This window comes from Paenibacillus vietnamensis (assembly GCF_020169515.1).
Taxonomy (GTDB): domain Bacteria; phylum Bacillota; class Bacilli; order Paenibacillales; family Paenibacillaceae; genus Pristimantibacillus; species Pristimantibacillus vietnamensis.
The window spans coordinates 288,357-346,027 of the sequence record NZ_JAHMHW010000003.1; the positions used below are offsets into that span (position 1 = coordinate 288,357).

Annotated in this window: 55 protein-coding genes and 2 other annotated features (2 of these 57 cut by a window edge); of the genes, 3 read left to right on the forward strand and 52 right to left on the reverse strand. The window is 54.9% G+C overall.

The features are described 5' to 3' along the window. Window positions 1-755: the 3' portion of a copper resistance D family protein gene (locus tag KP806_RS09315; RefSeq protein WP_224723309.1), read on the forward strand. It extends 340 nt beyond the left edge of the window; 755 of the gene's 1,095 nt are visible here — the last part of the coding sequence; its start codon lies beyond the left edge, outside the window; it ends in the stop codon at window positions 753-755. A gap of 81 nt (window positions 756-836) precedes the next feature. Here KP806_RS09315 and KP806_RS09320 read toward each other — a convergent pair whose 3' ends face one another. The 13 genes from KP806_RS09320 to KP806_RS09380 all read right to left on the reverse strand — a co-directional run bounded on the left by KP806_RS09320 (window position 837) and on the right by KP806_RS09380 (window position 16,154). Continuing rightward, window positions 837-2,147 (reverse strand): replication-associated recombination protein A, encoded by a 1,311-nt coding sequence (locus tag KP806_RS09320; protein ID WP_224723310.1) that lies wholly within the window; start codon window positions 2,145-2,147, stop codon window positions 837-839. Between the two features lie 230 nt (window positions 2,148-2,377). Beyond that, on the reverse strand, window positions 2,378-3,121 hold the full coding sequence (locus KP806_RS09325; protein ID WP_224723311.1) for a tRNA threonylcarbamoyladenosine dehydratase: 744 nt from the start codon (window positions 3,119-3,121) through the stop codon (window positions 2,378-2,380). Between the two features lie 31 nt (window positions 3,122-3,152). Then, the gene (aspS, locus tag KP806_RS09330; RefSeq protein ID WP_224723312.1) at window positions 3,153-4,970 is read right to left on the reverse strand and encodes an aspartate--tRNA ligase; all 1,818 of its coding nucleotides are present in this window, start codon (window positions 4,968-4,970) and stop codon (window positions 3,153-3,155) included. Window positions 4,971-5,015: 45 nt separating this feature from the next. Then, entirely contained in the window at window positions 5,016-6,263 is a 1,248-nt protein-coding gene (hisS, locus tag KP806_RS09335) for a histidine--tRNA ligase (protein WP_224723313.1), read from the reverse strand. Window positions 6,264-6,900: 637 nt separating this feature from the next. Beyond that, window positions 6,901-7,068, reverse strand: coding sequence for a hypothetical protein (locus KP806_RS09340; protein ID WP_224723314.1), 168 nt, complete (start codon window positions 7,066-7,068; stop codon window positions 6,901-6,903). An 86-nt stretch (window positions 7,069-7,154) separates the two neighbouring features. Beyond that, on the reverse strand, window positions 7,155-7,598 hold the full coding sequence (gene dtd / locus KP806_RS09345) for a D-aminoacyl-tRNA deacylase (protein WP_224723315.1): 444 nt from the start codon (window positions 7,596-7,598) through the stop codon (window positions 7,155-7,157). Window positions 7,599-7,617: 19 nt separating this feature from the next. Then, window positions 7,618-9,801, reverse strand: a complete 2,184-nt coding sequence (locus tag KP806_RS09350) for a RelA/SpoT family protein (protein ID WP_224723527.1) — start codon at window positions 9,799-9,801, stop codon at window positions 7,618-7,620. A gap of 221 nt (window positions 9,802-10,022) precedes the next feature. Beyond that, on the reverse strand, window positions 10,023-10,553 hold the full coding sequence (locus KP806_RS09355) for an adenine phosphoribosyltransferase (protein ID WP_224723316.1): 531 nt from the start codon (window positions 10,551-10,553) through the stop codon (window positions 10,023-10,025). Between the two features lie 19 nt (window positions 10,554-10,572). Further along, window positions 10,573-12,600 (reverse strand): single-stranded-DNA-specific exonuclease RecJ, encoded by a 2,028-nt coding sequence (gene recJ / locus KP806_RS09360; protein WP_224723317.1) that lies wholly within the window; start codon window positions 12,598-12,600, stop codon window positions 10,573-10,575. A 30-nt stretch (window positions 12,601-12,630) separates the two neighbouring features. Next, complete coding sequence (locus tag KP806_RS09365) at window positions 12,631-13,548, reverse strand: cation diffusion facilitator family transporter (protein WP_224723318.1); 918 nt, start codon at window positions 13,546-13,548, stop codon at window positions 12,631-12,633. A gap of 144 nt (window positions 13,549-13,692) precedes the next feature. Then, window positions 13,693-14,613, reverse strand: a complete 921-nt coding sequence (secF, locus tag KP806_RS09370) for a protein translocase subunit SecF (RefSeq protein WP_224723319.1) — start codon at window positions 14,611-14,613, stop codon at window positions 13,693-13,695. Further along, a complete protein-coding gene (secD, locus tag KP806_RS09375; RefSeq protein ID WP_224723320.1) occupies window positions 14,603-15,835 on the reverse strand; it encodes a protein translocase subunit SecD in 1,233 nt (410 codons plus the stop codon). The genes secF and secD overlap by 11 nt, the downstream gene beginning before the upstream one ends. A gap of 79 nt (window positions 15,836-15,914) precedes the next feature. Next, on the reverse strand, window positions 15,915-16,154 hold the full coding sequence (locus KP806_RS09380; RefSeq protein ID WP_224723321.1) for a post-transcriptional regulator: 240 nt from the start codon (window positions 16,152-16,154) through the stop codon (window positions 15,915-15,917). Window positions 16,155-16,416: 262 nt separating this feature from the next. Here KP806_RS09380 and spoVB point away from each other — a divergent pair, with 262 nt between their 5' ends. Beyond that, window positions 16,417-17,976 (forward strand): stage V sporulation protein B, encoded by a 1,560-nt coding sequence (gene spoVB, locus KP806_RS09385; RefSeq protein WP_224723322.1) that lies wholly within the window; start codon window positions 16,417-16,419, stop codon window positions 17,974-17,976. Between the two features lie 48 nt (window positions 17,977-18,024). On the opposite strand, the gene KP806_RS09390 is transcribed toward spoVB, so the two are convergent. Then, complete coding sequence (locus KP806_RS09390; protein WP_397376381.1) at window positions 18,025-18,726, reverse strand: DUF421 domain-containing protein; 702 nt, start codon at window positions 18,724-18,726, stop codon at window positions 18,025-18,027. A gap of 284 nt (window positions 18,727-19,010) precedes the next feature. Between KP806_RS09390 and KP806_RS09395 the strand changes: the two genes are divergently transcribed. Then, window positions 19,011-19,403, forward strand: a complete 393-nt coding sequence (locus KP806_RS09395) for a TIGR04086 family membrane protein (protein ID WP_224723324.1) — start codon at window positions 19,011-19,013, stop codon at window positions 19,401-19,403. Window positions 19,404-19,469: 66 nt separating this feature from the next. On the opposite strand, the gene yajC is transcribed toward KP806_RS09395, so the two are convergent. The 38 genes from yajC to hemL all read right to left on the reverse strand — a co-directional run. Further along, complete coding sequence (gene yajC / locus KP806_RS09400) at window positions 19,470-19,790, reverse strand: preprotein translocase subunit YajC (protein WP_224723325.1); 321 nt, start codon at window positions 19,788-19,790, stop codon at window positions 19,470-19,472. 14 nt (window positions 19,791-19,804) lie between these two features. After that, the gene (gene tgt, locus KP806_RS09405) at window positions 19,805-20,941 is read right to left on the reverse strand and encodes a tRNA guanosine(34) transglycosylase Tgt (protein WP_224723528.1); all 1,137 of its coding nucleotides are present in this window, start codon (window positions 20,939-20,941) and stop codon (window positions 19,805-19,807) included. 20 nt (window positions 20,942-20,961) lie between these two features. Then, a complete protein-coding gene (gene queA, locus KP806_RS09410; RefSeq protein ID WP_224723326.1) occupies window positions 20,962-22,008 on the reverse strand; it encodes a tRNA preQ1(34) S-adenosylmethionine ribosyltransferase-isomerase QueA in 1,047 nt (348 codons plus the stop codon). A 10-nt stretch (window positions 22,009-22,018) separates the two neighbouring features. Then, window positions 22,019-24,127 carry a SpoIID/LytB domain-containing protein gene (locus tag KP806_RS09415; protein WP_224723327.1) on the reverse strand — a complete coding sequence of 703 codons (2,109 nt, stop codon included), beginning with the start codon at window positions 24,125-24,127 and terminating at the stop codon, window positions 22,019-22,021. Between the two features lies 1 nt (window position 24,128). After that, a complete protein-coding gene (locus KP806_RS09420; RefSeq protein WP_224723328.1) occupies window positions 24,129-24,581 on the reverse strand; it encodes a thiol-disulfide oxidoreductase DCC family protein in 453 nt (150 codons plus the stop codon). A 6-nt stretch (window positions 24,582-24,587) separates the two neighbouring features. After that, window positions 24,588-25,589, reverse strand: coding sequence for a Holliday junction branch migration DNA helicase RuvB (ruvB, locus tag KP806_RS09425; protein ID WP_224723329.1), 1,002 nt, complete (start codon window positions 25,587-25,589; stop codon window positions 24,588-24,590). A 20-nt stretch (window positions 25,590-25,609) separates the two neighbouring features. Continuing rightward, the gene (ruvA, locus tag KP806_RS09430) at window positions 25,610-26,245 is read right to left on the reverse strand and encodes a Holliday junction branch migration protein RuvA (protein ID WP_224723330.1); all 636 of its coding nucleotides are present in this window, start codon (window positions 26,243-26,245) and stop codon (window positions 25,610-25,612) included. Further along, window positions 26,242-26,745 carry a crossover junction endodeoxyribonuclease RuvC gene (gene ruvC, locus KP806_RS09435; protein ID WP_224723331.1) on the reverse strand — a complete coding sequence of 168 codons (504 nt, stop codon included), beginning with the start codon at window positions 26,743-26,745 and terminating at the stop codon, window positions 26,242-26,244. The genes ruvA and ruvC overlap by 4 nt, the downstream gene beginning before the upstream one ends. Window positions 26,746-26,922: 177 nt before the next feature. Beyond that, complete coding sequence (locus tag KP806_RS09440) at window positions 26,923-27,564, reverse strand: BofC C-terminal domain-containing protein (RefSeq protein WP_224723332.1); 642 nt, start codon at window positions 27,562-27,564, stop codon at window positions 26,923-26,925. Between the two features lie 174 nt (window positions 27,565-27,738). Continuing rightward, a complete protein-coding gene (locus KP806_RS09445; protein ID WP_224723333.1) occupies window positions 27,739-29,781 on the reverse strand; it encodes a LysM peptidoglycan-binding domain-containing protein in 2,043 nt (680 codons plus the stop codon). Window positions 29,782-29,960: 179 nt separating this feature from the next. Beyond that, window positions 29,961-30,833: a prephenate dehydratase gene (gene pheA / locus KP806_RS09450; protein WP_224723334.1), complete on the reverse strand. Its 873-nt coding sequence runs from the start codon at window positions 30,831-30,833 to the stop codon at window positions 29,961-29,963. Then, window positions 30,830-31,807, reverse strand: coding sequence for a homoserine kinase (gene thrB / locus KP806_RS09455; RefSeq protein WP_224723335.1), 978 nt, complete (start codon window positions 31,805-31,807; stop codon window positions 30,830-30,832). Before thrB ends, pheA begins: the two co-directional genes overlap by 4 nt. 5 nt (window positions 31,808-31,812) lie before the next feature. Next, complete coding sequence (locus tag KP806_RS09460; protein WP_224723336.1) at window positions 31,813-33,099, reverse strand: homoserine dehydrogenase; 1,287 nt, start codon at window positions 33,097-33,099, stop codon at window positions 31,813-31,815. A 27-nt stretch (window positions 33,100-33,126) separates the two neighbouring features. Next, a complete protein-coding gene (locus KP806_RS09465) occupies window positions 33,127-33,564 on the reverse strand; it encodes an ACT domain-containing protein (protein WP_224723337.1) in 438 nt (145 codons plus the stop codon). 123 nt (window positions 33,565-33,687) lie between these two features. After that, a complete protein-coding gene (obgE, locus tag KP806_RS09470) occupies window positions 33,688-35,013 on the reverse strand; it encodes a GTPase ObgE (RefSeq protein ID WP_224723338.1) in 1,326 nt (441 codons plus the stop codon). A gap of 13 nt (window positions 35,014-35,026) precedes the next feature. Continuing rightward, window positions 35,027-35,764 (reverse strand): Spo0B domain-containing protein, encoded by a 738-nt coding sequence (locus KP806_RS09475; RefSeq protein ID WP_224723339.1) that lies wholly within the window; start codon window positions 35,762-35,764, stop codon window positions 35,027-35,029. 119 nt (window positions 35,765-35,883) lie between these two features. Further along, entirely contained in the window at window positions 35,884-36,195 is a 312-nt protein-coding gene (gene rpmA / locus KP806_RS09480; protein WP_224723340.1) for a 50S ribosomal protein L27, read from the reverse strand. 14 nt (window positions 36,196-36,209) lie between these two features. Next, a complete protein-coding gene (locus KP806_RS09485; RefSeq protein WP_224723341.1) occupies window positions 36,210-36,545 on the reverse strand; it encodes a ribosomal-processing cysteine protease Prp in 336 nt (111 codons plus the stop codon). 10 nt (window positions 36,546-36,555) lie between these two features. Beyond that, window positions 36,556-36,867, reverse strand: coding sequence for a 50S ribosomal protein L21 (rplU, locus tag KP806_RS09490; protein ID WP_224723342.1), 312 nt, complete (start codon window positions 36,865-36,867; stop codon window positions 36,556-36,558). Window positions 36,868-36,882: 15 nt separating this feature from the next. Further along, window positions 36,883-36,971 (reverse strand) — a sequence feature (ribosomal protein L21 leader region). A gap of 85 nt (window positions 36,972-37,056) precedes the next feature. Then, window positions 37,057-38,304, reverse strand: a complete 1,248-nt coding sequence (locus KP806_RS09495) for an Rne/Rng family ribonuclease (RefSeq protein ID WP_224723343.1) — start codon at window positions 38,302-38,304, stop codon at window positions 37,057-37,059. A 37-nt stretch (window positions 38,305-38,341) separates the two neighbouring features. Further along, window positions 38,342-39,223, reverse strand: coding sequence for a M50 family metallopeptidase (locus KP806_RS09500; protein WP_224723344.1), 882 nt, complete (start codon window positions 39,221-39,223; stop codon window positions 38,342-38,344). Next, on the reverse strand, window positions 39,216-40,100 hold the full coding sequence (locus KP806_RS09505) for a M23 family metallopeptidase (protein WP_224723345.1): 885 nt from the start codon (window positions 40,098-40,100) through the stop codon (window positions 39,216-39,218). The genes KP806_RS09500 and KP806_RS09505 overlap by 8 nt, the downstream gene beginning before the upstream one ends. Window positions 40,101-40,258: 158 nt before the next feature. Continuing rightward, window positions 40,259-41,401, reverse strand: coding sequence for an FtsW/RodA/SpoVE family cell cycle protein (locus KP806_RS09510; protein ID WP_224723346.1), 1,143 nt, complete (start codon window positions 41,399-41,401; stop codon window positions 40,259-40,261). Window positions 41,402-41,408: 7 nt separating this feature from the next. Next, window positions 41,409-42,200 carry a septum site-determining protein MinD gene (minD, locus tag KP806_RS09515; protein ID WP_224723347.1) on the reverse strand — a complete coding sequence of 264 codons (792 nt, stop codon included), beginning with the start codon at window positions 42,198-42,200 and terminating at the stop codon, window positions 41,409-41,411. 3 nt (window positions 42,201-42,203) lie between these two features. Next, window positions 42,204-42,869 carry a septum site-determining protein MinC gene (locus tag KP806_RS09520; protein WP_397376374.1) on the reverse strand — a complete coding sequence of 222 codons (666 nt, stop codon included), beginning with the start codon at window positions 42,867-42,869 and terminating at the stop codon, window positions 42,204-42,206. Between the two features lie 66 nt (window positions 42,870-42,935). Then, the gene (gene mreD / locus KP806_RS09525; protein WP_224723348.1) at window positions 42,936-43,460 is read right to left on the reverse strand and encodes a rod shape-determining protein MreD; all 525 of its coding nucleotides are present in this window, start codon (window positions 43,458-43,460) and stop codon (window positions 42,936-42,938) included. After that, window positions 43,457-44,320 (reverse strand): rod shape-determining protein MreC, encoded by an 864-nt coding sequence (gene mreC, locus KP806_RS09530; protein ID WP_224723349.1) that lies wholly within the window; start codon window positions 44,318-44,320, stop codon window positions 43,457-43,459. The genes mreD and mreC overlap by 4 nt, the downstream gene beginning before the upstream one ends. A gap of 59 nt (window positions 44,321-44,379) precedes the next feature. Next, window positions 44,380-45,414: a rod shape-determining protein gene (locus KP806_RS09535; RefSeq protein WP_224723350.1), complete on the reverse strand. Its 1,035-nt coding sequence runs from the start codon at window positions 45,412-45,414 to the stop codon at window positions 44,380-44,382. A 40-nt stretch (window positions 45,415-45,454) separates the two neighbouring features. Next, window positions 45,455-46,144, reverse strand: a complete 690-nt coding sequence (gene radC, locus KP806_RS09540) for a RadC family protein (RefSeq protein ID WP_318153543.1) — start codon at window positions 46,142-46,144, stop codon at window positions 45,455-45,457. 35 nt (window positions 46,145-46,179) lie between these two features. After that, on the reverse strand, window positions 46,180-46,809 hold the full coding sequence (locus KP806_RS09545) for a Maf family protein (protein ID WP_224723531.1): 630 nt from the start codon (window positions 46,807-46,809) through the stop codon (window positions 46,180-46,182). 54 nt (window positions 46,810-46,863) lie between these two features. Next, the gene (locus tag KP806_RS09550) at window positions 46,864-47,106 is read right to left on the reverse strand and encodes a DUF4321 domain-containing protein (RefSeq protein ID WP_224723351.1); all 243 of its coding nucleotides are present in this window, start codon (window positions 47,104-47,106) and stop codon (window positions 46,864-46,866) included. Window positions 47,107-47,167: 61 nt separating this feature from the next. After that, window positions 47,168-48,556 carry an SPOR domain-containing protein gene (locus tag KP806_RS09555; protein WP_224723352.1) on the reverse strand — a complete coding sequence of 463 codons (1,389 nt, stop codon included), beginning with the start codon at window positions 48,554-48,556 and terminating at the stop codon, window positions 47,168-47,170. A gap of 201 nt (window positions 48,557-48,757) precedes the next feature. Next, a complete protein-coding gene (murC, locus tag KP806_RS09560; RefSeq protein WP_224723353.1) occupies window positions 48,758-50,152 on the reverse strand; it encodes a UDP-N-acetylmuramate--L-alanine ligase in 1,395 nt (464 codons plus the stop codon). Window positions 50,153-50,159: 7 nt separating this feature from the next. Further along, window positions 50,160-51,542 (reverse strand): bifunctional folylpolyglutamate synthase/dihydrofolate synthase, encoded by a 1,383-nt coding sequence (locus KP806_RS09565; RefSeq protein WP_224723354.1) that lies wholly within the window; start codon window positions 51,540-51,542, stop codon window positions 50,160-50,162. Window positions 51,543-51,575: 33 nt separating this feature from the next. Further along, on the reverse strand, window positions 51,576-54,218 hold the full coding sequence (locus tag KP806_RS09570) for a valine--tRNA ligase (protein WP_224723355.1): 2,643 nt from the start codon (window positions 54,216-54,218) through the stop codon (window positions 51,576-51,578). A 55-nt stretch (window positions 54,219-54,273) separates the two neighbouring features. Further along, window positions 54,274-54,513 (reverse strand) — a binding site (T-box leader). 114 nt (window positions 54,514-54,627) lie between these two features. Beyond that, entirely contained in the window at window positions 54,628-55,932 is a 1,305-nt protein-coding gene (locus tag KP806_RS09575; RefSeq protein WP_224723356.1) for a LysM peptidoglycan-binding domain-containing protein, read from the reverse strand. Window positions 55,933-56,021: 89 nt separating this feature from the next. Beyond that, entirely contained in the window at window positions 56,022-56,984 is a 963-nt protein-coding gene (locus KP806_RS09580; RefSeq protein WP_318153544.1) for an RluA family pseudouridine synthase, read from the reverse strand. 14 nt (window positions 56,985-56,998) lie between these two features. Then, window positions 56,999-57,671, reverse strand: partial view of a glutamate-1-semialdehyde 2,1-aminomutase gene (gene hemL, locus KP806_RS09585; protein ID WP_224723358.1) — the 3' portion only. It continues 629 nt past the right edge of the window; 673 of the gene's 1,302 nt are visible here — the last part of the coding sequence; the start codon falls outside the window, past its right edge; the stop codon is at window positions 56,999-57,001.

Consider the following 57,671-nt stretch of genomic DNA (forward strand, 5'->3'; position numbering starts at 1 on the left):
AGGTGGCTCTGTTCATTACCTTCCTGCTGATCGTTTGGCTCGGCTACGCCAGCCATGCTTCATCCCTTTACGGGTTTAAAGGGCTGCTGACGCATTCGCTGCATTTTCTTGCGGTCAGCGTCTGGATCGGCATTTTGTTCGTCGCCGGCTGGTTTTCGAAGGATGCCGACAATTGGCGTTCGTTTCTCCGCTGGTTCTCGCCGGTGGCGATTGCCGCTGTAGCTGTTTCCCTCGCTGCCGGTCTGGTGCTTATGTCATTCACGACGCCGGACTATGTGAATGCCTGGATGCTGCCTTACGGACAAATGCTGCTGATCAAGCATTTGCTTATCGTCCCGCTGCTGCTGTTCGGCTACACAAACGGATTTCTGTACAAAAAAATAGCGGACCGCAGCAATGCGTTTAACCCGGTGCGCTGGCTGCGGGCCGAAAGCGCGATCGCACTGCTCGTTCTTGCGGCAACCGGCATTCTTGGCCAGCAAACCCCGCCGCATAACGTCAAAGAGACTTTGCAGACCGTCTCCCCTTCTCCTTTGTTCACCGGCTTGTATAAAGGCAGCTTCAGCCCGGATCTTACACTTCATTTCTCCATGCATACGGAGAGCCTGCTCATGCTGGCAGCTGCGGCAGTGATGGCGGCTGGACTGCTGTGGACGTACCGCTCCAACCGGCTCGTCCCCGCCGTTCTCATGGGCATGCTGACCGCCGTGTTCGGTTATTTGGGACTCATGTTTGCAGTTGCTTCATCATTTTAAAATGTCAAATAAGCCCCAACGCCGTCTTGCGGAGTCGGGGCTTTCGTTTGCCTGCTGCTGCCGGCGTGTACTGGACTACGCTTAACGACGGCCGCGTTTTTGCTGGTTTTGCCTGATTTTATCCTCCATCCCCTGCTCCGTAGCTTTATAGAGCCTGATGCCTTCAAGCGTATCGGGGAAATATTGCTGGGCGACGTAATGATTCGGATAATCATGCGGATATTGATAGCCCTCGTGGCCGAGCTGCTGTGCTCCTTTGTAGTGCGTATCCCGCAAGTGCAGCGGCACCTTCACATCGCCGGCACGCTCGATCGCCGCCTCGGCGTTGCCGATCGCAACCGCCGTCGCATTCGATTTCGGACTTTCCACCGCAAACAGTATGGCTTGCGAAATATTGTATTTCGCTTCCGGCCATCCGATTTTGTGATAGGCGTCCATCGCGGTTACCGCCTGAATCATCGCTTGCGGATTCGCAAGTCCGATGTCCTCGCTGCAAGCGACGATCAGCCTGCGGATGAATGTCATCGGATCCATGCCGAGCTTCTCCACCGCGTACAAAAACCAGAATAACGCCGCATCGCTCGAGCCTCTTACGCTTTTGTGGAAGGCCGACAGCACGTCGTACTGCGTGGACATGTCCGCCCGGATCGTTGGCTTCCGGATCGACTCCTGGGCGACCTCGAGCGTAATGCGGACCGAGCCGTCCTGCTCCGATGGCGTCGTTACCGCAGCCAGCTCGAGTGCGTTAAGCGCGCGCCTGATATCTCCCCCGGCCATCGCCGAAATATGGCGCAGCGCATCTTCGTCCGCATGCAAATCCATAAAGCCGAGTCCCCGCTCGCGGTCGGCCAGCGCCCGCTTCATCGCAAGGTACGTATGCTCCTCGCCAAGCGGCTCCAGCTGGAACAGGGTAGACCGGGACAGCAGCGCCCCGTTGACATGGTGAAACGGATTTTCAGTCGTCGCGCCGATAAAAATAATGATGCCCTGCTCGACGGCAGGCAGCAGCGCATCCTGCCTTGCGGTGTTGAAGCGGTGCACCTCGTCGAGGAACAGAATCGTTTTTTTGCCGTACATCGTTTTATTCATACGCGCCTGGTCAATGACCTCCCGAACGTCCTTCACGGACGCATCGACCGCATTCAGCTTGACGAATTCGCCTTCCGTACGCAGCGATATGATATGCGCCAGCGTCGTTTTGCCGCAGCCCGGCGGCCCGTATAGCAAGATGGACGAAACCTGGTCGCCCTCGATCGCCCTTCTCAGCAGCTTGCCGGCTCCGACGACATGCTCCTGCCCGATATATTCGTCGAGCGTCTGCGGACGCATCCGGTCCGCGAGAAGGCGGGCCCGCGGTGCCTCGGCTTCTTCCCGGTAAGAAAACAAGTCCATAACTTCTCCCCAACCTTTTCCCGTCTATTCCTTCGATCATAGCATATCCGCACACTTGTTCGCCACGCTTTCGCGTGATCGGCCAATGCCGGCCTTCCTTCTTTCTCCGCATTAAAAATAGCCCCGACGGAAAGCGAGCGCTCCGGCGCCCCGCTTCCATCCGGGCTTTTTCCTTCCGTTACCGTATGATCCTCGATCGGTCTTAAACCTTAGACCTTAGACCTTAAACCTTAGACCGATTCAAGCAAATCCTTTACGACGACACTGACCATAATAAGCCCCGCAACAGGCGGCACAAAAGCGTTGCTCGCCGGCGGCTGCTTCGCCTTGCGGATTTCCGGCGCATTTTCCGGCACGATCTTCTTTGTTACGTCCTCGCGCGGCTTGATCGGAGCTTCGGTCGAGAAGACCACCTTCACGCCCCGCTTAATGCCTTCCTTGCGAAGCTTCGTACGGATAACGCGCGCAAGCGGATCGGTATGCGTCTGTGAAATGTCGACGACCTGGAATTTGGTCGGGTCCATTTTGTTGGCTGCGCCCATGCTTGAGATGACCGGTATTTTGCGTTCAAGGCACTGCTTGATCAAATGGATTTTGTACGAAATCGTATCGGACGCATCCAGCACGTAGTCAAGCGGAAATGCGAACAGCTGCTCATACGTCTCTTCCGTGTAGAACATCCGCAGCGCGACGACTTCGCATTCCGGATTGATCAGCTTGATTCTTTCCGCCATCAGGTCGACTTTTGGCTGGCCAACGGTTGTCGTAAGCGCATGAACCTGACGGTTCACGTTCGTGATATCGACAACGTCCTTATCGATGAGCACGATACGGCCAACGCCGGTGCGGGCGAGCGCCTCGGCGGCAATGCCGCCTACGCCCCCTACGCCGAGCACGGCAACCGTGCTCTCTTTCATCCGCTGCAGCCCTTCCGGTCCGATGGCAAGCTCCGTGCGTGAAAATTGATGAAGCATACGGCTGCCGCCTCCTTTGCTGAATTCTTAATTACTTCTCGTTTTTATCGGCTGCCGCTCCGGCAGCGGCCACCGGCTGCTGCTTCGGCTTAATCACCGTACGGATATGAAGCTGCTCAAGCTGCGAAAGCTCGACCTCGGACGGCGCGTCGCAGAGCAGATCCGTCGCGCTTGCCGTTTTCGGGAATGCGATCGTCTCGCGGAGGTTCGTACGGCCGGCAAGCAGCATTACAAGCCGGTCGAAGCCGAAGGCAATTCCGCCGTGCGGAGGCGTTCCGTATTCGAACGCATCAAGCAGGAAGCCGAATTTCTCCTGCGCCTCGTCCATGCTGAAGCCGAGTGCCTTGAACATTTGCTCTTGCACTTCGCGTTTGTAAATACGCATCGAACCGCCGCCGACTTCATAGCCGTTCAATACCAAATCGTACGCCTGAGCGCGGATTTGTCCCGGATCCGTATCGAAGAAATGCAGGTCGTCTTCGTTCGGACGCGTGAACGGATGGTGCTCGGCCACATAACGCTTCGCTTCCTCGTCCCAGCCAAGCAGCGGGAAGTCGACAACCCAGGCGAACTTGAACTTGGCTTCGTCGATCAGGCCAAGATCCTTGCCGAGCTTCGAGCGAAGGTTGCCCAGAACGTCGGCTACGACCTTTTTCTTGTCTGCGGAGAAGGTGAGCAAATCTCCTTCTTCCACCTGCAGGCGCTCGGTCAGCGCCGCAATTTCCTCCGGCTTCAGGAATTTGACGATCGGCCCGCGCCATTCGCCGTCCTTCACCGTAATCCAGGCCAGACCTTTCCCGCCGTAGCGGGCCGCGAACGGCTGCAGGTCGTCAAGCTCCTTGCGGCTCCAGCTCGCGCAGCCCTTCGCATTGAGCGCTTTGACAACGCCGCCGCCGGCCGCTACGCTTGCGAACACCTTCACGTCGCTGCCCGCAACGATATCGGTAATGTCTTCGATCTCCAGTCCGAAGCGGAGGTCCGGCTTATCGGAGCCGTATTTGTTCATGGCGTCCGCATATGTGATGCGCTGGAACGGAAGCTCCAGCTCCACGCCTACCGTTTCGCGAAGCAGCTTTGCAGTCAGCTGCTCCATCATGCCAAGCAGCTGATCCTGCGACAGGAACGAGGTCTCGATGTCGACCTGCGTAAATTCAGGCTGACGGTCTGCGCGAAGATCCTCGTCGCGGAAGCAGCGTGCGATTTGATAATAACGTTCAATACCGCCGACCATCAGCAGCTGCTTGAAAATTTGCGGCGACTGCGGCAGCGCGAAAAACTCCCCTTCATGCACGCGGCTCGGCACGAGGTAGTCGCGCGCGCCTTCCGGCGTGCTTTTCGTCAGGATCGGAGTCTCAACATCGATAAAGCCTTCTCCGTCAAGGAAATCGCGGAAAATTTTCGCCGCTTTCGAACGAAGCAGCAGCGTGCGCTGCATCTCCGGACGGCGCAAATCGAGGTAACGGTATTTCAGGCGGAGCGATTCGTCAACTTCAACGCCGTCCTCAATCGGGAACGGAGGCGTTTTGGCCGCGTTCATAACTTCGATATTCGTCACGCGAACCTCGATTTCGCCCGTTGCCAGGTTCGGGTTATACGTTTCCGCGTCGCGTTCCACGACCGTACCTTGAATCGCAAGCACGTACTCGTTACGGGCGCGATCGGCAATCGCGAGCGCATCGCCGGAGAAATCCGGGTTAAATACCGTCTGGACAATGCCGGAGCGGTCGCGCAGGTCGATAAACAGGACTCCGCCAAGGTCGCGGCGGCGCTGTACCCAGCCGTTCAATGTAACCGTTTGGCCGACGTCCGCTTTCGAAAGCAGGCCGCAATGATGAGTTTTCAACAACATAATGTTCATTCTCCTTATTATTAAATTAAAATGGATGGATCGGAATTAATTTTGTAATTCGTCGGCCAGTTTATCGAGCGCAACGAGGCGCTGATCTCCCTGTGCCATATCTTTAAGCGCGATTTCCCCGCGGACCAGCTCGTCATCGCCGAGGATGGCCGTGTAACGGGCCTGCAGCCGGTCGGCCGATTTCATCTGCGCCTTCATTTTGCGGCCGAGGTAATCCTTCTCCGCCCGGATGCCGCGCTGTCTCAGCTGGTACACGAGCTTGGTGACCTCGCGTTCCGCCGCTTCGCCGAGCGCAACCAGGTAGACATCCACCTGCCCCAAGGCCGGCAGCTCCGTCTCCTGGTGCTGCAGCAGCAAAATCGTCCTTTCCAGGCCAAGCCCGAGACCGACGCCCGGCTGATCCGGTCCTCCGATCTCCGAGACAAGCCCGTTGTACCGGCCGCCGCCGCCAACCGTATCGATTGCTCCGATCCCTTCCGCTTTGTATTCGAAGGCCGTATGCGTGTAATAATCAAGTCCGCGAACGAGGCGGTGATTGATCGTAAACGGAATGCCCATATCGCTCAAATACATTTGCACTTTGTTGAAGTGGATCTGGCATTCTTCATCCAGACTGTCCAGGATTGAAGGCGCATCGGCAAAATGCTCCTGGTCGACCTTGCAGTCGAGCACGCGGAGCGGATTGCGGTCCATCCGCGATTGGCAGTCCTTGCACAGCATCGCCCGTTTGGGTTCAAGGAAGGCAAGCAGCCGCTCACGGAACGCTGCCCGTACGGCCGGAGTGCCGACCGAATTGATTTCGACGCGCACGCCCTTCAGGCCGACTTCCGTGTAGAACGTATAACCCAGCGCGATAACCTCCGCATCAAGGGATGGATCGACCGATCCGAGCGCCTCGACGCCGAATTGGTGAAACTGCCGGTAACGCCCGGCCTGCGCACGCTCATAGCGGAACATCGGACCGATATAATACAGCTTGGATACGTCCGGCTCCCCGTACAGCTTATTTTCCACGTAGGATCTCACAACGCCGGCCGTCCCTTCCGGCCGAAGCGTATTGCTCCGGTTGCCCCGGTCCGTAAAGGTATACATTTCTTTCTCGACGATATCCGTCGTTTCGCCTACGCCGCGCTGGAACAGCTCCGTCGATTCGAAGATCGGCGTCCGGATTTCCCGGAAGTTGTAGCGGCGGCAAATATCACGAGCCTTCTCTTCTACATATTGCCATTTTTCGGCGGCACCGGGCAGTATATCCTGCGTACCCGGCATTTTTTGAAAAGCCATCGATTAACCCTCCTGCCCCAGTCATCATTTCATTTCCTGTTAAACGCAAAAAAACTCCCGTTCCTGCCGGCTTGCGCCGAAAGGGACGAGAGTATAGCTCCCGTGGTACCACCCACATTCCGAGTATGCGTCCCGAATACCGGGAAGCAGCTCGCTTCAAGACGGGATAACGTCCGTCATCCGCAGCCGGCTACTACAACCGCATACACACCGATTACGTGTATTCAGCGGATTGTTCGTTCACCGTCTGTTCTCCGGGAGGTCCTTTCGTTCAACCGATATAAAGACGCTTGCAGCCTGTGGCGTCCCTCTCTGTGTATAACGCGAAGAATTACTTTGTCCCATCAACGAATGAATATGAATAATTCTAAAGTCTAATTGTACTCCCGGCCGCAAGTAAAGTCAAGGGAGAACGCCAGCTTGCCGTAAACGGACAGAAAAAAACCTGCAAAACAAGTTCACAGGTCCAAGAGTAAAATATATTTTAAAAAAGGGGGTCGATATTTATTATAGGTTAACGATATTAAAAAAAAGTTATAAATTGATTACAGAAATATTACAATTTCGGAAGCGTTTTTACAGCCGTCGGAATCCGCCTGCCGGCTGGCAGGCGCCGACAGATTCCGGTGATCGGACACTAATGGCCGGAAGGGTCTCTTCGCGGATGCTGGGGAAAGCCAGCCCACTCTTCGGCTGCTTCCATGTCTTCCTCCAACTCGGCCATCACTCTTGCTTCCCTGCGGTCCGGATGCAGCAGACTCCGGGAAGCACGCTCCAAACCTTGCTCTTTGCGCGATTGATGCATGCGGGCACCTCCAATAGGGCTGACGGCCTGCCGTTCCTGGGCGGAAACGGCTTGGCTCTACTATATTGTTACCCGCATATGCGATCTTAAGCGCCGCTTTCCAAAATTATCGTAACGGGACCCGAATTTACCAGCTCGACGTCCATCATCGCACCGAAACGGCCGGTTTCAACGGTTAGTCCCATAGAACGCAGAGTTACGTTCAACAAATCATAAAGCTTCTCCGCCTGCTCGGGCCTGGCGGCCGCCATGAAATTCGGCCTCCTGCCTTTGCGGCAGTCCCCGTATAACGTGAATTGGGAAACCGACAGCAGCCGTCCGCCGATATCGGTAACGGAAAGATTCATCTTGCCCGTTTCGTCCTCGAAAATGCGGAGTCCTGCAATTTTGTCCGCCATCCAGCGGACGTCCGCTTCCGTATCCTCGTGCGTAATTCCGACCAGCAGCACCAATCCGGATGTTATGGAGCCGACAGTCTCGCCTTCGATAACGACCTTCGCCTGCTTGCTGCGTTGTACGACAACCTTCACTTCTTCAAACCTCCGATAATCATTGCATAATACGCTGAACGGAATAAATGTCCTGCACTCTCTTGATCTTCTCCACAACGGAAGACAAATGCTCAATGTTGCGGATGAGCACCGTCATATGAATGAGCGCCATTTTATTTTTAACGGAACGGCCCGTAACGGCCGATATATTCGTCTTGCTTTCGGATACGGCCTGCAGCACTTCATTGAGCAATCCCCTGCGGTCATGCCCCGTAATTTCAATATCTACGCTGTAATTGGCCTCGATCGAATCTTCCCATTCGACCTCGATGACGCGTTCGCCCTCTTCCCCTTGATCGCCGAACGGAATGTTCGTGCAATCCATGCGGTGAACGGACACGCCGCGTCCGCGCGTAATATAACCGATGATCGAGTCGCCTGGCACGGGATTGCAGCAGCGCGCAAACCTGACGAGCAAATTATCGATCCCTTTGACCGTTACGCCTTGATTCGGACGGGATTTTTTGTTTGCCGCAGGCGCCTTGATTTCCTTCACCTCGGCCGTCAGCTCCAGCTGGCTCGCGAGCTCGGCCTCCTTGCGCATCTTCTCGGTCAGCTTCGTGCAAATTTGCGCTGCCGTAATACCCCCGAAGCCGATAGCGGACATCATATCCTCGATATCGTGGAACGAAAACTTCGAAGCCGCTTCCTGAAGCTTATCGTCCTGCAGCCACGCCGAAGGCTCCAGCCCGAGCCGCTTAAGCTCCCGCTCCAGCAATTCCCGGCCCTTCGCAACGTTCTCCTCGCGCTTTTCCCTCTTGAACCACTGCCTGATTTTGCTGCGGGCATGCGAGGATTGGGCGATCTTCACCCAGTCCTGGCTCGGGCCGTAGGAATGCTTCGACGTCAAAATCTCGACGATATCGCCGGTTTTCAGCTTGTGGTCCAGAGGAACGATACGGCTGTTTACCTTCGCGCCGATCGTCCGGTTGCCGACCTCCGTATGAATCCGGTATGCGAAATCGAGAGGTACCGATCCCGCCGGAAGCTCGATGACTTCGCCGCTCGGCGTAAACACAAAAACGAGATCGGCAAAAAAGTCCATTTTGAGCGATTCCATAAATTCGGATGCGTCGCGCGCCTCGTTCTGCAGCTCCAATATTTCGCGGAACCAGGTCATTTTGTCCTCAAAGCTGCCGCCCGGAACGATCGAGCCTTCCTTATAAGCCCAGTGCGCCGCGATGCCGTATTCGGACGTTCTGTGCATATCCCAGGTTCGGATTTGCACCTCGGTCGGTTCACCGTTCGGCCCGATAACCGTCGTATGCAGCGATTGGTACATGTTCGCCTTGGGCATCGCGATATAATCCTTGAAGCGGCCCGGCATAGGCTTCCAAAGCGTATGAATAATGCCTAAAGTGGCATAGCAGTCTTTAATGTTATCGACGATAATCCGAATAGCCAGCAGATCGTAAATTTCGCTGAACTGCTTGTTTCTGTCGGTCATTTTCTTGTAAATACTGTAAAGATGCTTCGGGCGTCCCGAAATATCGCCTTCGATCCCCATCTCTTCCAGCTTTTCCGTTATTCTTGCGATAACGTCGTCAATGAACCGCTCGCGCTCCGCCCGCTTCTTCTTCATCAGGTTCGCGATCCGGTAATACTGCTGCGGATTCAAATACCTAAGCGCAATGTCCTCCATTTCCCATTTGATCGCCGAAATACCGAGCCGGTGGGCTATCGGACAGAAAATTTCCAGCGTTTCGTAAGCGATCCGCCGCTGGGCTTCCTCCGACTGAAATTTAAGCGTACGCATATTGTGCAGCCTGTCGGCCAGCTTTATCAAAATTACGCGGATGTCCTGAGCCATCGCTACGAACATTTTGCGGTAGTTTTCGTTCTGTTGTTCTTCCTTGGACCGGAATTTAATTTTCTCCAGCTTTGTCAGGCCGTCTACGAGCATCGCACAGGTTTCGCCAAATTTCGCGCGGACCGCCTGCAGGTCGACCGTCGTATCCTCGACAACGTCGTGAAGCAGCGCCGCTATAATCGAAAGCACGTCCATCTGCATATCGACAAGAATATCCGCAACCGCGACGGGATGCAGAATGTAAGGCTCTCCCGATTTCCGCACTTGGCCGTGATGGGCTTGCTCAGCGAAATCATAGGCTTCCTTGATGCGTATGAGGTCCTGCTCTTTCATATAGACGGATGCCTTCTCGAGTAAATGCTCAATGCCCATGAAACGTCCCTTTCCAAGCGTAAACGGCTTAACCGGATGATTGCGGCATACGCCCGTTTCGCGATGAAATCTAACCATTATTCCGAGTTTTTATAATATTATGCCTGTAATAACACCGCCGCGTCAACCATCGGGCCGATTTAAATAAAACCGCCTGCCCTTCGCACGAAACGTGCAAAGGAATCAGGCGGCTGCCAATGTCCGGTTCCGGACGTTGCTTTTTATTCGTATGTCATAAGTGAAAAGACGTCGATTCCATCCAGCTTCTCGCGGCCTGTCAAATAGGCGAGCTCGATCAGAAACGCTGCTCCGACCACTTCCCCGCCGAGCTGGCGGACTAGGTTAATCGAGGTAGCGATCGTTCCTCCCGTTGCCAGAAGGTCGTCGGCGATCAATACACGCTGCCCCGGCGTTATGGCATCCTTGTGCATGGCCAGCTGGTCCTTGCCGTATTCCAGATCATAGTTCGCGGTAATGGTTTCGCCCGGAAGCTTCCCGCTTTTGCGGATCGGCGCGAAGCCAACTCCAAGCGCAAGCGCCAAAGGAGCGCCTACGACGAAGCCGCGCGCTTCGGGACCTGCGATAATATCGATTTTCATATGCTGCACAGCTGCGCGAATTTCTTCGATCGCCGCCCGGTAAGCGCCCCCGTCCTTCAGAAGCGTCGTAATATCCTTAAAGCGGATGCCCGGCTGTGGAAAATCAGGGATAACCCGGATGTAATCTTTGAAATTGTAAGCTTGGTTTGACATGTATACTTCATCCTTCCATTCATCTCATGCCGTGCAGCGACCGTATGGGCTGCCCGGAACTTTCTTTTGCCTCCAGGTACCGCGACGAGGTCGCCAGATCCCGCTTCTGCGGCGCAGCCGCCGGTACCATCAAGCCGTCGCGGAACGTAATGAATTGCAGCTCCTCGAATACTTCAAGCATCATTCGGACCGTTCCTTCGGCAAAGCCGCTTTGCTCCGCCAGACGTTTAATTAATCCGCTTGCTGGTGTCTCACCGAGCTTCCTGAGGCGCTGATAGACCATCCCAAAATGCTCCCGCTCCGGGAATGGCTCGCCGTTCAGCGCATCATAATGAATATCGTGAAGCTGCAGCTGCGGCTTGCGCTGCCCGTTCCATACATTGACGGACAGCTCGCCGACGGCTTGAATTTTCCGCCCCGGCTGCAGACCATCCGAGAGCTCTCCCATGCCAAAGCCGATTCCGTCCAACAGACGGCGTCCGCTGCCGAGCGTGAGCTTCAAATGCTTCGACTCCTTGCCGATCGTGCGGCGTTCCGCGAGCTCAACCCCGTCGAACAGCAGACGGGGGGATGGATTGCCAACCCCGAACGGCTCCAGCAGCGACAGCTCCGATATCGTTTCCAGCGTTGCTTCGTTAATCGAGCAGGTCAGATCCACAGCCGTCTTCGGGATCCAGTCGTCTTCCTTCAGCCATTGGTCGGCCAGTTCGCCAAGCCGCAGCTCGAATGCCGGCAGCCGATCGCGGTGCAGGCTCATCCCCGCGGCAGCCTGATGCCCGCCGTAATGATCCAGCAGATAACGGCATTCGGTCAATGCCGCATGCAGATCATAACCTTCAATGGAACGCGCCGAGCCTTTGCACATTCCGGTGTCCCCGTCGATGCCAAGAACGATTACAGGTTTATAATTCCGTTCCAAAATTTTGGATGCGACGATTCCAATCACACCTACATTCCAACCCTCGCCGGCCAGCACGATGACCGGCGGAGCCGGCTCCCCCCGGGCTTCGGCGGCCGCACATTTCTCCAGCCACTGCTGCTCGGCTTCCTTGACCATGCTTTCGACAACCCGCTGCCGCTCCTTGTTCAGGCTGTCCAGGCTGATAGCAGCCAGTATCGCATTGTCATAATCGTCTGTCGTCAGAAGCTCGACGGCCCGCCCCGCATGCTCCAATCTGCCGGCTGCATTAATGCGGGGCGCCATGCCAAAGGCGACTCCGGTCGACGTAATCGCCTCAAGCTCGATCCCGCCGGCTTCCGCCAGCGCGCGGAAGCCGGTGCTGGCGGAGGTCCGCATCCGCTCCAATCCGTACCGCACCAAAATCCTGTTCTCGTCAACAAGCGGCATCAAATCGGCAATCGTACCAAGACTGACGATATCCGTCAGCTCGAGCGGCGGACGCTCCAGCAATGCCGTCGCCAGCTTGAAGGCAACGCCTACGCCTGCCAGCCCCTTGAACGGGTATGTGCAGTCCTCGCGCTTTGGATTGACGACCGCAACGGCGTCCGGGATTTGCACGGGCGGCTCGTGGTGATCGGTGACGACGACATCGATGCCAAGCTCCTTCGCATATTCGATCTCGTCGTATGCGCTAATGCCGGTATCGACCGTCACGATCAGCTTGACGCCTTCCTCTGCGGCAAGCGCGACCGCTTTCCGGTTCATCCCGTATCCTTCCAAGGCACGATGCGGAATATAATAATCAAATTCATAGCCCAGCATGCGAAAAGTATGGATGAGCAGGGAAGTGCTCGAAACGCCGTCCGCATCGTAATCCCCGTATATTCTTATTTTCTCGTTGTTCGACGCAGCGGCTCTGATTCTCTGGACCGCTTCCGCCATGTCCTTCAGCAAATACGGATCGTGAAGATGTTCCTCTCCGCCCCGCAAAAAACGCTCTGCCGCTGCTGGCTCCGCATACCCCCGCTGTACGAGCAGGCGCGCAACCAAAGGCGGCAGCCCAAGCGTTCCGGCCAGCCTGACGGCCCCGGCTTCGCTGCTTTCATCCCATGGAGCAACCGCCCAGCGCGTCTTTCGTTGTATCAACCTTCATCCCCCTCTCCTGCCGGATGCAGCCTATTGCAGCAGTGTCGGCATCTGCTCCTGATTCGGATCATGATTGGACTTGTAAGGATATCCGGGATCGTAAGGCTCAACAAAAATCGATACGTCCGTTACATGAATAAACCTTTTCATCACAAGCTGCTTCACCCGTTTGGCAATTTCCTGGCCTTCCAGCACCGTAATCCGCGGGTTAACGCTGATGACGATTTCGGCCACAACATAATGGCCATGCTCCTTCGCCTTGAGGGATTGCACCGTAATAACCCCCTCGACACGCTGCACGAGCTGCATCATCTCGTTAGCGTTCTCTTCCTCGGCGTGCTTCCCTCCAGCGCCTTTGACCGAGCCCGTTGCCATGCGAAAGCCTCCGTACATAATAATAGCCGCAATCGCCAGCGCCGCAGCGGGGTCCATGTAATACAGCTCAGGAACCGACAGCCAGCGGCCGATAATCGCTCCGCCCGTACCGATGAGCGCCGACAAAGAGCAGCAGAGGGCTGACATGCGGTCTCTGGACGGCAAAAACAGCTGTTGAGCGATCAGGCTTGCGCCAATCACGATAAGTGCAGTCCAGCGGGGCGATTCGTGAACGCCGTCCGAAAGATCCCGTATCGCGGAGATGCCGATTTCGAGACCCACAATAAGAAGGATGACGGACATTAATATCGTTGTCGCCATTTCCCCCTTAAAATCGAGTGCCGCCGTCTCCGTACCGGCTTTCGCGGCGGAGCGCTGCCGCTCCGTCCGCTGCCTCGAGACGGCAGCGGCGGCCTCTGCGGCGTCCGCCGCGGTCCTGAACGCATCCGCGAGAAGCGCCTTGCTTCCCGATAGCCAACCCATGATCCCTTTGCAAAGTGCCAGCAGCATGTTTCCCCATAAGCCGGCCCAAGCTGCTGATCCGGCTTTCGCATATCGCTGTGCAGTTGACATTTGGTTCCTCCTAAAGTGTTTTGCGCAGCAAAACACATCTTCGTAAGCATAAGCTTAGTGTTTTGCGCAGCAAAACACATCTTCGTAAGCATAAGCTTAGGGTTTTGCGCAGCAAAACACATCTTCGTAAGCATAAGCTTTATCTTATGGCTGCGTCGAAACCTTCGCCGCTTTCTTCGGCTGCTGCTTCCCTTTCAGCAGCAGCCATAGAGGGCTTGCGATGCAGATCGAGGAGTAAGCCCCGCTCGTCAAGCCGATAATTTTGGCCAAGGCGAACAGCTTGATCGACTCGCTGCCGAAGATGAATAGGCAAACCGCGACGATAAGGACGGCGAGCACCGTATATATATTACGCGCCATCGTCTGCCAGATACTCGCGTTGACCATTTCGGCGAGCTGCTCGCGGTTCTTAAACTGGCCGAAACGCAGATTTTCGCGGATCCGGTCAAAAATAACGATTTTATCGTTAATGGAATAACCGATCGTAGTCAGGACAGCCGCGATAAACGGCAAATCCACCTCCAGGCGGAAGATCGAGAACAGTGCGACAACGACAAAAGCATCGTACAAAATCGCAATGTTAGCGGCGAGCGCAAAACGCCATTCAAAACGCAGCATCACATAAAGCATAATCGCGACGCTGGCGATCAAGATCGCCCAAATCGTTTTGATTCCGAGCTCCTGAGCCATATCCGGCGATACGACGTTCACCTCGGCCGAAACCTGATCGCCGTATTTCGCTTTGAATGCGTCCTGGATTTCCGTGATTTTCGCTTGAGTCAATACCTCGTCGAATCTCGCGGACACGCGGTCATTGCCGGTTCCCCCGACCGTTGGAGTAACGTCTTCGATACCGGCCTTTGCCAATGCATCCTTCGCATCCTGCTGGGTAGCCGCTTTTCCGACCGAGATGTCCATATTCGTTCCGGCCTTGAAGTCAACGCCAAAATTCAAATTGAAAAGAAGCAGCGAGATGATGCCCGCGAGCGTCAGCAGAGCCGAGAACAGAAAAAACTTATTGCGGTTGCCTACGAAGTCGTATCGTATTTTTGTATTAAAGTTCACGGATTTCCGCCTCCTTTACACCGTAGTAGCTAGGTTTCGTAAACAGATTACTGCGGATCAGAAGCATAATCAGAAGCCGCGACAAGAAAATGTTCGTAATCATACTGACGAGAATACTGAAGATCATCGTCAGGGCGAAGCCGCGGATAGCCCCGTTACCGATGTAATACAATACGGCGCTCGCAATGATGTTCGTAATATTCGCGTCCATAATCGTCCGGAAGGAGTTTTTGGAGCCTGATTTCAAGGACGAGAGCAGACTTTTGCCGCTGCGGATTTCTTCCTTGATCCTCTCGTACATAATGATATTCGCGTCGACCGCCATCCCGATCCCGAGCACAAACGCCGCAATGCCCGGCAGCGTTAACGTCGCGTTCATCAAATTAAAGACAAGAATAAGAAGCCATGTATACGTAATGACCGTAATGGCCGCAATAACGCCAGGAATACGGAACAGAATAATCAGGAATACCAAAATAATAACCGTACCGATAATTCCCGCCTCAACAGTGTCCTTCAGCGACTCCAGGCCCAGCTTTGCCCCTACGCTCTGCGTATACTTCTCCGTCAGCTTAAGCGGCAATGCGCCAAGGTTAATCATATCCCTGAGCTCTTTGGCTTCGTCCGTCGTATAGTCGCCTGTAATCGTAGCGGAACCCCCGGAAATCGCAAAGTTAACGGACGGTCTGGAGAGCTCCTCTTCATCAAGATAGATCGCCAAATACGAGCCTGTTAATCTGCGCGTAATTTCCTCGAATTTATCCGCATCCTTCAATTCGATCGTAACAAACGGCTTTCCGAGGTCGTCGTAGCCGATTCCCGCACCGTTTTGTTTGAAATCGCTGCCTGCGAGCTCTACCTTGCCGTCAGGGCCGCGGAACGTCAGCTGGATCGGCTTGGCCAAAATTTCTCTGACCTCGTCTTCATTCTCGACACCGGCCAGCTTCAGCCGGATCCGGTTCGAGCCTTCGGTCGTAATTTCCGGCTCGACGATACCGAGCGAGTCGATACGCTCTTCCAGGCTTCTCGCCGTTTCCTTGAGCGATTCCGGCGTAACCGCCTCCCCGCCTTCAAGCGGCGTGGCTTCGTAAAGCACCTCAAAGCCGCCCTTCAAATCAAGGCCTAAGCGAACGTCCTTCACCAACGATGGGCTAGTCCATGCGATAACGCCGAACATAATAACCACGATCGCAAGGAAGGCCAAAATTCTCTTCCCGAACATACGTCTGAATCCCCCTTATGATCTCAATATTCCTATTATACAGAGGGTGCAAAAACGAGTCAAAAAAAAGAAACCCTCTCTAGAACGGGTTTCCCTTCAAAGCGCTGAGCGTCATGTAATTCATGAACTTCGTCACCTTCAAGGACAAAATGTCATTGACGATCTCGTACAGCTCAGGCTGTCCTTTCTTCGAGTATTTCTCGCTGACGCATTCCCATACTTCCCGGGCGGTTACGTTCTCGTAACCGATCATCCGGAATTCCTCCGCTTTACTTTCGCACAGCTCCTCGATCATGCGATCTAATTCTTCGTCTGCCATGCCGCCATCTCCCCTGAACTGAGCCTCATATGCCCGAAAAATAACAGCTACTAAGCATCGGCCTGCTACATTTCATTTATGTATGCAACTATTCGCTGCGGCCGCCCGTTTCTCCTGCCTAAGCCGCATTTCCTATGAAAAAAGGCTGACATGGAATTGGACATGCCGCGCATAAAGATAAGTATCCGGCTTGTCAGCTGCGTCTTTCCCGTGTTGCCGGAAGAAAACCGCAATTACGCGATAGAGAAGAGGGCCGGATATTATGACGAAGCAAACGTTTATTAAAGGCGCGATGATCCTGCTGGCCGCAGGCATTATTAATCGGCTGCTCGGATTTGTCCCGCGCATCGCCCTCCCGCGCATTATGGGGGCGGAAGGGGTCGGACTATATCAGCTCAGTTTCCCGTTTCTGACCGTGCTCCTGACGATTATAACGGGCGGCATCCCTCTTGCTGTCGCCAAATGGATTGCGGAGGCGGAATCGCAAGGGGATTCGGCCCGCGTCAAGTTTATTTTCAGGACGTCCATGCGGCTTGTCATCCTCCTTGCCTCTGCAGTAACGGTTGCAATGGTGCTGCTCGCACCGTGGATAACGACCCAAATTTTGCCGGATTCAAGGGTGTACCGCACTTTTATGGCTATGTCGCCGCTCCTTCTGATCATCGGGATATCGTCCGTTTACCGGGGCTATTTTCAAGGCAAGCAGGACATGATTCCAAGCGCCGTCTCCCAAATCACGGAAACGGTGCTCCGCATTATCTCCGCGCTTGGTTTTGCCTATTTATTAATGCCGCTAGGCGTGGAGTGGGCGGCAGCCGGGGCAATGCTTGGCGTTGTTGTCGGCGAGCTCGGCGGCCTGTTCGTGATTTTATGGAAATATTATTCAGAGAAGCGCAAAGCCAAACAAATGGAAAATGCCAAGCCTTCCGCCCAGACTGACAAAAACAAGCCCGTTCTCCGCCGGTTGCTGCAAATTTCGGTGCCCGTGACAGGCAGCAAGCTCGTCGGCTCCTTCTCGTACCTGCTCGAAACGATTTTTACAGCCAGAAGCCTCGTTGCCGCAGGAATTGCCTCTACCGTCGCCACCGCGCAATACGGCGCGCTGCAAGGTATGATTGTTCCGCTAGTACTGCTGCCGACCGCGCTCACTTATTCGCTGGCTGTGTCGCTCGTGCCGTCCTTGTCCGAAGCAGCCGCCAAAGGAGACAACGCCATAATTCATAAGCGGCTTCACCAATCTATGCGTCTTGCCCTTGTCACCGGAGCCCCCTTTGTCGTCATCATGGGTTTATTCGCGGAGCCGATCTGCCGCCTGCTGTACGATCAAGCCGACATTGCCCCAATGCTTCAGCTCATTGCGCCTGTAGGAATTTTCATCTATCTGCAAGCTCCGCTGCAAGCCGCGCTTCAGGCGCTGGATAAACCCGGCACCGCTCTTATGAATACGTTAATCGGCGCCGTCGTGAAGCTGGTCCTGATCGTTCAGCTGGCCTCGAATCCGGATTTCGGCATTTACGGTGCACTGATCGCCATTAACGTGAATATCGTGTTAGTTACACTTCTGCACGGCATAAGCGTTTTGAAATTTATCGGCTTCCATATGAAGCTGCTGGATTTCATCAAGGTCGGGTCTGCCATGCTCATTATGGGAGCGGCCGCGCAATTTTTGATGAACCGTCAGCTGCTTCCGGCGGAATGGATCAATTTGCTGCTTGCCAGCGCCGCCAGCGTAGCCGTCTATTTGCTGCTCATGATTGCAACCCGAATCATCGACCGCCACGATATCGTCCGGATCCCGCTGTTTGGCAGATGGTTTCAATAGCCCGCTTAAAAATAAAACCGCGGTTCCAAAGAGGGGCGTTCATCCCCTTTAGAAACGCGGTTTTTTATCGTTTAAATCGATAAACAGCCTGCCTCTATGATCAATCGTACAGAAAAATACATCTTTAAAATCCGTAACTCCCCGCTCCTGCAGCACATTTTTCAGCCAAAACCTCGTTTTCTCGAGCTTCTTTAAATTTTCATCCTGCACCTTCCCGTCCATAATTAAGGGAATCGGCAAAATTTCAAACCGGAATTTGGGAGGAATGACCTTTGAGCCCGGCACCGCTCTCAGCTTATCGGTTTGCTCCCCTTCCGGAGATTCGATCGACTCCTTGCCTAATGCTGTTGACGGCTCCGGCTTCTCCTTCTCGAGAACAGACAGCTTGCCGCTCGTTTCCAAAACGGCGAATTCCACATCGGAAACGGCGCCTATTTTATTTTCGCGCAGCTGCAGCATCAGATCGTCCAAATTGTAACGCTGCTTGCGCATGACATCGCTGTTCAGCTTCCCTTTATCGATGATGACGCTCGGCTTGCCGTCGAACAGCAGCCGGAGCTTCCTGCTTTTCATTGTCAAATAGGCGATGCCCACCTGAACGATCAGCAGTACGGCCATCGGCATAATGCCTTCCCACAATTTCCGGTCCGCATCCTCCAGTACGATAACTGCGATTTCCGCAATCATGACGGAGATGACGAGGTCGAACACCGAAAGCTTGCCGATCTCCCGCTTGCCCATAAAGCGCATAATCAGAAATACGACGAAATAAATGATCACCGTCCGGATCAACAGGCCCCAAAATTCCAAAGGAAACCGCCTCCTCGACTTGTCATACGTGCTTCTGCGTTCCGTTTTTGTCCGTACAGCTATTGTCACCTGCCCCCATATACATCATACGGAACCTCACTATACGAATATATGGCAAAGCAAAAAGGCCGAAGAAAAACATTGTGTTTTGCAGGACGGTTGTACTATTCCTCCATGCTTGACCATATGGATAAGTAATACATGCCAATTCGGGGGGGAATTTGATGAGTTCGGTTAAGCAATCTTCAAAACCGCCTTTAATCGCGTCGCCACTGCTTGCGGGAGTGCTCTTTTCCTTGATCTGGCTCGCGGCCGGCGCTTTGCTGCTGTCTTTGTTCCTGCACTTTTCCGACATGAAGGAAAACAGTCTGCCGGGTTATGCTTTTCTTGTGCATGCCGTATCTTCGCTGGCGGGCGGCTTTACCGCGGGCAAGCGCTCTGAGAATAAAGGCTGGTACAACGGATCTCTGCTTGGCTTAATTTATGCGGCTATCATTATTATAGTCAGCTTTTTGGCTTCGGACGCTTCCCTGACCTGGCACAGCGCTTCGCTTCTTGGCGCATCGCTGCTTGCAGGGGCTTTCGGGGGAATGATCGGGGTAAATATGAAACGTTAAATTGTTCACAAAAAAGAGAGGGCTGTACCCTGCAGTTCACAAACTGCCTGGTACAGCCCTATCGGCTTATGCGTTATCCTTCTCGATAGACGGAGCAGAGTTAATAATCGTATTGATTGCGCTTCGTTCGAAGGTCATCTTGGTCGTGTCGTTGACGCGAAGCACGACCGTGTCGTCCGTCAGCTCGACTACCGTACCATGCAAGCCGCCGATCGTTGAAATTTTATCGCCTTTTTTAATTTGGTTAAGCATGACCGTACGCTGCTTCTGTTTCTTCTGCTGCGGACGGATCAATAGGAAATAAAATACCGCGAACATTAGGATGAACGGCCAGATCATGCCGATAATACCGCCTGCGCCGCCTGTTGCTTCAGTTGCTAGCCACATCGAAATCCCCCCTTTCAAAATCCTTTCTCATTATCGAACAGTCCGTAGCTCGTGAAGAAGGAATCCCGGAAATCGAGCAGCCGGTCCTCCATAATCGCTTGCCGAACGTCCCGCATGAGTTGCAGCAAGAAATGCAAATTATGATAAGTCGTCAGCCGCATGCCGAACGTCTCATCCGCCTTTATTAAATGCCGGATATAGGCCCTGGAGTAGTTCTTGCACGTGTAGCACGAGCATTCAGGGTCAAGCGGACCAAAATCTTCGGCGTATTTCGCATTGCGGATCACAAGCCTGCCCCCGCTTGTCATCGTTGTCCCATTGCGGGCGATGCGGGTCGGCAGCACGCAATCAAACATGTCGATCCCGCGGATAGCGCCTTCAATCAACGCGTCGGGGGAACCGACGCCCATCAGGTAGCGGGGCTTGCCGGCGGGCATAACCGGTACAGTATAGTCGAGCACTTCATACATCAAATGCTTGGGCTCGCCTACGCTCAGTCCACCAATAGCATACCCCGGGAAATCCATGGAAGTCAAATCGTTTGCGCTTTGGATTCGCAAATCTTTGTACATGCCCCCCTGGATAATCGCGAACAACCCTTGATCATGCGGCCTGGCATGAGCCTTGAGGCAGCGCTCCGCCCAGCGGGTCGTACGTTCCAGCGATTTTTTCACATATTCATGATCGGCCGGGTAAGGCGGGCATTCGTCGAACGCCATCATAATGTCGGAGCCGAGCGCATTCTGAATTTCCATGGCCACTTCCGGAGACAGGAACTTTTTGTCGCCATTTAAGTGGGAGCGGAAATGTACGCCCTCTTCGGTAATCTTCCGCATTTCGCTCAAGCTGAACACCTGGAAGCCGCCGCTGTCCGTCAGGATCGGCCGGTCCCAATTCATAAATTTATGAAGGCCGCCGGCCCGCTTCACGATTTCATGGCCCGGACGCAAAAACAGATGGTAGGTATTGCTCAAAATAATATGGGCGTCCATCGTCTTCAGCTCTTCCGGGCTCATCGTTTTTACGGTCGCCTGAGTCCCTACCGGCATAAACGCCGGCGTCTCGATTACGCCATGCGGAGTATGCACCCGTCCTAGCCGTGCGCCTGATTGCTTGCATTGTTTGATTAATTCATATTTGATAGCCACAATTCACGCTTCCTATTCCTCTATTAGTAAATGAACATTGCGTCGCCGAAGCTGAAGAAGCGGTATTCCTTCGCAATCGCTTCCTCGTATGCGCGCATGACCGCATCGCGTCCGGCAAGCGCGCTTACAAGCATGACGAGCGTCGATTTCGGAAGATGGAAGTTCGTCAGCAGCGCATCGACCAGCTTAAAGGTATAACCCGGATAGATAAAAATCGAGGTCCAGCCGCTGCATGCCCCGATCGGCTTGCCTTCGAACCGGGCCGCAACCGTCTCCAGCGTCCTTGAGGAGGTTGTTCCCACCGCAATTATCCGCGCTCCGTTTTCCTTCGCCTCCTGAATTAAACGGGCATTATGCTCGTCCAGCTCGTAATATTCAGCATGCATCTCGTGGTCTTCAACCCGATCGACCGACATAGGCCGGAACGTGCCCAGGCCGACGTGGAGCGTTACATAAGCCAGCTTAACGCCTTTGCCCTGCAGCTTCTTCAAAAACTCTTCCGTAAAATGAAGCCCGGCCGTAGGAGCCGCCGCCGAGCCCGCATGTTTCGAGTACACCGTCTGATACCGCTCGCGTTCTTCCAGTCTCTCTTTAATGTACGGCGGCAGCGGCATTTCGCCGAGCCGGTCCAGCAGCTCCTCGAAAATGCCTTCGTACATAAACCGGACTGTCCTGCCGCCCATCTCGGCCTCTTCCTCAATGACCGCGCGCAGCAGCGGATTCCCGTATCCGTCGTCTCCGAAGGAGAGCTGCGTCCCGGTTTTCAGCCTTTTGGCCGGTTTGCCAAGCGTTTCCCAGCGGTCCCCGTCCAGCCGCTTCAGAAGAAGCAGCTCGATTTTCGCGCCCGTGTCGGATTTGATTCCGGTCAAGCGCGCTGGAATGACTCTCGTATCGTTTAAGACCAGCACGTCCCCCGGCTGCAAATCGTTCTCCAAATCGGTAAAGCTGCGATGCGCAATTTCACCGGTCCGTTTGTTTAAGGTGAGCAATCGGGACGAAGTTCTATCGGGCAGCGGCGTCTGAGCGATCAAGCGCTCAGGCAGCTCAAAGTCAAACCAATCTACGTTCATATCGTATCAATCATTCCTTAGCGATGGTCACATCTTTGTAGTAGTATTGCAAAATATATTGATAGTCATACCCTTGCTTCGCAAGGCCTAGCGCTCCGTACTGCGACATGCCGAGGCCATGGCCGTTCCCCGTTCCGATAAAACGGTAGGAAGGGTCCTTGGTCGCCGCGCGCACGTTTCCGTCTCCGTCCAGAATGTACACATTTTTATCCTTAATCTCTGCAGCTGTGCCGCCGGCTCCGATCGTATAAATCGGCGACCGGTTGTCCGTTCGGACGGCTTGCGCCCCGCCGCCTCCGGCTACCGCAACCTTCGCCGTTTCGTCAATCTTGAACAGCGTGCTCGGAAGTGAACCGTCGACGCCCACTGCTGCACGGAGCGAATTCGGATCCTTTACCTCCAGCCGCTGTCCGTTTGCCGCGATTTCGATTGCTCGTCCGGAAGGGCCGCGCCTGCTGACCTCAAGCGAGCTTAACGTTCCGGTAATCTGCACTGCTCCGGCCGCATTCATCTTCGCCAGCAGCTCCTCGCCCGAGTACGGCCCCCTTACCCAGGACATCGAGCTTACTTCCACTACTTTCTCCAGCACGGTCACTTTGGTTCCGCTGTTCAACTGAGCTACGAGCGGAATCGAATCCTGAATGGCAGGCTGTCTGCGCACCTTCGTACCGTCCGTATTGACCGACATAACCGTGCTGCCTGCTGGCGTGCTAAGGCCCGTCGTATCCAGCAGATCATCGCGGATATAGCCGGTTTCCCCGCTCTGCAGCGCAATGCGATACCAGTCATGCAGTCCTTCCTCCGACGTATGATCAGGGCTGCTGACCGGCTTCAGATAAGGGACGGAATTGTTCCAGATTTCCGCCGCATCGGCTGTCATGCCTCCGCTGTTCGCGGAAAATAGCGTTTCGATCAGCTTGCCGTTATAAAGCGCAACCTCGCCCGAAGTAGCATCTACTGCCGCGATCGTCGACGGCTTCTCGGATTCGATTCCATAGTAGGCCTGGCTCAGCGTCGTATCGACGACATGCGCGATTTTGTAGCCCAGGCCTTTATACAGCGCGTAGGTGCGGGCTGCAACCGCCTGCGCCTTCAATGCCTCGGCAGGCCAGGACGGATACATTTCCACACCGACGACGGAATACAAATACTGCTCAAAAGGCAGCTCGTTCACGACCGCCATCCGCCCGTTCAGCAGGGTCAGCTCAAAGGAGCCGCGATATTTGCGGTTGCTGCGTTCGATCAGCTGAATCGGCTCTTTGCCCGCGGGAGTGACCGTCACCTTTGCGTCGCTTCCCCCGAACGCATACAGCTCCAGGCTGTTTTCCGCCTTCTGGCTTGCCGAATGATCGTTTCTGAGCAGCATATACGGCGTTACCGCATCCGCAGTTTTTAAGGCTGCACCGCCGGGAACCTTCGCAGCAGCCGCTTTAACGATCTGCAGCTCCGCATCGCTTGCGGCGGCGCCGACCATAACGGAATAGCTAGCCTCCCCTTGCTGGTTCAAGCGGACCGCGGCGAACGCATCGAGTCCTGCCGCTCCAAACGCGCCGGCCGCGGCTGCTGCCTCGGCCTTGCTCGCGTACGCTCCGCTTTCCAGATGGAACGGGCCTTGCAGTACGGACTTGAAGCTGCCGGCAAGCTTGGCCAGCTGACTGTCGGCCGACCATTTCTTCTGGGCGGCCGCCGCATCTGCAGCCGTAGCGTATGTACCTTCGAAAACTTGATAGACGATGGATTTATTTTTCGCGGCGGAGGTCAAATAGGCAGCGCCCTTCGCCTCCTGAAGTCTTTTGAATACCGCCAAGGCCGAAGCGAATTGGCCGGATTCGAACACCTTCACTTTATAATCGTCAGGAGCGAACCTGATCTGCGAGGAAGCTCCCACCGTAAACCAGCTGCTAATTCCGTCCGGCAAGCGCGTGCCGATCCGAAGGCCGCCCGTAGACGTAAAAGTCGCTGCCGGCGTCGTTGATGTATAGGTCGAAAATACCGCAACGCGAATATCTTCCAGCTTCGGAACCGCGGCCTGAGTAGGCGATGCCGTCCAAGTCGACGCAAGCAGAAGCATCGACGCGGACAGAATCATCATTCTTTTAAGCGGGCGTTTCAAGTTCATGCTAGTTATTCCCCTCTCTGTCCGGCTCCCGTTCGCAGCCGTTAATCGAACAGCTTTGTCCGGCCGAACCGAACCACTCGTATCGTCTGGCGGCAATGTACCGGTACAGCCGGTCCGCCATTCGCCTCATCCCGGGTATCCGGTACAACATGGACAGACATTTCAGTCCTTTGACCGTCCGCAAAATACGAACGATTCCGTCTGCGCCTGCGAATACGCGGCCATTCCCGTCCACGATATGGATTTTCTCGTACAGCTCCTCGTTGTTGATTCCCCGAAGAGCGCGCAACGGAATACTGTCTTCCTCCAAGGCCTCCAATTGCCCGATCGGTATCAAATCCAGCGCCGATCGGGTCGGCAGCTCCTTCAGCTTGGACACAGAGGCAAGACAGAGCCTGCAATTTCCGTCATAAATGACGTACAGCGTCTCGGTCTCAGGTGATGTGCGGTTCATAGAGTGTTACCTCTCCGGCATTGGCAGTCCGACATGGCGGTACGCGCTTTCCGTCGCGATTCTTCCGCGCGGCGTTCGCTGCAGAAACCCGATTTGCATCAGGTACGGCTCGTATACGTCCTCGATGGTCTGGCTCTCTTCTCCGATCGTTGCGGCGATCGTATCCAGTCCGACCGGGCGTCCTGCAAAGGTCGTCATCATTGCGTGCAGCATTTTGTGATCGATGCTGTCCAGTCCTACCTTATCCACCTGCAGCAGCTCCAGCGCCGATCTTGCGATCTCATGCGTGATGATGCCGTCGCCCCGCACCTGAGCGAAATCCCGCACCCGTTTGAGCAAGCGGTTCGCGATCCGCGGCGTTCCGCGAGACCGCATCGCGATTTCGGCCGCCGCCTCGCCGACGATGCTGACGTTTAATATTTCGGAAGCTCTGGATACGATAAAGGAAAGCTCGTCCACCGTATAAAATTCCAGCCGGCTGACAACTCCGAACCTGTCGCGAAGCGGCGCCGACAGAAGACCCGCGCGCGTCGTCGCCCCGATCAGCGTGAACGGCGGCAGATCCAGGCGCACCGAACGGGCGCTAGGTCCTTTTCCGATCATAATATCGAGTGCGAAATCCTCCATAGCCGGATACAGCACCTCTTCTACCGTCCGGTGCAGCCGGTGGATTTCGTCGATGAACAGGACGTCGCCCTCCTGCAAATTCGTCAGCAGCGCCGCCAGATCGCCGGGCCGCTCGATAGCGGGACCCGACGTTGTACGCAAATTCACGCCAAGCTCATTGGCGATAATGTTCGAAAGCGTCGTTTTGCCGAGGCCCGGGGGACCGTAAAGCAATACGTGGTCCAGCGCTTCCTTACGCAATTTGGCCGCTTCGATATAAATTTTCAAATTCTCCTTGACCTGCGTCTGTCCGATGTACTCCGCCAAATAGCGGGGGCGCAAGCTCAGCTCCACCGCCTGGTCTTCCATCATAAGGTTCGCGGAAATGATTCTATCGTCCAACCTACTTCATCTCCTTTCCATTAACCTTTGAACAGCTGCTGGAGCGCCCTCTTCATTAAAGAATCGACGGATTCTTCAGACGTTACGCTGCTTTGGAGGCCGTTCCACGCCCGGTCAAGCTCGGCTGCGGTATACCCGAGTGCGGCAAGCGCCTCGCGCGCCTCCTGCCAGGCCGTCCCGGCCCCTTGTCCCGCATGGCTGCCAGAGGAAAGATCCAGCGGTATGCCGCCTGAAGCGAGCAGTCCTCCGTCTAGCCCCGCGCCGATCAGCTTGTCCTTCAAATCGAGAATCATCCGCTGAGCCGTCTTCTTGCCGATGCCGGGCAGCTTGGTCAGAAATGATATATTTTCCTGCTGGATCGCTGCGATGACCGCCTCCGGCCGTCCGCCGGACAAAATGCCGAGCGCGACCCGGGGACCGATTCCGGACACTTCCAGCAGCTTGCGGAAGAGGGTCTGCTCCTCCCTTGTCTCGAAGCCGAAAAGTAAAATAGCGTCCTCACGGACGTTCTGATGGATAAAGACGGTTACCGGCTCCTGTTTTTTTGCGAACGCATAAGGATTTGGGGTAAACACACGGTAGCCGGTGTCCCGGACGTCCAGCACGATATATTCCGAATCCAAATGGGCGACGATGCCCCTTAAAAAATCGATCACGTGCGCTTCACCTCGTTTATCTTGTTGGTCATAACGGCGGAGTGGGCATGACAGATGGCAACCGCAAGCGCGTCCGCCACATCGTCGGGCTTCGGCACGGCCGTCAGCTTGAGAAACATTTTGACCATTTCCTGCACCTGCTTCTTCTCCGCTTTGCCATAGCCGACGACCGCCTGTTTCACCTGAAGCGGCGTATACTCGCCGATGGAAAGCCCGCGCTGGGCGGCTGCAAGAATGATGGCCCCCCTTGCCTGTGCAACGTCAAAAGCGGTCGTCACGTTACGGTTGAAAAACAGCTTCTCGACCGCAACGGCATTCGGCTTGTATTTATCCATTAATGCTCCGGCCGATTCGTACACCTGGAGCAGCCGCTGCTCGGAGGGCGTATGCGCTTCTGTCGTAATCGCGCCGTATTGGACTGGCGTGAGTTTATGTCCTAACTTGTCAACAAATCCGAAACCTACGATAGCAATGCCGGGGTCTATCCCAAGAACGCGCAAACCGCCAACTCCTAATCTATTATTTGACGCAGCTCCCGCATGCTAGAAAAGTATGGCCGCTAATGCATCCTATCTATTATAGCAAATGTTGGCGAGGATGAGAACGCGCGTTTGATATTTCGGAAATTCGGCAAAAAAAGAAGGCCGTACCCTTTCGTACGGCCCCGCTTCGCTTGGCTAATAGGCTGGATTCATCACCTTTTCGTTTTTCTCGACCGCATAATCGCTGTACGTCGATAATACGCTGTTATACTCGTCGATATCGCTTACCCGAATGCCTTTGGCGAGCTGGTCGAGCTTGTCCTGCGGCAGATTGCTCTCCATATAATTCACGTCCAGCTGAAAGAACGTGCGGACGACTTTTTCTTTTTTCGGCACTCCGTCATACAAGGTCAGATTGCCTTCCTTATCGACTCCGATATAGGCATTCGCCTTGCAATACGCGGACAGATCGTCGATTTGCTGCTCGAGAACGACCCTGTCAACGTCCGTTCCACGAGCCGCTTTCCAATCCGGGTTTTGTTCGAGCAGCCCGGCCACCTGTTTGCCCGTCATTATGCCAAGCGGCTTGTCCTCTTCTCCGCAGACGTAAATCCGGCGCAGCATGACCGTTAGCGGGGAGTCGGCTTCCTTCAGCTCCTCCAGCAGCCCGGATCCGGCTGCCGGCAGGGGAGCTTCCGCCGCTTGCAAGTGTCCGGCAGCGCCCGGCCAGAGCAAGCTCGCATACAGGATGGCCAGCACGCCGCCAAGCGTCCACATCGGGCGTCTGCCTCGCCGGATTCTTTTTTTTATATTTTTCCAAAGGCTGAATTCCATCATCTGAAAGACCCCTTCTAAATCATTTTTTGTTAGTGTGCTCCATTATTTCACAAATATTCAAGGCTTACCGCTTGTTCGGATGCATCCTCAACTAATGATTAGATCCGCATTCGTTAAAAAGGGCATCCGCAGAGCAGCTGGAATGCCGCGCGGATGCCCTTTCGTTATGACCGGTTACCGATTGATCCACGGCCGGTTGCCGCGGTATTTCGGCTTGCTTGTGACCGTATTAACCGTACGGATAACGGCTTTTTTGGCGGGCTTTCGTTGGACCGCCGTTTTGGCGGCTTTAGGGGCAGCTTGTTTTTCGTCCTGCTCGAAAGCTTCCTCCGTCCGGTTGCCTTTGCAGCCGCAGTCCGACTGATCGGCTGCTCCTGCTGTTTGGGGCCAGGTCGGATACGGCGGATACACCGGGAAACCGGCAGCCTGATAATCGTGTCCGCAGCCATGCCCCATATCGTAGTTGGGGCCTATGCTCGAAGGCGATACGTTACCCTTTCCGTAACCGTAGCCGCCATAGCCATAGTCAGTCTGCATGCCAAGCGGCGATACCATTCCTTGGTTCGGTGTCGCGGCCAGCGGCGAGAACATACTTTGGTTCGGCGAGGCGCTCATCGGCGATACCATTCCTTGGTTCGGCGAGGCGCTCATCGGCGAGAACATACTTTGGTTCGGCGAAGTGCTCATCGGCGAGAACATACTTTGGTTCGGCGAAGTGCTCATCGGCGATACCATTCCTTGGTTCGGCGAAGTGCTCATCGGCGACACCATTCCTTGGTTCGGCGAGGCGCTCAGCGGCGATACCATTTGGTTCGGCGAGGCGCTCATCGGCGATACCATTTGGTTCGGCGAAGCGCTCATCGGCGATACCATTTGGTTCGGCGAAGCGCTCATCGGCGATACCATACTTTGATTCGGCGCAAAGCTCATCGGCGATACCATTCCTTGGTTCGGCGAGGTGCTCAGCGGCGACAACATACTTTGATTCGGCGCAAAACTCATCGGCGACACCATGCTTTGGTTTGGCATCGCGGAAGCGCCCGCGACCGGATAGGCGTTCTCTGCAAGCGGGCTCACCGGGTTTCCGTAGCCCCAAATTGGCTCCGTCCCCATCGGCATCGTATCCGAAGACGGATAGCTGCCTACAAATACCGTTCCGGGAGGGCAATCATACGGCGTATCAAAGCCGCCTTCGCTAAGCGGGCTGACCGTGCTCGGATAAGGAACGGGCTGCTGCCAGCCCCCGTAGCCCTGGCCGTATCCGCCATATCCGCCGCCGTAACCGCCGCTGTCCTGGAATGGCATCGTCATTGGCTGGCCGTAGTCGTAACCGCCGAAAGAAGGCTGCTGCTGGGCATGCGCTACATGATCCGGCACTTTCGGCAAATCGTACAATGACAAAGCTTCCGTCGCAGGGATACCGTATTGCTTGAACAAATCAACGTTCGGCTTGTATTCCGAGTGGATCGGCTTCAGCTTCTTCTCAACCGGCTTTTCGATCGGCAGTGCCTTTTTAGAAGGTTGAATGTTTGCCGCTTTCGGAGCAGGCAGCGGGGCCGGCGCAGCCGGCTTCACGGCCGGAGCCGGTTTCTTCTCGACGACGGGAGCAGCCGGAGCCGGAGCCGGGGTCGGCGCAGGTGCCGGTGCTGGTGCTGGCGCCGGGGCAACCGGAGCCGTCGGGGTTTTACCGGTAATCGGGCCCGTTGGCGTTTTCCCTGTAATCGGAGCAGTGGACAGCTTGCCGACCAACCCTTGCACGCCTTGCATAATCGAGCTTGGGCTTAGCGATCCGCCGGTGCTTTTATTGCCCTTGGAGCCCTGCGAGGTTTGCATGCCTTGAGATAAGGAGCCTTGTGAGCCGTTCGATTGGTGCATGCCCGAGCCCGCTTTCGGGATATTCACGATTTCGCCGGTCAGGAGCACATTCGGGTTTTTAAGCTGCGGGTTCGCTTTAATCATATCTGCAAGCGGCACCCCCCATGCTTTGGACAGCTTCCAGAGCGTATCTCCCTGCTTGACGACATGCTGATGCATAATGTCCATCCCCCCTCCATGGCCGCCGGATTGATTGGATGGGATTTTCACTTTCGTTCCCACGTCAATGGCATCCGGATTCGTTATTCCCGGATTCAGCGCTAAAATTTCTTCCAGCGAAACATTATACTTTTGGCCGATAAAGTACAATGTATCGCCTTTTTTTACAATATGGATCTTCACTCGCTGATGACCTCCTGTCACGTATGAATAACCAGGCACGGCAAATGCCTGCTATCAATCCTTACATCCTATGCAGAACATGGGCGGGTGTCTCCATTTTTCTCAAAAAAATTAAAAAAGCCGGATCCGCACCTTGTGCGAACCCGGCTTTATATACTGTCCACATAAAATCGGCCAAACTACTCTCTGTCGAAATCGGAAAAGCTCGGATAACTTCCAAGCACGCGAACTTGGCAGCCGATCGCCTCGATTTCTTGAAGCGCGGCAGGCAGCAGAACCGTATCGAGCGCCATATCGATATCGATAAAGAAGTAGTAATTGCCCAGCTTTTTCTTAGTCGGACGCGACTCGATCCGCGACAGATTGATCTTTCGCCAAGCGAAGGCAGCAAGCACCTGATGCAGCGCACCCGGATAATCCTCGGGTAAGGTGATCAGAATGCTCGTTTTCATCTTGTCGGACTTACGTACTGTATAAGGCTCGGCGCCGACCAGAAGAAAACGGGTATAGTTGTTGTCGTGGTCCGTAATTTTCCCGGCAATGACATCCAGCCCTTCGTTTGCCGCGGCCGTCTTCGTTCCGATCGCCGCCCATCCGGCACCCGGATTATTGTTCACGATCCGAACGCCTTCGGCCGTGCTGCTTACCGGCTCCGTAGCGGCATTCGGCAGATGGGTCCGCAAAAATTGGAGGCATTGGGCGATCGCGACTGGGTGGCTGATCACTTTCGTAATACGCGAGTAATCGATCTCCCCGTTTTCCCCCGCCGCCTCCGAAAGACGGCCGATCAAATTTTGAATCGACGGATATACCCACTCCGCTTGGATCGGAATGTCCACCTCATGCACGAGCCAGTCCATATGCAGGCTGACCGAGCCCTCAATCGTATTCTCGATCGGAATAATGCTGTAATCGCTGATTCCGTTTACTGTAGAAAGAAAAACGTCCGATATGAGGCGATGATGCTTCCAAATCGCTTCTTCGCCGCCGAAAAAATGTCTGGCCGCCTCGTCGGAAACGGAGCCTGCCGGTAATACCGCTATCGTCTTCATGCCGTTATTTCTCCTTTAATTCGATCCATAAGGGGAACCGCTCGTTCCTTCGCGGCGTCTTCCACCGTGATCTGGGGACCATGCCCGCACGGCGGTAGCCAGAGCGTCTCAGCTTCGATGCCTTCCTGCTTCAGCGTCTGGAGCAAAAACCGCTCCAGCCCGTCTTTGTCCGGGCAGTCCGCCGACACAAATGCGATGAGCGTCGGTCCCGCTCCGCTAAGCGCGGCGCCAAGCGCTCCGTGCCCGGTCGCCTGATCCAGAATAGCCGACATGCCGGGAATGAGCGCGGCCCGGTATGGCTGATGGAGCCTGTCCCTCATGGCCTGCCCGATCAAATTCAGCTCGCCGCTCGCCAGCGCCGCTACCAGAAGAGAGCTGCGGCCGACATTAAATACCGCATCCGACATGCTGACCTGCTTCGGCAGCGCGTGGCGCGCTTTCTCCGTTGCAAGCTGAAACGCGGGAATGGCCACGAGCGTTTCCAGCTTGCGGTGCGGAGCGATTTTAACGTAATCGGCCTGCTTGCCGTCCCATGCCGACACGACGATGCCTCCGAATATAGAAGCACCGACATTGTCCGGATGCCCTTCCAGCTCGGTAGCCATTTGAAACAGCTTATCGTCCGAAAGTGGGCCGCCGATCAAGGCGTTAGCCGCTACGAGAGCTCCGACGATCGCCGATGCGCTGCTTCCCAGTCCCCGGGCGAGCGGTATTTCGCTGTACATCGAGATCGACAGCTCCGGTAACTCCACGCCGGCTTCGTTAAACACGAGCTGGGCAACCTTATAAATCAAATTGCTTTTATCCTTTGGCAAGCCGTCCATTTGCTCGCCGTACAGCCGGAATTCCGTACGTTCCGCTGCGCTGAGCTCGACCCATGAGTATAGCGAAAGAGCCATGCCGAGCGTATCGAAGCCAGGTCCCAGATTGGCGGTGCTGGCCGGAACTTTTACAATCACTCTGCGATTATTCATGGCGCCTAACCTTCTACCCGGTAGACGCTTTTCACTTTGTGAACGACGTCGAGCGATTCGAACGTGGAGAGCACCTTCCGGATTGCAGCCCGGTTAGCATCATGCGTAATGACAATGATTTCAGCGACCGGGTTTGCCGGGTTCGGCTGCTGAAGAACGGATTCCAGACTTACTTCGAAATCGGCGAAAACCTGCGTAATGCGCGCCAGCACGCCAGCACGGTCGGCAACGTGCAGCAAAAGGAAGTACTTGGAGGATATTTGCTCGTCCGTCTTCAATTTTTTCTCTTTATAAGCCAGGCTGGCCTGCTTGCCGTTTACTCCGAGCTTCAAGTTTTTCACGACGGCAACCAAGTCGGATACGATGGACGTAGCCGTAGGCAGCTCACCGGCTCCGGCGCCGTAGAACATCGTTTCGCCGACCGCTTCCCCGTATACGTAGACCGCGTTGAATACGCCGTTTACCGAGGCGATCGGATGAGATTGCTTCACCATCGTCGGCTGTACGCTGATGCTGATCAGATCGTCCTGGCGTTCTGCGATCCCGAGCAGCTTCACCTCGTAGCCGAGACGCTTTGCGTACAATATATCCTCTTTGCTAACGGAAGAAATACCTTGGACCGAAACGTCCTCGAGCGCAACGTTCGCCCGGAAGCCGATCGTTCCGAGAATCGTCATCTTACGCGCAGCGTCAAGGCCTTCCACGTCGGAAGTCGGATCCGCCTCGGCATAGCCGAGCTCCTGCGCTTCCTTCAGAACGTCCGGGTAGGAGGCGCCTTCCTGGCTCATCTTCGTTAAAATGAAATTCGTCGTACCGTTAACGATACCCATGATCTTCGTAATCCGGTCCGAGGAGAAACCTTCGACCAGCGTGCGGATAATCGGAATGCCCCCGGCCACGCTTGCCTCGTACATCACGTCGCAGCGGTGCTCCTGGGCTTTTGCCAATATTTCCGGACCGTGAAGCGCCATCAGGTCTTTGTTCGCCGTAACGACATGTTTGCCGCGCTCCAGCGCCTCCAAAATGTATTCCTTCGTAAGCGTAATGCCGCCCATAACCTCCACAACTACATCGATCTCCGGATCGCGGATAATTTCCCACGGATCCTCTGTCAGCTTATCGGAAGAAATGGAAATTTGACGCGATTTGCTTTTGTTCTGAACCAATATTTTCTCGATCACGATCGGGGAACCCACCTGGCTGGCCAAATCCTCCTGATGGCCTTCCACGATACGTACAACGCCTGTTCCTACCGTTCCTAGTCCTAATAATCCAACCTTAACCGGCTTCATAAGTTGTTCCCTCCATGCTATCTATTATTAACCTTGCCCGATAACCGATGCTTTCCGGACGCCTTCCTGGCTGCGCAGCAATTCGACCAGCGCGGACAATTCCCCGGAAAGCTGCGAAATATCGACGGAAATGACGACGTTGGCATAACCCTGAAGCGGAATCGTCTGATTCATCGTCAGAACGTTGCCCTCCAAGCCTGCAACCAGGCTTAGCACCTTGGAAAGTACACCGGACCGATGCTCCAAATCCATCGAGATCGTCGCGATTCTCTCCCGTTCCAGCTCATTCAGCGCATAAACGCCGTCCTTATACTTGTAAAAAGCGCTCCGGCTTAAGCCTACCCTCTCAACCGCCTCATGAACGGTGGCCGCTTTGCCGAGGCTAAGCATTTCCTTCACCTGTATCGTCTTCATAATCGCTTCCGGCAAAATGTCCTCCCGAACGACATAATAGCGGTGTGTCACTATTCGTCCTCCTCAAAAAGACAGTTGTTCACCTATAGTGGACATTATATCGAATTCCTCCAGATGGGGCAATAGGAAAAAAAAGAAAAGACGGCTTTCGCCGTCTCATCCCGGTTTTCCGCGCTAAGCGTTCGGATCGTAATCCGTGCCTTCAAAAAACTCAAAAGCAAAGTCGCCGATCTGAACCATGTCGCCGTCCTTCGCTCCCATCTTGCGCAGTGCGTCGTCAACGCCGATTTTGCGCATCATTCGGGCAAAGCGCATCACGGCATCGTACGAATTCAGGTTGATCCGCTTCATATAATTAGTGATGCCTTCGCTTTCGATGACGAACACTTCATCTTCTTTATGAATGTCGAACTTCGTTTCCTCGCGTTTTTCATACGTATAAACCTTGCGTTCGGCCACTTCCTTGACGTCCTCGATTTCCACCTGCTCCGCTACCGTCTCCAGCACGTCGGCCGCTTTGTACAGCAGCTCCTGTATGCCTTGCTTCGTCAAGGATGAAATCGGCACGATCAAATATTCGCGGTCCCCGCGCAGCTCCTCCAGCTGCTGCTTGAACAGCTCCAGATGCTCCTCCGAGCCTGGCATGTCCATTTTGTTCGCAGCAATGATCTGTGGCCGCTCCGCCAGCTTCTCATTGTAGAGGACCAGCTCCGCATTTATTTTTTGCCAATCGTCAAACGGATCGCGCCCCTCGGATGAAGCCATATCTACGACATGGATGATTACGCGGGTTCGCTCGACATGGCGCAAAAATTCATGCCCCAGCCCGACGCCCTCGTGCGCCCCTTCGATCAAGCCCGGCAAATCGGCCATCACGAAGCTTCGTCCGTCACCCACGTCTACGACGCCGAGGTTAGGCGTAATCGTTGTGAAATGATAAGCTCCGATTTTCGGTTTGGCTCCGGACACGACGGAAAGCAGGGTCGATTTTCCGACGCTCGGAAATCCGACCAGACCGACATCGGCCATCACCTTCAGCTCGAGCACGACCCAGCGCTCCTCGCCTTCCTCGCCGTTTTCGGAAATATAAGGCGCCGGATTGCTCTGCGTGGCGAAGCGGATGTTGCCGCGGCCGCCGCGGCCGCCCTTGGCAATTACAATTTCCTGGCCGTGACGGGTCATATCCGCTATAATTTCCTGCGTGTCATCGTCAATAACGACTGTTCCGGGCGGAATGCGGACAATCGTATTCTCGGCGCTTGCGCCGTGCATTCCCTTTACTTTGCCGCGCTCGCCCCGCTCCGCCTTGAAATGCTTCTGGTAGCGGAAATCCATCAAGGTCCGCAAGCCTTCGTCAACGCGGAAGATCAGGTCGCCGCCGCGTCCCCCGTCGCCGCCGGCCGGCCCGCCGTTTTCCACGTATTTCTCTCGGCGGAACGATACGATACCATCGCCGCCGTCCCCGCCTTTTACAAAAATCTTAGCTTTGTCAACAAACATGCTTTGCCCCCGTTCATGCGCGCATTTCCGCCCGCAGCAGCACTTTGGCGTACGGCTGCTCGAAGTTTACAGGCTTTAAAAGCGCGCCTTCCAACTGCTTTTGTATTTTTTGCTTCCATTGCTGCTCGTTCATCAGCTCGCCGTCATAATAAAAAGCGGCGAATAGCGCATCCTCGTCCGTCGAAAGCTCGAGCCTGAGCACGGCCGGCTGGCCGTAGCCCGGCTTTGCCGCAAACCGGTACGCATTGATCGTATGAATGATCGTATCCGCTATTTGATCGGCATCGGCCGTAATTTCATTCAGATTGATATCGTCTTTAATGACGACTTGAAGCTCCAGCGTAGTCGAATGGGTCCGGAAGGATTGGATAAAGCTGATCAGCGACGGTACGCCCAGCTTGCCGATCTGACTCTCCGCGGACATTCTTTCACTTATTTTCTCCACATATTCGATCGTTTTATCCAGCTTCTTAAGCCGTATGTAGCCGTATACAACCTGCAGATCGTTCATCCAGTCATGCCGGTGATGGCCTAACGTCTTGATTGCCGAGGTCTGCATTGCATGAATCGTTCTAGCTGTGCGCTCGGCATGTTCTTTCCTTTCCGCTTGAATCCAGAATGCCGCCGCCGCAATAAGCCAAACGAGAAAGACAGCCGTTAACCAAACTCTTGCAGGCCAAATAAAGACGGCAGCGCCGGGCAGCAGGATAGTAGCCGCTGCATAATATTTCGCCGTTGTTAAGCGTCCCATCGATTAAACCTACCTTCATCGGATTTCCTAGCTTAACCAGTATATCACGCGGCAGTCTTACGGTCATCAGCATAGAAACAAAAAAAATCCCGGCCTCGCGTTGAAGGCCGGGATCTTTATTATGCTTCTACTGCTGCGGCTACCGGTGCCAGATCAACAGGGTATACGCTCACTTTTTTGCGGTCGCGTCCCCAACGTTCGAACTTCACTACGCCTTCTACTTTTGCATAAAGCGTATCGTCTTTACCGATGCCTACGTTAGTGCCTGGGTGAATTTTTGTGCCGCGTTGACGGAACAAAATGCTTCCAGCCGTAACGGTTTGACCGTCCGCACGTTTAGCGCCGAGGCGCTTCGATTGCGAGTCACGTCCGTTCTTCGTGGAACCTACACCTTTCTTCGAAGCGAAGAGTTGAAGATTCAGTTTCAACATAGTGTTTTTCCTCCTTACTCAAGAAGTTCATGAATAACGACATGCTTGTCGTAGGATTGTGCAATGGTGTCCAGCATGACCGCCATCGATTCCAGCAGCAACTGCATCCGGCCGTCGGAAGCTTCGTCGGCTAACGTCGGAATGACCGACGATAACCAGCCGTTCTTCATCTTAACGGGCAGCTCTTTTCCTGCCAGCACTTCGATTGCGTTGACGGTACCGACGGAGATCGCCGATACGCCGGCGCAGACGATGTCTTTGCCGGGCTTCGCATATTTAGCATGTCCTTCGACCGCAAAAGATACGATTCGTCTGTCAGCGGCTCGCCGCACAAAAGTAACGGTTATCATAAAATCCCTCTTACGCTTGGATTTTCTCGATTGTTACTTTAGTGAACGGTTGACGATGACCTTGCTTGCGACGGTAGTTCTTTTTGGCTTTGTATTTGTAAACAATGATCTTTTGGCCTTTGCCTTGCTTCTCGACTTTGCCGGTTACTGTAGCGCCAGCTACAACCGGAGTGCCGGTTACAAGACCGTCACCTTTGGACACCGCCAAGACACGATCAAATGTTACGCTTTCGCCTGCTTCGGAATCAAGTTTCTCGATGTAGATGACATCGCCTTCCTGAACCTTGTACTGCTTGCCGCCAGTTACGATAATTGCGAACATAGTTAGTGCACCTCCTTAATTTCGAAGACTCGCCTAATCCAGGTGGATTGCAGCAAAGCCGCAAACGCTTATGAACCCGATCGGAGCGGTATTTGTTCATCTCTGCAGCATCTAAGAGAGAGATAGACACCCAAACAGTTTATCATAGTCTGGACACAATAGCAATGTCATTACTTTGAAAAAACGAACCTATTTCATGACGACGCTGCCTTTGCCGGCCGCTCCGCAGCTCGCGCAGCGATCGAACAGCTGATTGACGGCGTTCTCGCGCGCCTTCTTTCTGGTCAGCTCGAGCAGCCCGAGCTTCGTCCAGCCAAGAATCGCGCATTTCGTCTGATCGCCGCGGGTCATTTCCTCCATTCTCTGCATCACCTGCTCGCGGTGCAGCTCCTGCGCCATATCGATAAAATCAATAATAATAATGCCGCCTACGTCCCTTATACGCAGCAGTCTGGCAATTTCGTCCGCTGCCTCCATATTCGCGCGGAATACCGTATCCTCCAAAGTCGAAGTGCCCGTAAACTTGCCCGTATTGACGTCGATTACGGTCAGCGCTTCCGTCTCTTCCCAGATCAGATGACCCCCGATATCCAAAGGGATCCTGCGGCCGAAAGCTCTCTCCACCTGCTCCGTCACCCGGAAATAATCGAACAAGGACTGGCCCTGCCGCTGTTTGTAGCATTTAAGCCGCTCGCGCAGTGCAGGAGTCATTTCCTGCAGCAATTCCGCCGCTTCCTCATACCTCGAGGCGTCGTCGATCCATATTTCATCCATATCCATCGTCAGCGAGTCCCTGACCGCCCTCCGCATAAGCCCCGCTTCCCTGTGCAGCTCAGCCGGCGCCTGAGCCTCCTCCGCCCGGGCCGTGATCGCCTGCCACAGCTCCCGTGCTTGCGTAATATCGCCGGATAAGGAATGCTCGCTTTCCCCTTCTGCCGCCGTCCGCAAAATAATGCCTTCCTCCTGCTGACGCAGCCGCTCCCCGATCGTGCGCAGCCTTCCCCGTTCGCTTTCCTTCCCGATCTTCTTCGAGACGCCGACATAATCGGCTCTTGGCATATAGACGCTCCAGCGTCCCGGCAGCGTGAAATGCGTTGTTACGCGTGCTCCCTTTCCGCCCAGCGGCTCCTTGATGACCTGCACCATCAGCTCCTGGCCGGGCTTGATCAGCTCCTGGATCGGAGGCTTATGCTTAGGCTGCTTTTCCAAATGCGGGTGCAGCAGCTCATCTATGTACAAAAATGCGTTTTTCGTCAAACCGATATCGATGAAAGCCGCCTGCATGCCGGGCAGCACATTGATGACTCTTCCTTTATATACATTGCCGACCAAGCTGCTTGCCTTGGATTTTTCCATAAAAAAATCGACGAGCCTGCCGTTTTCCTGAACGGCGGTTTGCAGCATTTCGCCCTGCACATGCATTAACATTCGTTTCATTACCGAGTTTCACCGCCAGTTACGCTTTTCGTCTATTTTACCTGAAAAGCTCTGCAACTGCACGACCGGGATTGCTCTCCGACAAGCAGCCCTCGACGATGGTCTGCTCCGGCAGCACCCGCACCTCGCCGCGATGCGGCTCGACCAGATAGATCAGATGATATTGCTCCCTCCGGAACAGCCTGGCTACGGACAGTACCGATTGCCCGCCGCTTACGATAATCGGGGTCGCGATTTTCCCCGTTGCGAGCGCCTTCATCGCAAGGCGTCCCCGGTGAATGAGAAAACGGTAAAACAAGAAGGGGATATTCCGGTAATAGGTCCAATTCGTTAACAGGAGGAACACGCCTACGATCAGCAAATTAAGCTGGATGCCGTCCTGGCGCAGCAGAAGGGGAAGAAAAGAAACGCCTAGCATCGCAATACTCAAAATCAAACTGATTCGGGCGGACCAGATCAGCATTTTATAATAATTGACAAGGCGGCTTAGCCCGGCCTGCAGCAGCTTTCCCCCGTCGAGCGGGTGGATGGGCAGCAGATTGAACAAGCCGATCATCACATTGGCTTTCCAAACATACTCCGCCCACTCCGCAGCCCAAATGCCAAGCTCTCCGCAGCCCCAGGCCGCAAGACCCATCCATACATTTTGCAGGGGGCCCGCGATCGCGACAAACGCTTCTTCCTTCGCAGGGACGCCTCCTGCCTCGTCCACCTCGGCCACTCCCCCGAACGGAAGAAGCTTGACCTCCCTGACGGTCCAGCCGCAGCTTCGCGCCGCAATCACATGTCCGAGCTCATGCACAAACACTAATAAAAATAAAGTGAACAGCTCCGCAAAATATCCGGTAGCGACCGACCCCAGCATAATGATGACGAACAGCGGATGGATGGACCATCGGATTCCCTTCCATTTAATCAAATGGGATCACGCCCACCGGGTCGATATACTGTTCGTTTTGCTTCACCGCAAAATACAGCAGGCTAGGCTGCGAATCGGACGTTACTTTCAATTGGCCGATCGGATCGCCCGCCTCAACCCAGTCGTTGGCTTTCACGCCTGCCTCCCCGAGCATGCCGTAAACCGATACGCGCTGATTCGCATGCTGAATAACGAGGGTCACTCCGTTTTGTTCGTCATCGGTCAGCAGAAGGACCCGCCCCGTTTCGGCTGCGAGCACGTCCTGCCCGGAGGAGCCGGCCAGCTCGACGCCATTCAGCAGCTCTGCAAACGTTCGGACAAGTGAAGCCTCCGGCAGAGGATTGACGACCGGAAGCTTCACCGTGCCGTCCGCTCCAACGGCATTTGGCGAGTTGTCCTGGAAGATAGGAATAAAGGATGGAGCGCCGGCAAACGTATCTTTGTACCAGGCCGCCGCAGCCGCGAAATCGATCTCATCCGTCAATGCTTGCTTGACGAGCTCCTGGCCACGGAGCGCCCAATCCGTATCGTAACGGAACAATCCCCATACTCCTGCAAAAACAAGCATCGAAAGCGCAAGCTTCCATAAAAATTGCTTGCGGAAGGAATGGTTGTCCCTTTCTCCGTCATAGTCTTTATATCGGGTCGGATCCGGTTCCCGGACGAAGGTTCGTCTGGAAGCGAAGCCGCCCTCCTCGTCCCAGCCTGCCCAAGGGTTCGGATTCAGCTTCCACGCCCGTTCGGGATCCGAATCTTCCCCTTCATAGGCGTAGGGCTCAGCCTCAAACTCTTCTGCCGGCCGTGCGGCAGCGCGCTGCTCCGCTATGGCGTCCTTCTTCCGCTGCCTGTCCTGTTTATTGCCGTCCTTTGCTCGCATCCCGCATTCCTCCCCGCTCCCGCCGCCTCAGCCGGCAGCTAGATCCCATAATCATAAATATGTGCGGAGTGAGACAAGTATGCGGGAGGAGGAACGCGAAAAAAAACCGCCTCCGCTGCCGGATTCGAATCCGGTGCAAAGGCGGTTATTTAAGCCGGCTAATCGGCAAGCTCGTATTTCTCCTGATGAGCCTTAATGCTGAATATAAGTCCGATCGAGAGCATGTTCAGAATGAGCGAGGTGCCCCCGTAGCTGACAAACGGCAGGGTAATGCCCGTAATCGGCATAATGCCGATCATCATGCCGATGTTCTGGAATACCTGGAACACGTACATCGAGACGATGCCGATAATAATGAAGGAAGCCTTCAAGTCGTAGCATTGGAAAGCGATCATGATCATGCGGTAGATAAGCAGGAAGTAGAGCAGCAGCAAAATGGCGGAGCCCTGGAAGCCGAATTCCTCGCCGACGACGACAAAGATCGAATCCGAATAAGCATACGGGATAAATCCGCCGTTTTTCATGTCACCTTTCAAATAACCGTCGCCGTTCAAGCCGCCCGAACCTATTGCGATCATTGCGTTTTCCGACTGGTGCTTGGCGTCCTGTGAAGCTTCGCTTGGATTCAGGAACGTGTTGATCCGCTCATGCCAGTGTTCCTTCTCGTGTTCGACCAGATAATCGTAGATTTGCTGGTTAAACACATTGAACAACGTGACGAACAGAACGAGGCCGGCTATGACGAGCCCGAGACCGATGAGAACATGGGTATATTTGACGTTACCGATCCACAGCATCCCGAGAACGATAACCAAATAAATAATCGCGTTGCCGAGGTCGGGCTGAATCATAACAAGCATAAACGGCAGGAAAGAAAAGGCGAAAATCGGCAGCAGATCCTGAGAAAAGGTAAGCCTGTCCCCCTGCCGCCTTCCCATTATATATGCGATACCGATGATAAGGATAATTTTGACGAGCTCGGCAGGCTGAAACGAGAGATCCCCTATCCGGAACCAGCCTCTCGCGCCGTTAATGACCGCCCCGAAAAAATAAACGAGAATAAGCAAAAGCACGCCGATCCCATACAGCGCATGCCAGCTTTTGAGCACGATCCGGTAATCGAACAAGGTTGCGGAAATTGCGATAAAAAAACCTAAGGCATAAAAAATAAGCTGCTTGGTCTCCGAGCCTGCGTATCTTGTAGAAGCGGTTGCGCTATGGATAATAATGACGCTGACGACCATGAGCAGTCCTAGAATGATCAAAATGCCCCAGTCCAGCTTCTTTAATTTGTTAAGCAAAATTTGATCATCCTATTCCAAGGAACTTGCGGAACCGCTTGAACGCTCCGGCTTTCTCGTCCAGCAGCATCAGCGGGACCATATCCCCCAATATACGGCGTGCGATGTTGCGGTAAGCGATCGCCGCGCGCGAGGAGGGATTCATAACTGTCGGCTCGCCATTGTTCGCCGCGGTAATGACTTTCTCATCATCGGGTACAATTCCGAGCAGATCGACGGCCAGTACCTGGCAAATTTCGTCGATGTCCAGCATTTCGCCGGATTTAACCATAGTTTGACGGATCCGGTTAATGACCAGCTTGGACGGAATTTGCTCCTGCTCCAGCAATCCGATGACCCGGTCCGCATCCCGGACAGCCGCATTCTCGGGAGTCGTGATGACGATTGCGCGGTCCGCGCCGGCAATCGCATTGCGGAAGCCGTGCTCGATACCGGCGGGACAATCGATGATGACGTAGTCGTGCTCCTTCTTCAGCTCCACGATCATGCTTTTAACCTGCTCGGGAGTGACGGAATCCTTGTCCTTCGTCTGAGCGGCCGGCAGCATGTAAAGCTCATCGAACCGCTTGTCCTTCACAAGCGCTTGATTCAAGCGGCAGCGGCCTTCCGCCACGTCAACCAAATCGTAAATAATTCTATTTTCGAGTCCCATGACGACATCCAAATTTCTAAGCCCGATATCCGTATCCACCATAACGACTTTTTTGCCCAGCAGAGCCAATGCCGTCCCCAGGTTCGCAGAGGTCGTCGTCTTGCCGACGCCCCCTTTGCCCGATGTCACAACAATCGCTTCTCCCATGTTCTACACTCCCTTAAACATAATCGGATTATGACGTATTCGGAATAAATGCGCCAGCTTGTCAATCTGCATGCGGCCATCGCTTAAAAAAGCAAATTCCATGGCGGAGTCCCCCGTCATCCATTCCTCGGGAGGCCTGCTGATGACATCGGCAATTCTCAGCTGAGTCGGTCGCATGAGCGAAGCGGCTATGATTACATCGGATCTTCCGCCGGTTCCCGCATGGGCTACGCCCCGCAAAGCCCCCAGCACGTAGATGTCGCCCGTGCACAATAACGTGCCTCCGGGATTCAAATCGCCTACCAATAAAATGTCACCATCGTGTTCGTACGTTTGTCCGGATCGAATGATGGAGGTCAACACCTTCATGTCGGGCTTGTTATCCTGCTGCGTCTGCTGCTGCTGCACATCCGATTCCACGGATTGAACCATCAGATTACCCTGGGCGCGTATGACGTTTTTGATGCGATCCTTATCTTCGTCGGTTACCTGCCTGGAGCCGAGCTTCACCTGTACATGCACGAGCGGGCCGGTAAGGAGCTGCTGATGCGTCTTCTCCAGCTTGTACTGAAGCTCGTCAAGAAGCGCAGAGAACTCACATTTGTCGTCGAGAAGGAACACGAGACCTTCTTTCACACCTTTAATCATAATATGCTGCCTCTCGGTCACGTACGTCCCTCCCCAACCTATTGAATTCTTGCTGCCATCGGCCGATTCCTGCCTGCTCCCTTTATTTTATTGCTCATCCTTGTCGGGGCTTGTCTTGGAATGGGCTTCGAACAACCGCCTGGCGGGCACGTAACAAGCTAGAGCGAAAGCAAGCTGCAGAAACAGGCTCGGAAGGATATGGTTCAGCAATGCCCATGCATACGTCTCACCCGTAATCCGGAACACTCTATAAATAAAAAATATAACGGAGTCATACAAAATACAAGCAAAACCGATAACGGATACCGCCATCAGCAGCGTTGCCCTGCGTTTTTCCAGCAAAACGCCCGTGAAATAACCGATCAATCCCATAACAAAGGAATGCGGCCCGAGCAGGTGGCCGAAATAGATAACGTCCTGCAGAAAGCCGAAGCTGACGCCCAGCATCAGGGCACGATGCCGGTCGCTGTATAATGCCGAGAAAATGACCGCTACGAATACAAAATGCGGGATGATCCGGCTGCCCAAGCTCGCCGGAATGATCCACGGCATGATCGCTCCCTCAATAATAAATAACGCAATCATCAGCACAAGGATCCGGTTCATGCTCATTGCGAAGCTTCCTCCATCTCGGGAACCTTAACGACGAACACTTCCGTCAGATGGTCGAAGCTGGCCGCCAGCTTCACCGATGCGGTGTAGGTCAAACCGAAGTCGCCTACCTGCATCGATTCGACCGTCCCGATGACGAGTCCCCGCGGATAGACGTTTCCGAGACCGGAGGTGATGACCGTATCGGCCACCGCCATCTTATCGGTTTCCGCAATCTTCGTCATAGTGAGCCTCTCTGTTTCTTTGCTATAGCTGCTTAGAATGCCGAATGATTCGTCCTCCCGGCCAAGAATCGTCGCGGCGATCGAGTTGAACGTAGGCGACTCTTCGTTCAGCTCGGTGATCGGCGTGACGGTCGCCGTAAATGGAGTGACGGAGCTTATGAGTCCGATGAGGCCGTCGACGGTCGTTACCGCCATATTCGGCTTGATGCCGTTATTCGAGCCCAAATTGATCGTCAGCGCCCGGTTGTTTGCGTCGTTGCTGACGGATACGACCTGCGCGATCAAGTAAGTATAATCGTACATTTTCTTCTGAGCTTCCGTGAAATCGAGCTCTTCCTGCAGACGGATATTCTCTTTCTCTATGAAGTTATATTTGATTTTGTCGCGGGAATACGCGGCAGCCGTCAAGCGGAGCTGCTCGTTCTCCTCGTAAACAGTCCGAAGATTGGCGATATCCTCAAAGAAGCCCGCTATGTAACCAGCGGGCTTGTAAAACCATTGCTGCACGTATGCTGCCGTGTCCCTCAAAAATTTCTCCGGCCATGACATTTCCTTGCGATCGCTGAGCGAGAAGCCGATGACCGCAATGAACAGTATAAACCCGATCATCAGCATAAACATACGCTTATTGCGCATTAGCCTTAACAGCTCGATCACCTGCCCATTTCTTATCCGTTTCCCGGTAATGCGTAATGCTAGCGTCTAGAACGGGAAGACGATCCGCTTCTGTTCTTGAATAAGTGAATGTGATCCAACGAGCGCCCCGTGCCGATCGCCACACAATCCAGCGGATTATCCGCTACAATGACGGGCATACCGGTCTCGCGCTGCAGCAGCTTGTCCATGTTGCGCAGCAGAGCACCGCCGCCGGTCAGCACGATTCCGCGGTCCATAATATCGGCGGAAAGCTCGGGAGGACATTTTTCCAGGGTTACCTTAACCGCATCAACGATCGCGTTCACGGTATCGGTCAGAGCGTCCGTAACCTCGTCCGACGTGATGGCCAGCGTCTTTGGAAGACCCGTTACGAGGTCGCGCCCGCGGATTTCGATCGATTCGGTTTTGTCCAGCGGAAGCGCAGTGCCGACCTCCATCTTCAGCTGCTCGGACGTTCTTTCGCCGATCATCAGGTTATACTGGCGTTTAATATATTGAATGATCGCTTCGTCCATTTCGTCTCCGGCAACGCGGATGGATCTTGACGTTACGATGCCGCCAAGCGAAATAACGGCTACCTCGGTCGTGCCGCCCCCGATATCGACGACCATGCTTCCGGTCGGCTCCCACACCGGCAAATCGGCTCCGATTGCAGCTGCAAAAGGCTCCTCGATCGTATAAGCCTCGCGTGCTCCCGCCTGCTTCGTCGCGTCCTCAACCGCGCGCTTCTCTACCGCCGTAATGCCGGAAGGTACGCATACCATGACATTAGGGTGACGCGGAAACAACGAGCGCTGCTTCTGTGCCTGACGAATAAAATATTTAATCATCGTCGCCGTCGTCTCGAAATCGGCAATAACGCCATCCTTCATCGGCCTGACGGCGCGGATGTTGCCAGGCGTTCTGCCGATCATCTTCTTCGCCTGCTCGCCGACCGCCTCAATCGTCTTTGTATCGGTACGCAGGGCGACCACAGACGGCTCCCTTACGACAATTCCTTTGCCTTTAACAAATACTAGCGTATTCGCCGTACCCAAATCGATACCCAAGTCTTTCGAAAAACCACCAAACATATTGTTACTCCCTTCTAATTGCAACCATCTCATTATTATATTACAAAAAACCTTGTTCCTTCAAACTGATGTATTTACCATCACCGATAACCAAATGATCGAGAACCTCGATCCCGACCAGCTGTCCGGCTTCGACTAGCCGCTTCGTCAGCGAAATATCTTCGGGACTTGGTGTCGGATCTCCGCTCGGATGGTTGTGGGCGCATATGATCGATGCGCTGCTGCGCTGAATCGCAGCCCGGAACACTTCCCGCGGATGAACCAGCGAAGCGTTTAACGTCCCTACGGACAACGTTTCCCGGGCAATAATATGATTCTTTGTATTCAGAAACAAACAGACGAAGTGCTCCTTCTTCAAATAACGCAGCTCGTCCATCACGTAATCGGCGGCGTCCTGCGGCCTGCGCACCGTCACTATATCGGCCGGACTGCTGCGGGATAGCCTTCTGCCGAGCTCGATGCCCGCCCGGAGCTGAACGGCTTTGGCCGGACCGATTCCTCTAATTGCCGTCAGTTCTTCCATGCTCATATCCATCAAATTGCGCAGGCTGCCGCATTGCTTCAATAATGCTCCCGCCAAATGGATGGCCGACTGCCTCTGCGTACCTGTACGCAGCAAAATCGCTAATAGCTCAGCGTGGCTGAGTGCTTCCGCCCCATATTGCATCATGCGCTCTCTTGGACGTTCTTCATGGGGGACATCACGCAAATTCAAATACTGCGGCTCCATGTCCAAATCCCGCCTTCTTGTAAATTATTGCCATTTCAAAATACGTGAATGTTGTATTCGGCGAGCATATCCGACAGCAGTGACAGCGGCAAGCCGACTACGTTGAAATAACAGCCGTCAATCCGGTCGACGAGCGTTGCGCCAAGCCCTTGAATGCCGTACGAACCGGCTTTGTCCCTTGGCTCGCCTGTGGCTACATAACGGACAATCTTGTCGTCGTCAAGCTGCTTCATGTGCACCTTTGTAACGCGGTGGGCAACTGTCGCTTCGCCGCTGGCGGAAAGCACGCATGCGACGCCCGTATATACCTCATGCTCGCGGCCCTGCATCCGTTTAAGCATCGCGACGGCGTCCCTGTCGTCAGCGGGCTTGCCCAGCACGTCTCCGTCCAATACGACAACCGTATCGGATCCGATCACTAGCGACGAATCCTTATGCCGCTCCAGCATCGCGGAGGCTGCCAGCGCCTTGCGCAGGCTCAGCCGCTCTACGACCTGCTCCGGCGTCCAGCCGGGCTCGGTCGACTCGTCCGTATCGGTAGACAAAATATAAACCGGCAAGGAAAGGTCCAGCGAAGCGACCAGTTCCTTCCGGCGCGGTGACGAAGACGCCAGTACCAGCTGGCTGATCGCTTCGTTGCGTGTTTGATTGTAATTATGCTCCATAAGCGTTATGCTGCGCTCCTTCATTCCCTATTCGGGCTGCTTCATCTGCGGCGTCTACATTTTGCGGTACAGCCATATGGCAATGATTGCGCCTATCAGGCTGAACATGCTGATTTGCAAATGAAGCGTTAAGTTGAAGCTGAGTACGTACAAATCGATGGCGGGAGACCATGTCGTTTCGATCGGTTTCGTCAAGAACGAAATGCCTGGAACCGGAGCAAGCCAGCGTGCCGTCAGAGCGCCCGCCAACAAGCCCAATATGATGAAAATGAGAAGAATCCAGCCGTTTTTCTTCATCCTTCAACGCCTCTCGCCATGTTTTGACACCTGAATCTATTATACGCATCCTAGCTGCCGTTTACAATGCGCTGATGGTCTCAAACCATTCTTTTTGCGTCAAGACGGCCTCCATCAAGGAGGTTTGAACGGTCCAAAGCTGCGCCCGCGCAGGCTTCTTGTCATAGTCCTGCATCGCTTTCGCTGCGGCTTGCACGGATTGGATGAGCGGCTCGGAAAAGGCTTTTCCCTCCTTATCCGTTATACCTATTCGTAACGTGTCCGCGCTTTTAGTCCATTTTGCGAATTCTGCCTTCCATGACTCCGCCGCGCTTTGTCCAAGGGGCGAAAGCGAAGCCTGCTCCAGCTGGGCCAGCGACAGCTCATCAAGCATCCGGACCAGATCTTTCGTTTGGGTAAAAAAGGTTTGCGCCTCTTCCGCCTTCCCGTTATACGGGATTGCTTCGGGCGCCGCAACCGACACTTCCTTAATATAGAGCTGCAAATCCTGCAGCTGCGTACGGACCGTCTGCGCTTTCTCGCGGTCGGACGCCATTCCGGCATAAACCCGGTAATCGTTCTCGCCGGTCAGCGCCGCGGCGGCCAGTCCTTCTCCGTTCAGCTGCGCGAGCGCCGCATCCCTGCCGGCCGTGTTGCTGAACACGCCAAATTGCAGCATGTAGTAGGTTTGGTCCAGCCCGCTCAGGGCTGCCGTCGTCTGCTGCTCCTTGCCCGAATTCCCGGCGGTAGAGCCGCCGTTCGATTGTCCGGTTTCATCTCCCGCAGAAGGCTGTACGGACGGACTGGTCGCCGCGGGCTGAGGATCCTGACCGGCTGCTCCCCCCTCGGGCCAAAGGCTCGCTCCCGTAAATAGCGACAACAGCAAGTAGCCGAACAAAGCGCCCGTCGCCAGTGCTCCCGTCACCGATAGAAACACATTAAACCAGGATGGCCCTTTAGGCGACCTGTTAATTCTCGTGTATTGTCCTCTCCGCGGTCTGGCTTCATCAAAGGGCAGCTCTTCATCCATTTCGGATATGTACACCGCAGGAGGGACAGGTCCATCCGCTGCATCGTCGATTGTATCGAATTCCGGCTGCCCGTCGTTTGGTTTTGAAGAAATGTTAATCGCCGCCGGGATTTTCTCCTTCCGCTTGCGCGAGTCATCCTCATCCGGACGCGGTGCCGGCGGCTCGGCATCCGTCTCCCTGATCAGCTGCTCCAAAGCCCCGATGTCCTCCTGAAACGGGCTGTCCCACGGGCCGATTTCCTGCAGGCTATGCTGATCGTTCGCGGGGTATAGCGGTATGACGTTATGCTTGGCCGGTTTGACGGCATCCGCTTTTTTCGCAGCCTCAGCCGGGGCCTTTCCCGCCCCAGGCTCCTGTATATGCTCCACATTTCGGCTGTTCTCGGAAATCGCGTTGCCGGCTCGGTCGAAACGGTAGGTAATCCGGTTTTTTTGATTCATCTCATTCTCTCCTTATCCCGTTCTTCTACTACTAGACTATGAGACTGTTGAGAGAAATAGAACGATATAGCCAAACCTTTCAAAATCCGCAATGAGAGAATAGATAAGCTAGATTCGAGAGTAGATTTGCAAAACGCAAAATGCCCGACAATTCCGCAAGGAATTTTCGGGCATTTCCGAAATGAGCTTTTTTTGCCTGACTTATTGCTTTGCCTTCAAGGATTTGGCCAGCGCATCCGCTACCTTCCAAATGTCGCCAGCCCCCATCGTAATGACCAGATCGCCGGGAGCGACGCGTTCTGTCAGATAGGCGAGAACCTCATCCTTCGTCGGGAGGTACTCCGTATTCGCGTTGCTGTTCGTCTTAATGAGCTCGACCAGCTTACGGGAATCGACGCCTTCGATTTGCTGCTCTCCCGCCGGTGAGTAGATATCGGTAATAATCACTTCGTCCGCCTCCGGAAAAGCGCGGCTGAACTGGTCGAACAGGAAGAAAGTCCGCGTATAACGCTGCGGCTGGAACACGGCTACGATTCTTTTGCCCGTCGCTTTGGCGGCGCTGATCGTCGCCCGGATTTCCGTCGGATGATGGGCGTAGTCGTCGATGACCAGAATGTCATTGATCTCGCCGAGCACCTGGAACCGGCGCTTCGCGCCTCGGAAAGACTGGATCGCCTTGGCCACCCGGTCGAAGGACAATCCGGCCTCCAGGCAGGTAATGACCGTTGCCATCGCATTATACACATTATGGCGGCCGGGAACGGAAAGCTCGATTTTGCCCAGAGCCGAACCGTTATGCGTCATCTTGAAGGAAACCTTACGGTCGCCGAGCACAATGTCCTCCGCCTTATAATCCGCAGCTCCTTCAATGCCGTAAGTGATCAGCTGCGAGGCTTGCAGACCTCCGGCGGTCACCTGCGGGATCAGCTCGCCAACCGTTTCGTCATCCGCACAGACGATCGCTTTTCCGTCCGATTTCACCTGCTGCAAAAATTGTACATATGCCGCCTTCAGCTTACCGAAATCGCCGTCGTAATTTTCCAGGTGATCCGGCTCGATATTTGTCACAATAGCCAGCGTCGGATGATACTGCAGGAAGGAGCCGTCGCTCTCGTCCGCCTCCGCCACGACATATTCGCCTTTACCCGCTTTGGCATTGGTGCCTACATTGACGATTTCCCCGCCGATAATATACGTAGGGTCCGCATCGCAGGCTTCCATGACAAGCGCAATCATCGAGGAGGTCGTCGTTTTTCCGTGAGCGCCGGCTACGGCGACTCCTTTGCCGGCATTCATCAGCCGAGCCAGCATTTGAGAGCGGTGCAGCACCGGAATGTTCAGCGCCTCCGCCGCCTTCCGCTCCACATTGTCTTTGGAAAGCGCCGTAGAATAGACGACCAGATCGGCACCCTTTACATGCTCGGGCTGATGGCCGATATAAATGTTCGCTCCGCCAGCCGCCAGCTTTTCCGTCAATTCCTGACGTGCGACATCAGAGCCGGTTACTTTATAGCCCATTTCCAGCATAACGCGGGCAATGGCACTCATCCCGTAACCGCCGATCCCGATGAAATGAACGTGTTCTGCCGTATTCAAAGACGGTTCACCAACCTTTTTCAGAATCCGAGTTATACAAAATGCGGGCGCGAACGTCGGCAATCAAATAAAGCGTGCCCGTTACGACCCCAAGGTCTGCTTCCCCGGTTACCTGCTGTAATTTTTTCAAAGCTTCCTGCCAATCCCGCTCCACGATCAGCTCGAAATGGAGCTCATCGGGTTCTGCGGCCCGCATTTCCTGCACAAGCTCCGCCAAGGCGGGCGCTTCTTTCTTCATCCGGTAATCAGGCTCGGTCACAATAAGCGTATCCACTATTGGTAGTATATGCTTAAGCACATCGCGGTGATTCTTATTCTCCAGCATCCCCATCATAAGATGCAAGCGTTCAAAGCCGTAAGTCGTCCGCAATGCGGCGACAAGCGTTTCCGCCCCTTCCGGATTGTGAGCGCCGTCGATCAGCAGCCGCGGCGACTGAGACACCATCTCCAGCCGTCCCGGCCAAGCGGCAAGCCGCAAGCCTTCGTCCAGCGCTTCGTCTTCAACGACCAAAGCGTTATATTGCCTCAGCACTTCAAGCGTCATAACCGCGACGGCCGCATTCGTCCGCTGATGTGCGCCACTCAGCGTAATCGTCAGCGGCTCGATCGTCCGGAACACATTTTCGAACCGGAAGCTTTGCTCGTTTTCTTTGACCTTAAGCGCATCGACGTGAAACTGCTCTCCAAGCAAATAAAGCGTGCTGCTCTTCTCCTTGGCAGTCCGTTTAATCACCTCGACGGCTTCGGGCTGCGTAACCGCGCTGACAACCGGAATCCCTGCCTTGATGATGCCCGCCTTCTCACCCGCAACCGCGGCGATTGTGTCGCCGAGCCGGTCCATATGGTCGTGGCCGATATTCGTAATGACGGAAATAACGGGGGACACGATGTTCGTGACGTCGAGCCTGCCTCCCAGGCCGGTCTCCCAAACGACATAATCCGGATAAGTAACCTTCGCGTAAAAAAGGATCGCGAGCGCTGTAGATACCTCGAACATCGTCGGAGAGCCAAGTTCCGATTTCGCCATCTCTTCGACAAACGGCTTCAGTTCATTCGCCAGCTTCAGCAAGGTTTCTTCTTCTATGTCGGAGCCGTTATACTGAAAACGATTCGTAAACTTCGTAATATATGGGGAGGTATACGTCCCGACATCATAGCCCGCGCGTAAGAGAACGCTCGTTAAGTAAGCGCAGGTCGAACCTTTGCCGTTCGTTCCGGCGACGTGAATAAATTTCAATCTGCGGTGCGGATTGCCCAGAAGCTCCATCAGCTTCTCGATCCGGTCGAGGCCCGGACGGATCCCGAACGGGATCAGCCCGTTGATCCAATCGACCGCTTCCTGATAGGAATGCAGCAGCCCGGCGGGCCGCTCATATTTGTTGTCCGTCATAATCTTCTATAACCTTCTTCCGTAGTTACCGCGTTAACCGCGCAGCTCCGCGATCCGGGCCAGCACCTTATCCCGTTTGTCCGCGTAATCGTTCATTTTTCCGCGTTCTTCCTCGATCACCTTGGCCGGAGCCTTCGCTACGAAGCCAGCGTTGCTCAGCTTCTTCTCAACGCGCTCTACTTCGGCGTTCAAATGCTGGATTTCCTTCTCCAGGCGCGCGATTTCCTGAGCGATGTCGATCAGACCGGCGAGCGGAAGGTATAGCTCGGCGCCTTTGATAACCGCGGTCATCGCTTTGTCCGGGGCACCGATTTCAAGCCCCGATTCCAGTTTGGACGTTCCGCAGAAGCGTTTGATAAATTCCTCGTTGCGAGTCAGAATCGCGGCCTCGGCTTCCGTGGAAGGCTTGATCAGGAGCTCGATTTTTTTGCTCATCGGCACGTTCACCTCGGCGCGGATATTCCGGACCGCACGGATCATTTCCATGAGCAGCTCCATTTCCTTCACGGCTTCCGGCGCTTCCAGAGCGGCGTCGTATGCCGGCCAATCCGCGAGCGTAATCGTATCGCCGACATGCGGCAGATGCTGCCAAATCTCCTCGCTGATATAAGGCATGAACGGATGAATCAGACGCTGCGTGCGGTCAAGCACATAAGCCAAAACCGATTGCGTCGCCTTCTTGGCCGCCTCGTCCGTGCCGTACAGGCTGAGCTTCGCAAACTCGATGTACCAGTCGCAAAGGTCATCCCAAATAAAGTTGTAAAGGAGCCGTCCCGTTTCGCCGAACTCGTAGCCGTCGATCAGGCGGGTTACATCCCTTACCGTTTCGTTCAGGCGGTGCAAAATCCAGCGGTCCGCCGTTCCGAGATTCACGGTAATGTCGATATCCTGCGCTTCGACCCCTTCCAGGTTCATAAGCGCAAAACGCGAGGCGTTCCAGATTTTATTGGCAAAGTTGCGGGCCTGCTCAACCCGCTCCCAGCGGAAGCGCAAATCCTGGCCAGGCGTGCTGCCGGTGGAGATCATGTACCTCATCGCGTCAGCGCCATATTTCTCGATAACTTCAAGCGGATCGACGCCGTTGCCGAGCGATTTGGACATTTTACGGCCTTCCGAATCCCGTACGAGACCGTGGATCAATACATCCTTAAACGGGGACTCCTCCGTAAATTCAAGCGCCGTAAAGATCATCCGGGCAACCCAGAAATAAATGATGTCGTAGCCGGTAACAAGCACGTCGGTAGGGTAATACCGCTTCAGATCCTCCGTTTGGTCCGGCCAGCCCAGTGTCGAGAAAGGCCACAGCGCGGAGCTGAACCACGTATCGAGCACGTCGTTGTCCTGACGGAGATGATCGCCCTTCAAGTCCTCGCGGGAAACATGCATTTCGCCCGTCTCATCGTCATACCAGACCGGAATGCGGTGTCCCCACCAAAGCTGTCTCGAAATGCACCAGTCGCGGACGTTCTCGATCCAGTTGAGGTAAATTTTCTCGAAGCGCTCCGGCACGAAATTGACGCCCTTGCCGGCTTTTTGAGCGGCGATCGCCGCTTCGGCGAGCGGCTTCATCGCGACGAACCATTGCGTGGACAAATAAGGCTCCACCACTGCGCCGCTCCGCTCGCTGTGTCCGACCTGATGAACATGGTCCTCGATCCGGACGCAAACCCCCTGCTCCTGCAGGTCCTTGACGAGCTGCTTGCGGCAATCCGCGCGGTCCAGCCCCTGGTAAGGGCCGGCCTCGGCGTTCATGATGCCCGATTCGTCCATAACGATGATCTGCGGCAAATTGTGGCGCTGGCCGACCTCGAAATCGTTCGGGTCGTGAGCCGGCGTAATTTTTACGGCGCCGGAGCCGAATTCCTTCTCGACATATTCGTCAGCGATTATCGGAATTTCACGGCCGGTCACCGGCAGTACGATCAGCTCGCCGATCAGGTGCTTGTAGCGCTCGTCTTCCGGATGAACGGCAACGGCCGTATCGCCGAGCATCGTCTCCGGACGCGTCGTAGCGACCGTAATGAAGCCTGAGCCGTTTTTCAGCGGATATTGCAGGTGATATAGATGCCCGTTCAGCTCCTTGTATTCCACCTCGATATCGGACAGCGCCGTGCGGGCGGCCGGGTCCCAGTTAATAATTTTTTTGCCGCGGTAAATCAGGCCTTTCTCGTACAGGCGGACAAAAACCTCCCGAACGGCCTTCGACAGCCCTTCGTCGAGCGTGAATCTTTCTCTTGAATAGTCGAGCGACAATCCCATCTTTGCCCATTGTTCGCGGATCGTTCCGGCGTATTGCTCCTTCCACTCCCATACCTTCTCCAGGAACGCTTCGCGGCCGAGATCATAACGCGATACGCCCTGCTCGCGCAGCTTCTGCTCTACTTTGGTCTGCGTCGCGATCCCCGCGTGGTCCGTGCCCGGCAGCCACAGAGCGTCGTACCCCTGCATACGTTTGAACCTGATCAGTATATCCTGCAGCGTGAAGTCGAGCGCATGCCCGATATGCAGCATGCCCGTAACGTTTGGCGGCGGGATCACGATTGTATAAGGCTCAGCGTCCGGACGCTGCCCTGCTTTGAAATATTGTCCCTTCATCCAGTAATCGTACCATTTCTGCTCGGCAGCCTTCGGATCGTAAGTCGTCGGCATGCCGGTTGTCGCTTGATTTTCTGACATTGGTTCCATCCTCCACAATCGTTCTGAAATAACAAAAAAACCTTCCGCCCTTAGCTTAAAGGACGAAAGGTTCAGCTTCCGTGGTACCACCTTTGTTCCACGCGGACGCTGCCGCGCGACACTCGAACAGATAACGGCTGCAGCCGGCCTGACTTAATCGGAGCAATCGTTGCTCCAGCTTGGTTCAGGCAACTCCAGGGCGACCCGTAGCAGTTTGATCCTGCGGAACCTTCCAGCGTAACGGTTCCACTCTCTGAAGGCATCGCTGCGTACTATTCCCCTTCAACGTCATTCTTTCGCATATATAGTTAATCATACCTTTGTTCTTCCGCCGAGTCAACCCGGCATCTATCACAAAAGCCCCATTTGCTCCGTCGCGGGCAAATGAGGCTTATCCTGAACGTTAAATTTACGGAATATACAGCAGCTGACCTTCCGTAACGGAGCCTTCATCCAGCCGGTTATACATCATAATTTCCCGCGGATTCAGACTGTATCGCGATGCGATCACATCCAGCGTCTCATCCCTTTGCACGATGCACACCCGGATTTTACGGAATTCCTTATCCTCCGACCGTTTGCCGAGGAATAAGTTTTTCCACTCGATTTCATCGCCGGAAGCCGCTGCATGAGCATCATTGAGCTCCTGGGCTTCGATTTCCTCCGCCGCCTGTCTTGCAGCCTGCTCGCGCTTGCTCGTCTGAAGCAGCGAGGAAAGACCGACATTAGGACCGTTGCCCGCTCCCTCCGAAGAAGGCTTTCCGGCCAGGCCGATGCGCAGCTCCTGCTTTTCAGGCTCCTGCTCTACGGCCTGGGGAAGCGCAGGCTCGATTTGCGGCGGCTTCGCTTCATCTGCCGCAAACGGAGACCGTTCATGAGGCGGCGACGGCGAATGAGGCGCGAGCGATCCGGCCGGCGCCTCGTCCGGAATGACCGTCTCGGCAAACGCCGGAGAGGATGCCAGCCAGCCTTCGTCATTGATTTGCTGCGAGGCCAGCGTAATTTCCCTTTCCAGCTCCTGGTCGGGGGATTCGGGCTCTTGCTCCTGCCTTTGAGGCTGAGCCGGCTGCATCGGCTGAAACAGATGAGAAGACGACCAGCCGTTATCCGAAGGGACAGACGAGATCGAGATTGCCGGCTCTTCCGCGGAATACGGCTCCTCCTGCTGGGCCGCAAAGCCGGAGAAAGGCTCTTCGGCCGCCTGCTCCTCCTCCTCCGCTATGTACGGCTGTTCATAATAAGGGGGCTGGTTAAATCCCCCATTTCCGGGCTGCTGCTCGAATGCCTCGCGCTCATGTACGACGGTGAACGGCTCTTCCTGCCACAGCTGTTCCTGCTCCTCCGCTTGCTGCGCGGAAATGCCCCGAAGGGACAATACGCCGGTAATATTAAGCGTGCGGGCTGACAGCAGATCCACGTCAAAATTATCGATGTCGATCGAAATATCGTCCAGTCTGGAAATCCGGTTCATGGGGAGTGTAATTTCCACCGGGATGTGATGCTCCAGCGTCTGCGGCGCGTCTCCGCCGTTTTGCCCCCGGTATATGCCGCTCAGGAGCAGCTGGCCTTTTAGCACTGCATGATCCCCTTCGTCGATCACTTGGATTCTGGGAACCAGCTCGATTTCCTCCAGCTCCTCGATCGCCGCCACATCATCCGGCAAATGAACGCGCTCATACACATCAAAGCGTAATCCGCTCGTTTGATCAGACATGTCTAATTCCTCCCTTCCCTTACTGAATGCTTGGTCTAACGCTACATTCACTACTTATCTATATGGTAGGAAGGGCAGGTGCATGACTATCATTTTTTATCAGCTCCGATGGCCGCCTGAAGCTCCGACAGCCACTTGGGCCATGGAGCAAAAACGTTTACGGCCTCGCCGGACAAAGGATGGGGAAAAAACAAGCTTTCCCCGTGCAGCGCCTGGTGGGGCAATAAACGAGAATCGCCTCCATATAAGGCATCGCCTACAAGCGGATGTCCGATATGGCTCATATGGACCCGAATTTGATGCGTCCTGCCGGTTTCCAGCCGCACCTTGACGATCGTCGTTTTCGGGCCGGCTTTCAGCACCTCATAGAGGGTCACCGCCGGTTCTCCCCCTGCCGTAACCCGGCGTCTCGAGCGGTGATGCCTGTCCTTGCCGATCGGCAGATCGATCGTGCCGGACGGCTTCGACAGACGGCCGTGCACAACGGCTACATAATGCCGGTCTATTTCCTTCAGGCGCATCGCCTCATCTAACTTCCACTGGGCCAAGTCATTTTTGGCATACAAGACCGGTCCCGAGGTATCGTCATCAAGCCTGTGGATATGGCGTACCGTGAGCGGATCGCCTTGGCTTAACAAATGTCTGGCGGCCGCTTCGTCAAGCGTACCCGTCTGGCCCGGAGCCGATTCATGTACGGGCATGCCCGCCGGCTTATGAAAGACGATGCAAAAATCATCCTCGAACAGTACATCCGGCACCGGGCTTTTGCCCGGAAGCATCGCTTTGCGGTACAAGGGATCGCCATGCGGATCGAGCGCAGGGAAGGCGAGCAGCCGCAGCTTGTTACCTTCCCATTGGATGCCTCCCACCGAGAAGAGACGGTTAATCCATTTCGCCGGAAAAGCGGAACGGGCCAGCAGCCATTGTCGCACCTGATGCGGATGGCTGCCGGCCCGCGGCGGCAGAAGCTCCGGCGCAGTCGCCGGAGCCGATTCCTCGTTCGGCCAGTCCCATTCTAGCCACTGGCCGTTTCGTTTCATTTGGCCGCTCATCATCGGATGCCGCCCTACAGCCTTGCGAATGCAGCGTCATGAGCCGCAATCGTCGCGTCGATGTCGTCATTCGTATGTGCGGCGGACACGAACATGCCTTCGAATTGCGAAGGGGCGATGCTTACGCCGAGATCCAGCATAGCCGAAAAATACGCATTAAACCGCGCCAAATCTGAAGTTTTGGCCGTGTCGTAGTTAATGACGAATTTGTCGGTGAAAAACGGGCATACCATCGAGCCGACCCGGTTAATCGTGCTCGGAATGCCGTGCTTGCGCGCATTCGCTTCAAATCCGAGCTGCAGCCTGACCGCCTGGCGCTCCAGCTGCTCATAAACGTCCTGCGTAAGAAGCTTCAGCGTCGTATACCCTGCCGCCATTGCAAGCGGGTTGCCCGACAGCGTGCCGGCTTGATAGATGGGACCGCTCGGCGCGATCATCTCCATCAGCTCCCGCTTGCCGCCGTAAGCGCCGACCGGCAAGCCGCCGCCGATTACCTTGCCGAAGCAGGTCAAATCCGGCGTAATGCCGTACAGTCCTTGCGCGCAGTTGTAGCCGACGCGGAAGCCCGTCATGACCTCGTCGAAAATCAAAACGCTGCCGTATTCATCGGTTACGTCCCGCAGTCCCTGCAGGAAGCCCGGCAGCGGAGGCACGACGCCCATGTTGCCGGCTACCGGCTCCACGATG

Bases quoted from the DNA above. Each gene is read 5' to 3' on its own strand.
- KP806_RS09505 (WP_224723345.1), bottom strand. From the start codon at position 40,100: ATGCGAGCAAAGGACGGCAATAAACAGGACAGGCAGCGGAAGAAGGAC.
- KP806_RS09495 (WP_224723343.1), bottom strand. From the start codon at position 38,304: ATGAAACGAATGTTAATGCATGTGCAGGGCGAAATGCTGCAAACCGCC.
- yajC (WP_224723325.1), bottom strand. From the start codon at position 19,790: ATGTGGCTAGCAACTGAAGCAACAGGCGGCGCAGGCGGTATTATCGGC.
- KP806_RS09570 (WP_224723355.1), bottom strand. From the start codon at position 54,218: ATGTCAGAAAATCAAGCGACAACCGGCATGCCGACGACTTACGATCCG.
- KP806_RS09350 (WP_224723527.1), bottom strand. From the start codon at position 9,801: ATGGGCATTGAGCATTTACTCGAGAAGGCATCCGTCTATATGAAAGAG.
- thrB (WP_224723335.1), bottom strand. From the start codon at position 31,807: ATGAATAATCGCAGAGTGATTGTAAAAGTTCCGGCCAGCACCGCCAAT.
- pheA (WP_224723334.1), bottom strand. From the start codon at position 30,833: ATGAAGACGATAGCGGTATTACCGGCAGGCTCCGTTTCCGACGAGGCG.
- mreC (WP_224723349.1), bottom strand. From the start codon at position 44,320: ATGCGCAATAAGCGTATGTTTATGCTGATGATCGGGTTTATACTGTTC.
- KP806_RS09475 (WP_224723339.1), bottom strand. From the start codon at position 35,764: ATGGGACGCTTAACAACGGCGAAATATTATGCAGCGGCTACTATCCTG.
- KP806_RS09580 (WP_318153544.1), bottom strand. From the start codon at position 56,984: ATGAGCGGCCAAATGAAACGAAACGGCCAGTGGCTAGAATGGGACTGG.
- queA (WP_224723326.1), bottom strand. From the start codon at position 22,008: ATGAACGTAGATTGGTTTGACTTTGAGCTGCCTGAGCGCTTGATCGCT.
- rplU (WP_224723342.1), bottom strand. From the start codon at position 36,867: ATGTTCGCAATTATCGTAACTGGCGGCAAGCAGTACAAGGTTCAGGAA.
- spoVB (WP_224723322.1), top strand. From the start codon at position 16,417: ATGACGAAGCAAACGTTTATTAAAGGCGCGATGATCCTGCTGGCCGCA.
- KP806_RS09355 (WP_224723316.1), bottom strand. From the start codon at position 10,553: ATGTCAAACCAAGCTTACAATTTCAAAGATTACATCCGGGTTATCCCT.
- KP806_RS09535 (WP_224723350.1), bottom strand. From the start codon at position 45,414: ATGTTTGGTGGTTTTTCGAAAGACTTGGGTATCGATTTGGGTACGGCG.
- KP806_RS09485 (WP_224723341.1), bottom strand. From the start codon at position 36,545: ATGATAACCGTTACTTTTGTGCGGCGAGCCGCTGACAGACGAATCGTA.
- KP806_RS09395 (WP_224723324.1), top strand. From the start codon at position 19,011: ATGAGTTCGGTTAAGCAATCTTCAAAACCGCCTTTAATCGCGTCGCCA.
- KP806_RS09545 (WP_224723531.1), bottom strand. From the start codon at position 46,809: ATGGAGCATAATTACAATCAAACACGCAACGAAGCGATCAGCCAGCTG.
- KP806_RS09415 (WP_224723327.1), bottom strand. From the start codon at position 24,127: ATGAACTTGAAACGCCCGCTTAAAAGAATGATGATTCTGTCCGCGTCG.
- KP806_RS09550 (WP_224723351.1), bottom strand. From the start codon at position 47,106: ATGAAGAAAAACGGCTGGATTCTTCTCATTTTCATCATATTGGGCTTG.
- KP806_RS09420 (WP_224723328.1), bottom strand. From the start codon at position 24,581: ATGAACCGCACATCACCTGAGACCGAGACGCTGTACGTCATTTATGAC.
- KP806_RS09575 (WP_224723356.1), bottom strand. From the start codon at position 55,932: ATGTCTGATCAAACGAGCGGATTACGCTTTGATGTGTATGAGCGCGTT.
- KP806_RS09325 (WP_224723311.1), bottom strand. From the start codon at position 3,121: ATGCTTCATCAATTTTCACGCACGGAGCTTGCCATCGGACCGGAAGGG.
- KP806_RS09440 (WP_224723332.1), bottom strand. From the start codon at position 27,564: ATGATGGAATTCAGCCTTTGGAAAAATATAAAAAAAAGAATCCGGCGA.
- KP806_RS09340 (WP_224723314.1), bottom strand. From the start codon at position 7,068: ATGCATCAATCGCGCAAAGAGCAAGGTTTGGAGCGTGCTTCCCGGAGT.
- KP806_RS09390 (WP_397376381.1), bottom strand. From the start codon at position 18,726: ATGCGCTTTATGGGCAAGCGGGAGATCGGCAAGCTTTCGGTGTTCGAC.
- obgE (WP_224723338.1), bottom strand. From the start codon at position 35,013: ATGTTTGTTGACAAAGCTAAGATTTTTGTAAAAGGCGGGGACGGCGGC.
- secD (WP_224723320.1), bottom strand. From the start codon at position 15,835: ATGTTCGGGAAGAGAATTTTGGCCTTCCTTGCGATCGTGGTTATTATG.
- KP806_RS09320 (WP_224723310.1), bottom strand. From the start codon at position 2,147: ATGGACTTGTTTTCTTACCGGGAAGAAGCCGAGGCACCGCGGGCCCGC.
- minD (WP_224723347.1), bottom strand. From the start codon at position 42,200: ATGGGAGAAGCGATTGTTGTGACATCGGGCAAAGGGGGCGTCGGCAAG.
- KP806_RS09460 (WP_224723336.1), bottom strand. From the start codon at position 33,099: ATGAAGCCGGTTAAGGTTGGATTATTAGGACTAGGAACGGTAGGAACA.
- rpmA (WP_224723340.1), bottom strand. From the start codon at position 36,195: ATGTTGAAACTGAATCTTCAACTCTTCGCTTCGAAGAAAGGTGTAGGT.
- mreD (WP_224723348.1), bottom strand. From the start codon at position 43,460: ATGAGCATGAACCGGATCCTTGTGCTGATGATTGCGTTATTTATTATT.
- aspS (WP_224723312.1), bottom strand. From the start codon at position 4,970: ATGTTGTTGAAAACTCATCATTGCGGCCTGCTTTCGAAAGCGGACGTC.
- KP806_RS09565 (WP_224723354.1), bottom strand. From the start codon at position 51,542: ATGACGGACAACAAATATGAGCGGCCCGCCGGGCTGCTGCATTCCTAT.
- KP806_RS09365 (WP_224723318.1), bottom strand. From the start codon at position 13,548: ATGTCAACTGCACAGCGATATGCGAAAGCCGGATCAGCAGCTTGGGCC.
- radC (WP_318153543.1), bottom strand. From the start codon at position 46,144: ATGGAGCCGCAGTATTTGAATTTGCGTGATGTCCCCCATGAAGAACGT.
- hisS (WP_224723313.1), bottom strand. From the start codon at position 6,263: ATGGCTTTTCAAAAAATGCCGGGTACGCAGGATATACTGCCCGGTGCC.
- KP806_RS09380 (WP_224723321.1), bottom strand. From the start codon at position 16,154: ATGGCAGACGAAGAATTAGATCGCATGATCGAGGAGCTGTGCGAAAGT.
- KP806_RS09555 (WP_224723352.1), bottom strand. From the start codon at position 48,556: ATGAATCAAAAAAACCGGATTACCTACCGTTTCGACCGAGCCGGCAAC.